The following is a 53,531-nucleotide window of genomic DNA, read 5'->3' as shown; positions in this document are numbered from 1 at the left end:
CCACCACCAGGGTGCCGCCCTGCCCGTCCTGCAGGTACGGCAGCAGCTTGGGCACCCAGGCATCATTGCGCGCGGTATTCATCCGCTGGTAAAGCTGCGGATACTGCTGGCGCATGTCCAAGGCCATCTTGTTCCACAGCAGGCGGTCGTCGCCGCGGCGCCAGGCGTCATGCAGCAGGTTCGCCAGCTCATCGCCCTTGTCTGCCTGATCCAGCGCTTCGGCCACCATCTGCCGCTGCTCCTGCAGGCTCATGCCATCGAGCAGGTTGATCTGGCTCTGCAGATCCTCCAGCCCACCGGTCTGCTTGCCGGCCGCCTTCGCCCGCGTCATGAAGTGGCGGTCGAGGCCGAGTGCGGCATCCAGGCCGGTCTTCTGCATCTGCCCGATGGTGATGTTCAGTGCGACGAACCAGGCCTTCATGCCCTGCAGCTGCGCCAGCGGCAGGTTGTTCTGCGCGGCATAGGCCTGCAGCTTCTGCCAGGTGGCATCGTCCACGTCACGCTTCAGCTCGGTGCCATCGCGGCGGATGGCCGTCTGCACCATCAGGCCCGCCGCCTGCGCCGACTCCATCTCTTCCGGCGGCACCTCGAACAGCACACGCCTGGACGCTTCAAAGGCCTGATCGACATCGGCCGAGAGCGGGTAGTCCTGCGCCTTGAGCAGATGGAACGAGCCCAGCAGGTAGACCCGTGCATCGCCGGGGCCGGTTACCTTCCACAGCAACGGCACCGGCGGCTTGGCGGCAGGCGCTTCGGCCGGTGCACCACGCGCTGCTGCCAGCGGTGCCATCGCACAGGCCAGCAGCAGCACGGCGCTGCGCAACAATGATGTAATCGACATGATCAGCCTTCTCCTTCAGGCAGGTGGTAGGCCTTCTCGCCCGCGTCCACGCGCAGGTCCAGCCGGTTTTCCGGCGGTGCCAGCGGGCAGGTCGCATACGGGGTGAAGGCACAGGGTGGGTTGTAGGCGTGGTTGAAATCGATGCGCACGCTGCCATCGGCGGCCGGGGCGTCGATGTCCAGATAGCGCCCGGCCGGGTAGCTGCCGTGGCCACTGGTGCGGTCGGCGAAGACCAGGAACAGCGGCTCACCGGGCGCGCCGATCGCTTCCATGCGCCAACTGCGGCCGTCGCGCTCGAACTCCACCGCACCGGCATTCGGCATTTCGGTGGTCAGGCCGGTGATGTCCACGATCGGCAGGGTCTTGCCGGCGGGATGGGCGGTGAAATGCGCCTGCACCTGCCAGTCGGGACCGCCGGGCCAGTACTGGATGCCGGCGAAATCGCGGCGCGCCTCAGCGTCGGCATGCTTGACCCGCAGCGCATCGCGCGGGCCACGGCGGATGATGCTCAGCTGGCCCTTGCCGCCATCGAAGGCGAGCAGGGTCGGCTGCGGATCCTTGTCGGTGTTCATGCGCACGCGGCCACGCACCGGCTGCCCCGCCAGGCTCACGTCCACGCCGGCTTCGGGGCTGAACCACCACTGGTCACCGTCGCGCCGCAGCAGTCCCAGCTTGTCCGGCCCCACCGCAAGGCGGATGCCGCTGCTGGCGCCGCTGCCGATGAAGTGCGACTTGTACTGCAGCCAGTGCAGGCCCACCAGCGCGGTCCAGCCATCAGGCCGGGTCAGGTCTTCATAGCGCTGCACCCGCCACTGCTGCTGCCCTGCCGCGAACGCCGGATCGTCCTGCACCGCTGCCACCGGCGCCGGTGACGGACTGCAGGCAGCCAGCAACACGGCGACCAGCAGGCCGCCTACTCCCCAATGACGCATGGATGCTCCCCTCAACGGTGCGCGCCTCAGCGGCCGCGCAGGAACCAGCGGTCGATTTCCGCCAGCGAAAAACGGGCCCAGGTGGGACGGCCATGGTTGCACTGACCCGAACGCTCGGTGATTTCCATGTCGCGCAGCAGCGCGTTCATTTCCGGCAGCGTCAAACGCCGGTTGGCGCGCACCGCACCATGGCAGGCCATGGTCGACAGCAGCTCATCACGCGCACTGGCGATGCGCCGGCTCTGGCCGTGCTCGCGCAGATCGGTCAGCACGTCGCGCAGCAGGCCTTCGGGCTCGGCGTTGGCCAGCAGCGCGGGAATGCTGCGCACATGCAACGCACCCGGGCCAGCGCGGGTCACCTCGAAACCGAGCGCGGCCAGGGTGTCCGCCTCGGTCTCGGCGGTGTCGGCCTCGCGCTCGCCCACCGCCAGGGTGATCGGCACCAGCAGCGGCTGCGACTGCAGGCCGATGCCATCGTGGGCGTTCTTCAGGCGTTCGTAGCCGATGCGCTCGTGGGCGGCATGCATGTCGACCACGATCAGGCCTTCGGCGTTCTCGGCCAGGATGTAGATGCCGTGCAGCTGGGCAATGGCGTAGCCCAGCGGCGGCACACCGGCGTCGGCGCTGGTCACCGGCAGGCCGTTCCCGCTCGGCATCGGCGGCAGCGCGCTGCTGCGCTCGCCGGCAGCGGGTGCGGCATACAACGCGGCATAGGCCGCGGGCGCATCGGCCACCTGCAGACCCAGCGGCTGCTGCGGGCGCCAACCGGAGAAGCCACCACCACCCCCACCACCCCCACCACCGCCCGAACCGGGCGCGGCGCCGCGCACCAGGCCGAAGCCCGACGCTCCGGCGCTGGACGGCATCGCTGCGCCGTCCGCCCCCGCGGGATGGACCGGACCGGCGCCGATCTCCTGCGCGGACACACCGGCGCGGGTATCGGCCAGTGCGTCCTTCAAGGTGCGGTAGACGAAATCGTGGACCAGGCGCGAATCGCGGAAGCGCACTTCATGCTTGGCCGGGTGCACGTTGACGTCGACCCGGGTCGGATCCAGTTCCAGGAACAGCACGTAGGCCGGCTGGCGACCGTGGTACAGCACATCGCCGTAGGCCATCTTCACCGCGTGGGCGACGCTGCGGTCACGCACCGAGCGGCCGTTGACGTACAGGTACTGCTGGTCGGCGCTGGCCCGTGAATAATGCGGCTGCGCGATCCAACCATGCAGGCGCAGGCCGGCACCGGTGTGGTCCACGCGCACGGCCTGGTTGGCGAAGTCCTCGCCGAGGGTCTCGGCCAGGCGCGCATCGGAATACAGATCACCAGGCTTGTAGCGGCGCGAGGCCTTGCCGTTGTGCGACACGCGCAGTTCGACATCCGGGCGGGCCAGCGCCAGCGAACGCAGCCATTCTTCGATGTGGCCCATTTCCGTGCGCTCGGCGCGCAGGAACTTGCGGCGCGCCGGTACGTTGTAGAACAGCTCGCGCACTTCCACGGTGGTGCCCGGCGCATGCGCGCGCGGGGTCACTTCGCCGATCTTGCCGCCTTCGATCTGCAGCGCCGAGCCATGCTCGTCATGCGCGCGGCGCGAGGCCAGGGTGAAGCGGCTGACCGAGGCGATGGATGGCAGTGCTTCGCCGCGGAAGCCGAGCGTGGCCACCGATTCGAGGTCGTCGAGATCGGCGATCTTGCTGGTGGCGTGGCGCGAAACCGCCAGCGGCAGCTGCTCGGGGGCGATGCCGCTGCCGTTGTCGCGGATGCGGATGAGCCGCACACCACCCTCTTCCAGGTCGATGTCGACACGGCTGGCGCCGGCATCGATGGCGTTCTCGACCAGCTCCTTGACCACCGACGCAGGACGTTCGACCACTTCACCGGCGGCAATCTGGTTGATCAGGATTTCCGGCAACGGCCGGATCGGGCGCGGATGGGGGGCAGACGTCATGCGGGGATGATAACGGAGCCGCCGGTTGTAGAGTCGAGCCATGCTCGACTGACGGGTTATCGGCAAGGCGCAGTCGAGCACGGCTCGACTCTACAGAAAGCAGTAACCCGCCTTTGGCGGATTATTTGCTGCCGCCGGCCATGGTGGCGGCGGCGTCGATCTCGGCTTGGGCACGGGCGGCGTACAGCGTGCCCGGCGGCGGCTGCCGGCTGAAGAAGGTATGCACGCCATCGAGCACCGCACCGGCGACCTTGCGCTGGTAGGCCGGGTCGGTCAGGCGGCGCTCTTCGTCCGGGTTGGAGATGAAGGCGGTTTCCACCAGCATTGCCGGCATGTCCGAGGTCCGCAGGACCGCGAAGTTGGCGCGTTCCAGGTTCGGCTTGTGGTTGTTGCCGATCCGCTTCAGGCCGCCCAGCACGTGGCCGGCCGCGTCTTCCGAAGCCTTCATGTACCCGCTCTGGGCCAGGTCCAGCAGCACGTTGGCCAGCGTGCCCTCGGTCTGCTGCAGGCGCACGCCACCGACCAGGTCGGCCGCGTTTTCCTTGTCCGCCAGCCAGCGCGCACGCTGCGAGGAAGCACCCTTGGTGGACAGCACGTATACCGACGACCCGGTGGCCGAACGGTTCTCGGCAGCATCGGCGTGGATCGAAATGAAGATGTCGGCCTTGTTCGCGCGCGCCTTCTGCGCACGCATCGGCAGCGGGATGAACACATCGCTGTCGCGGGTCAGATAGGCCTTCAGGCCCGGCGTGGCGTTGACCTGGCGGGCCAGTTCGCGTGCCACGGCCAGGGTGACGTCCTTCTCGCGCTTGCCGGTTGGGCCGATGGCGCCCGGATCCTGGCCGCCATGGCCGGGATCGATGGCCACCACCAGATGGCGCATGCCCGGCTGCATGCGGATGCGCGAGGCATCGCTGGGCATGGCCGGTCGCGGCGCTTCGGCGGGTGCAGCGGCAGGCGTGGGTGCAGGCGCCGGTGCGGCAGCCACCACGGCACGGGTCGGCTGGCCGGCGAGGATCGCGGCCGGCGAGGACGGCGGCGGCGTGCTGCCCGCACTGATGCCGGCGGCGGCCACCTGCGCCGGGGTGGTGGTCGGGGCGGGCGCGGGCGCAACGGGTGCGGCCGCACTGGCGCTGGCCTGCTGCTGCACCTGCGCGGTCAGCAGCGCGGTGGCACGTGCGGCGTCACCACGCGACTGCGCGCTCTGCGCAGCAGCCGTGCTGGCGGTCGTCGGTACGGGCGTGGCCGGGCCATCGCCCGGCCATTCGATCACCAGCGTGGACGCATTGCCTTCGCGCTGCAGCTGCGGGCGGAAGGGCGCGACCGACTCAGCCAAGTCAAAAACGACACGGAAGGTGCCCGGCACCGGCTGGCCGGTGCGCACGGCGGTCACCACGCCCTGCGCGGCAGGCATCTTCAGATTGTGCACGGCGCTGGAATCGGGGAAATCGATCACCAGGCGGTTCGGCGAGGACAACGACAGGGTCTTGTAGCCACCACTGCCGACCAGCGCGATCTCCGCGCGGGTACCGGTCGCACCGGTATTCAGCTGGACCTGGCGGACCTCACCGGCCCACGCGCAGACGCTCGTCAGACCTAGTCCGACGGCGGCACAGATGGCGATGAGACGGTTCCCCAGGCGCATGGTCAGGATTCAATCACCGCGCTGAACGGAATGCAACACCTTTTTCCTTAATAATCCGTAACCTGCCGGTGTTTGTTCTCGTCAGCCGACAGAAATGGCCTGCAAGTCGCCCCCATCAGGAAGTCGACCCAGCCATTCACGGCCCACGTCGCTGGCCCCGGTGAGACGGACGCGCCGCCCCTGCCCTTCGATTTCCAGCGCCACCACCAGATCGGTGGGCGGCAGCGCACCGGCGCCGCGCTCGGGCCATTCCACCAGCCACAGCACCGCGCTGCCCTCGTCCAGGCCGAGGAAATCCAGCTCGCCGGCCTGGCCGATGCGGTACAGGTCCAAGTGCCACGCCTCGCCGCCAGTGGACAGCGGATAACGCTCGACCAGGGTGTAGGTGGGGCTGCGGATTGCGCCCTGCACACCCAGCGCGCGCAGCAGCGCACGTGCCGTGGTGGACTTGCCTGCACCAAGATCACCGCGCAGCTCGACCAGCGCCTGCGGCGGACGGGTGGCGGCAAGCCACTGCCCCAGCAGTTCGGTGGCGTCACTGTCGGCCAGGAAGAATTCAGTCATTGCGGGAGTTCCGGGTTGGCCAGCCGCCGCAGGGGCGCCAGCAGATCAGTAGGAAGCAGGCCACGCGCGCCACCCAGCGCCGCGACATCGCCGGCCAGCGCATGCAGCAGCGCGCCACACGCGGCGGCATCAAAGGCACCCAGACCCTGCGCACGCAGGCTGGCGATGATGCCGGTGAGCAGGTCACCCATGCCGCCCACGGCCATGCCGGGGTTGCCAGCGGCAATCAGGCGCGGGGTGCGGCCGGGGGCCGCGACGATGCTGCCGGCGCCCTTCAGCACCACCACGGCGTGGTAGCGCTCGGCCAGCGACAGGGCGCAGCGGTAGCGATCGGCCTGGATGTCGGCCGTGGTGCATTCCAGCAGACGCGCGGCCTCACCCGGGTGCGGGGTCAGGATGGCATCGGGCAGCGCGCGCGGGTCGCGGGCCAGCAGGTTCAGCGCATCGGCATCGAGCACCAGCGGCTTGCCACAGGCCAGCACGCGCGCGAACAAGGTACGCGCCCAGTCGTCCTGGCCCAGACCGGGGCCGATTGCCACGACCCTGGCCGTTTCAAGCAGGCCGGGCAGCGCATCGCCGTCTTCAAGCGCGTGCACCATGGCCTCGGGCAGGCGCGCCAGCAGCGGGCCGACATGATCGCCGCGGGTGCCGATGCTGAGCAGCCCGGCACCGGCGCGCAGGCCGGCTTCGGCCGACAGGGCGATGGCCCCACCGCTGCCGTGGTTGCCGCCCACGCACAGCACATGGCCGGATTCGCCCTTGTGGGTGTTGGCGCGGCGTGGCTTCAGCAATGCCGGCAACCGTGCGCCGGTCCAGTGTTCGGCGGCCGCTGAAACGCCCTGCCATGCCGCCTTGGGCAGCTGCAGCGCGGCCAGTGCGGGTTCGCCAACGTACTCCAGCGCGTTGCCGGTATACAGGCCGCGGTGCGGCACGATGAACTGCAGGGTGAGCGCAGCACGTACCGCCGCGCCGGGAACGCTGCCGCGATCGGCGTCGACGCCGCTGGGCACATCCAGTGCGAACACCGGTGCGTCCTGTGCGTTGAGTGCTTCGATCACAGCCTGTGCTGCACCTTCCGGCGCCCGGTCGAAACCCAGCCCGAACAGGCCATCCACCCAGATATCGGCCGCGGGCAGCGTTCCGTCGAATTCCGCCAGGGTTCCCCCGACGGACCTGAAATCCGAGGTTGCCCGGTGCGCCAACGCGGTGGCTGGCGGTTTGCCCGGCAGGGTCAGCGCCGTTACCCGACGCCCGGCCAGCAGCGCATGCCGCGCCAGCACCAAGCCGTCGCCGCCGTTGTTGCCGCTGCCCACCACCACGCCCACGTTCAGCGCCTGTGGCCAGTGCCGCAGCAGGCGCTGCCAGGCAGCCAGCCCGGCCTGGGCCATCAGCTCCCAGCCGCCATCACCGGCCAGCGCCGAGGCCTGCGCATCAAGCGCACGCGCGGCAGCGGAATCGAACAGATCGGCAAGGTTGGCCATGCGGAGATTTTATACTGGTGCGCATGTTCCCCGCCCCTGCCCCTCTCGATCCGGCCCTGGCCGTGCAGCGCATCCGCGAACTCGCCCGCGCGCACGGCTTCCAGCGCTGCGGCATCGCCGGCATCGAGCTGGGCGAGGATGAGGCGCACCTGGCCGACTGGCTGGGCAAGGGCCTGTACGGCACGATGGACTGGATGGCCCGCCACGGCACCCTGCGCGCGCGCCCGGCCGAACTGCTGCCCGGCACGGTACGAGTGATTTCAGTAGGCATGGATTACAGCCACAAGGACGACACCGAAGCCTGGGCGACCCTGGCCGACCCCGGCCGTGCCTACGTGGCGCGCTACGCGCTGGGCCGCGATTACCACAAGCTGATGCGCAACCGGCTGCAGAAGCTGGCCACCCAGATCAACGATGAAGTAGCGCCGCTGGGCTACCGCGTGTTCGTCGATTCGGCACCCGTGCTGGAACGCGCCCTCGCACGCAACGCCGGCCTGGGCTGGATCGGCAAGCACACCTGCCTGATCGACCGCCACGGCGGCTCATGGTTCTTCATCGGCGAGATCTACATCGACATCCCGCTGCCGATCGACGCGCCGGCCACCGCGCACTGCGGCACCTGCACGCGCTGCATCGATGTCTGCCCCACCCAGGCCATCATCGGCCCGCAGCGGCTGGACGCGCGGCGCTGCATTTCCTACCTGACCATCGAACACGACGGCGCCATTCCCGAAGACATGCGGCCGCTGATCGGCAACCGCATCTACGGCTGCGATGACTGCCAGCTGGTCTGCCCCTGGAACAAATTCGCCAAGCGCACCGACGAAGCGGATTTCCGTGCGCGCAACAATCTCGACACCGCGCGCCTGGACCAGCTGTTCGCCTGGGACGAAGCCGAATTCCTGCGCCGCACCGAGGGCAGCCCGATCCGTCGCAGCGGTCATGAGCGCTGGCTGCGCAACATCGCCGTGGCGCTGGGCAACGCACCGGCCTCGACCGACGCACTGGCTGCCCTGCAGACCCGCGTCGACGATCCTTCGCCCGTGGTGCGCGAGCACGTGCAGTGGGCGCTGGCCCAGCACGGCGCGCGCTGACGTGCGATCCTGAGCGCCCTGCTCCGCCCGTCACCGCCGTACCCATGCAGCCACGCAACAACGACGTCCTCACCCCCAGCCAGCTCAACACCCTGGCCCGCGACCTGCTGGAAGGCAGCTTCCCGGCGATCTGGGTCGAAGCCGAACTGGGCAGCGTGGCGCGCCCGGCATCCGGGCACCTGTATTTCACCCTGAAGGACGCGCGCGCACAGCTGCGTGCAGCGATGTTCCGGATGAAGGCGCAGTACCTGAAGTTCGTGCCGCGCGAAGGCATGCGCGTGCTGGTGCGCGGCAAGGTGACGCTGTACGACGCGCGTGGCGAGTACCAGATGGTGCTGGACCACATGGAAGAAGCCGGCGAAGGCGCACTGCGCCGCGCCTTCGAGGAACTGAAGGCACGCCTGGAGGCCGAGGGCCTGTTTGACCCGGCGCGCAAGCGGCCGATGCCGGCGCACGTGCAGCGCCTGGCGGTGATCACCTCGCCCACCGGCGCGGCCGTGCGCGACGTGCTGAGCGTACTGGCCCGCCGCTTCCCGCTGCTGGAAGTGGACCTGCTGCCGACCCTGGTCCAGGGCAGCACGGCCGCCGCGCAGATCACCCGCCTGCTGCAGGCCGCCGATGCCAGCGGTCGCTACGACGTCATCCTGCTGAGCCGCGGTGGCGGTTCGCTGGAAGATCTGTGGGCATTCAATGACGAGGCCCTGACCCGGGCGATCGCCGCCAGCGGCACGCCGGTGGTCTCGGCGGTAGGCCACGAAACCGACTTCAGCCTGAGCGACTTCGCCGCCGACCTGCGCGCACCGACGCCGTCGGTGGCGGCCGAGCTGCTGGTGCCCGACCAGCGCGAACTGGCCCTGCGCCTGCGCCGTACGGCCGCGCGCATGGTGCAGCTGCAGCGACACACGATGCAGCAGGCCATGCAGCGCGCCGACCGCGCCCTGCTGCGCCTGAACGCACAGAGCCCGCAGGCCCGCCTGGACCTGCTGCGTCGCCGCCAGCTCGATCTCGGCCGGCGCCTGCATGCGGCCTTCAACCAGCAGCAGGAGCGCCGTGCCGCGCGTCTGCGCCATGCAGCAGCGGTGCTGCGCGGTCACCACCCGCAGCGCCAGCTGGACGAGATGCAGCGGCGCCTGATCGCCCTGCGTGGTCGCCCGCAGGCGGCCCTGCAGCGGTTGCTGCAACGTGATGCGCTGCGCCTGCGCGGGCTGGCGCGCTCGCTGGAGGCGGTAAGCCCGCTGGCGACGGTGGCCCGTGGTTACAGCATCCTGACCCGCAGTGATGACGGCACGCTGGTACGCGAGGCCGGGCAGGTGCAGCCCGGCGATGCGCTGCAGGCACGCGTCGGTGACGGCGTGATCGACGTGCAGGTCAAGTAGGGGTTGTTCGGCAGGGCTTGCAGCCCTGCACCTGCAGAGGCAAGAGCAACAGCAACAACGGGAATTCCGTGGGATGGCGGGGCACTGTGGGTTTGCGGGGACGCCGTAAATACGTCCATGTAGGCTCGGTCGCCGCATCCATGCGGCTCACACCCCGCAAACCCACAGTGCCCCGCCTTCGACAGGTTCACGCGGCTGTTGGCAACGGCGATGCGCGACTTTTGGTAGGTGTCGACCTTGGTCGACACATCTTTCAGATATCGAATGAATTCATCCACGCATGGCGTGGATCTACTGCGTCGACCGAGGTCGACACCCACCAGAGCAGAGCGCCGTTCCGACAGATCGCGGAGATCTGTCGAAGGCGGGGTGGGTCCGGTTGCGGGGGCGTGAGCGCCATGGATGGCGCGACCGAGGCTACATGGACGTATTCACGCCGTCCCCCGCAACCGGACCCACCCCGCCAACCCACGGATAGCTCGCTTTTGACTTTACCGTGGACTTTGCCGTGGCTTCGGCAGGTGCAGGGCTGCAAGCCCTGCAAAACACCCCCCCCTACTTTGCCTGCTCGCAGAACTTCTGCCGGTACTCCAGCGCCTTGGGCAGCAGCGCCTGCAGGTTCTGGATGCGCGTACCCGGATTGGGATGGGTCGAGGCGAACTCCGGCGGCGACTGCCCGCCGCTGGCCTGGCCCATGCGCTGCCACAGCGGCACCGCCTCGCGCGGATCGAAACACGCGGCCGCCGCCAGCATCAGGCCCACTTCATCGGCCTGGGTCTCATGGCTGCGCGCGTATGGCAGCAGATAGCCATAGCCCATCGCCGACATCATCATCTGTTGCTGCTGCGCATCCATGCCGCTGGCCGCGCCTGCCACCTGTCCGATCTGGGTCAGCTTCTGCTGCGCCATCCGCTGTGCACCATGGCGCAGCAAGGCATGGGCAATTTCATGGCCCATCACTACCGCCATCGCGTCGGTCGTGCGCGCCACCGGCACCAGCCCCGTGTACACCGCCATCTTGCCGCCCGGCAGACAGAACGCGTTGGCCTGATCAGACGGAATGACGTTGACCTCCCACTCGAAATCGCGGGAGAAATGCCCCGGCTGCAACCCGTGTTCCTGCGCCAGGGCGGTCTCCACCACGTCCACTTTGGCGATCAGCCGCTGGGCGATGGCGCGGATGTCACGCGAAATCTGTGCGTTGGGATCCAGCGGCCGCTCCTGCGACAGGATCTGCTGGTAGGCCTGCAGGCCCAGCGCCTTTTCCTGGCTGGCGTCGAGCGTGCTGTCGATCAGCACCTTCTCGCCGGTGTAGGGATCCACGGTGCGGTTGGAAAACCAGTAGAACGCCGCATAGCCTGCCGCCAGCAGCAGCACCCACCAGCGGATGTTGCCGAACAGGCCGCGCCGGCGGCCCTGTTGCGGCGAGCGGGAAAAGGGATCGTTGCGCATGAAGGGTCTTCCAGCAGCCCCCGCCGGCCGGCGGGCACGGCGCAATCTTAGTCCGCCGCCGCCGATGGCAGGTGAAGTCCGGGCCGTCTCAGATACCGCGCACCAGACGGAAGCCGATGCGTGCGCTGGTGGTGTCTGAATCCTGCGACTGGCGCCAGGCCGCGCGGGTCTGTTCCGGGGCATTGGCCCAGTTGCCTCCGCGGATCACCCGCGAGCGGCAGCCGGGGTTGAACCAGGCCGCGCCGTCGGATGGCGCACGCCGGTAGCTGGCGTGCCAGCAGTCGGCCACCCATTCGCTGAGGTTGCCGGACAGATCGTGCAGGCCGTAGGCATTGGCCTGGAAGCTGGCTACCGGTGCCGGCCCCCACCAGCCATCGCCATAGCCGACAAAGGCGTTGTGCCAGTGCCGGCCCGAGGGCGAGGTATCGCGGCTGCCGGTGTAGTTGCCGCTGCCTTCCGGCGGCAGGCCAGCATCGCCCCAGGGGTAGCGGCCACTGTTGCCACCGCGCATCGCGTATTCGAACTCGGCTTCGCTGGGCAGGCGGTAGGAGCGACCGGTCTGCTCGGACAGCCACGTAGCGTAGTTCTCTGCATCACGCACGCTCACGTGCATCACCGGCGAATTGCCCATCGCCCGGCTGCCGTCGTAATCCGAGCGCCAGTCCACGCCACTGCGGCGGATGAAGTTGCCGCTGCGCTCATCGTAGACCACCGAGTGGCCACGCCGGGTGGCGCGCGGTCGCGCATTGGTCGCCTTCACGTAGCGCTCGAAATCGCTCACGGTGACCTCGGTGATGGCCATCGCAAAGCCGCGCTCGAAGCGTACGTAGTGCGAGGGCCGCTCGGCGTCGGTGGCACCGGGCTCGGCATCTCCTGCGCCCATCTGGAAGCCGCCATGCGGCACCACGATCATCTGCGGGCCGCGACCGCCGTCGCGCAGCGCATCGCTGAACACCTGGCCGGGGCGGAAGCTGCCGTAATGGGTGGCCAGGTCGATGCGCTCGCGCAGCTGCGCCACCACCGGGTCACCCGGCAGGGCGATGCGCAGCGCCTCGGCCAGCTTCTCACGCGCCGGCTTGAGGCCCTGGGCGGTGGCCAGATCGCGCAGTCCGGCGTCGCGCAGCTGCACCAGCGCGGCCGCGCGGATCTGTTCAATGCGCTCGAAGGCATCGGCAATGGTCGGCGACGAATCGCGCACCTTGCTCGCCTCGGCCAGCCAGGCACCGGCACTGGCGAAGTCGCGCGCGCGCGCGGCGTCCTCGGCGCGGCGGATCAGGCCACTCTCGGCCGCTGCCAGGCCCTGCCGCGCACGCCGGTTGTCCTCGTCCAGGGCCAGCGCTTCACGGAAATTGGCAATGGCGCCGTCACCCTCCTCGCCGATGCGGTCCGCGCGCAGATCGTCCTCGCCGGCACGGTTGTAGGCCACCGCGCGCTGTGCGGTCTCGACCCGGCCCTGCAGCGCCCGCACCTTTTCGTCCTTGGGCGCCAGCGTAAGCAGCACCAGTGCCTGACGGCCCGCCTCGACCAGTGCTTCGCGCTGCTTCAGCGGACGCGCCAGCAGCGTGTCGGCCTGCTGCAGCAGGCGCTGCCGGGCCCGTTGCAGGCCGGCGCGGGCCTGGCGGTCGTCGGGGTCCTGCTCCTGCACGGCCAGCCACAGCGGTATGGCGGCATCGGCATCCTCATAGAGGTGGTCACGGGCAAAGGCCTGCTCGGCGGCACGGCGCAGCTGGGCCTGGCTGCGCTGCTGCCGGTCCACCCGGGGCGGAATCCATTGCTGGATGTCTTCGGCGGCATTGTCATCGGCGATGGTCACCGTGCCCTGCCCCGCCGCGGCGTCCGGATCGACCTTGGCCGGGCGCGGCGCATCACCGCCCGTGTCAGGCACCGGAGGCGATGGCGTGCAGCCGGCCAGGGCCACAGCCAAGGCGGCGCACAGCACGGACGACAGCGGAAAACGCAAGCGGGGGCTCCTTCAACACGGACGCGGACCGACGTTAGGCTATTCTCCCCTGCCTGAGCAAACCCGAGTAGTAGGCCCTGACCCGTGGCAACCTGGATCACCACCCCCGCCGAGCTGGACACGTACCGCCAGCAGCGCCCGAGCCGCATCGGCCTGGACACCGAATTCATCCGTGAACGCACCTTCTGGCCGCAGCTTGCGCTGGTGCAGATGGCCGTCGGCGAAGACATCCTGCTGATCGACCCGCTCATTCCCGGCATGCCAGAAGCGCTGGTGCCGTGGCTGGCCGACGAATCCATCACCAAGGTGATGCACAGCGCCAGCGAAGACCTGGTGGCCTTCAAGTGGACCTGCGGCGTGCTGCCGCGGCCGCTGTTCGACACCCAGATCGGCGCGGCGCTGGCCGGCATCGGGGCCGGCATGGGCTACCAGAAGCTGGTGCAGGAAATCACCGGTGTCGCCCTGGCAAAGGGCGAAACCCGTTCGGACTGGATGCGTCGGCCGCTGTCCGACTCCCAGCTGCAGTACGCCGCTGACGACGTCGAGCACCTGTTCGCGCTGCATGATGCGATCGACGGCAAGCTGCAGGCGCTGGGCCGCCAGCAGTGGCTGCACGACGATGGTGAGCGCCTGCTGGCCAGCGTCGCCAACGATGAAGAGCCCTGGCCGCACCTGGGCATGCGTGCGGCGCAGTTCCTCGATGCGCCGGCCCAGCACCGCCTGCTGCGCCTGCTGCGCTGGCGCGACGTGCAGGCGCGCAGCAGCGACCGCCCGCGCAGCTGGATCCTGGACAACGAGCTGGCCGCCACCCTGGCGCGCACGCCCCCGTCCGATGCGGCCGCACTGGGCAAGCTGTTCGAGCAGTTCCCGAAGGCCCCGCGCAAGCTGGCCGGCGCGGTCTGGCAGGCGCTGTCCACGCCGCTGGACGATGAAGCCGATGCACCGCTGGCAATGCAGGCCAGCGATACCGACAAGAAGACCATCAAGAAGCTGCAGGACGCCGTGGCCGAACGCAGCCGCGAGCTGGGCCTGGCCGATGGTGTACTGGCCTCGCGCAAGCATCTGGAAAGCTACCTGGAGCGTCGCCAGTGGCCGGCCGCGCTGGCAGGCTGGCGCCAGCGGGAACTGGAAGCCCGCCTGCAGGCACTGCTGCCGGCGCCATCCTCACGGTAGCCCGGCTGGGTGGAGTCGACCGCTGGTCGACTATCGCGCGCAGCGCGGAGTTTGTACCGCCTCGGCTCCGCCGTCCGGAGCATCGCTCAGACGTAACCACGTCCCTTCAACCGCGCCCACCGCTCCGGCCCGATTGCCCGGCGCAGGCCGGGCAGCGGATCAACGCTTCCCGTGTTGTCGGCCACAACCACCACAAAATCATCGGTGATGTTGAGCAGCGCGTGATGCTCGGGTGCATCCAGCCAGGCGGCTACGTTCTTCAGCACCCGCTTGGCCGAAGCATCGCTGCTGCGCAGTTCCATGTACTGCGAATGCCGCTTGCAGGCTTCAACCAGCGCCTCATCGTCGAACCAGCACTCCGCGGCATCGCCTTGCATGCCGCGCATCTCGTCCGGCGCCCACAGGTAATACGCCACGTCCTCTCCCCGGGCCGTCACTGCCTCGCGATAGGACTGCCGGCCCCACATCAGGAAGGGCGGCCAGGCGGATGTGAAATCGCACTCGGTGAAGCACAGCAGAAGGCAGTACAGCGGCTCGTCACGCGGAATGCGCGGCAGCTGCGCCGCGATGGCGTCGGTCAGGCGCCGCTCCACCTCGGCGGTGACCGTGGCCAGGGTTTCACCCGGCCGCGGCCGCTGGTACTGCAGCCGGCGCTGGCCGGTGGCTCGGCCATTCCTGTCCAGGTACTCCAGCACGACGCGGTCCAACTGGCCAGCGTGGTTGTAGCTGAAGACGTTCTGGCACCACCAGGTCCGTTCCGAGGCACTCCAGTTGCGCATTACCTCCCGCTGCAGCTGATCGCCTTCCCAGTGGTAGGTGCGGTCGATGCCGCGGCCTTTGTCCACCAGGTCCAATGCCTGCAGGCGTCCGCCTTCCTCGCGGAATTCCCAGGCGTCGCTGATATGTCCTCCGCCATGGAAGGTAAGGTAGTGGCGGCAGTCCTGCTGGTGCAGCCACACGCCGATGCGACCGGACGGGCCGCGCTCGAACACGATGCGCCCCTGGTCATCGAGCCCGTGCTGTACATGCCTGCTCGCGACCACCTTGCTGTCGGCAACCCAGCGCGGCCGCGGCCGTCCGCTCGATTCGCGCGGCTCGGGGGTGACAAACCCCATCGATTCGGTTGCCCAGCGCCAGCTGGACACCTGCGCCTCGCACCTGGCCTGCAGCGCGAGTGCAACAGCCGGGTCGGCATGGGTCTGGTACAGCGACTCCAGCATGGTCGAGATCCTTTCAACATGGCGGGCGAAAATAGCATGCCCCGCACACCCCACGGCACGCCGGCCCGGGAAACGACAACGCCCCGCAGCTGCGGGGCGTTGCCGGTCGCGCATGGAACCGGTGCTTACCAGTTCATGTTCAGCGAGACACCCACGGTGCGCGGTTCGTTGTAGACCGCGGCCATGTAGTTCTCGATCACACCCTTGAGGTTCTTCTCGTTGGTGATGTTGCGTGCGAACAGTGCCACTTCGTAGGCACCGTAGTTGCCGGAGTAACCCAGCTTCAGGCCGCCTTCGAAATCACCCTTGGAGTTGAACTCCTTGCTGTCGTACAGGACGAAGCTGGTGTAACCCTGCTTGTTCCAGTCGGTGGACACGAACATGGTGCCGGCGTCGCTGACCGGGAAGTCGTAACGTGCAGCGAAGTTCACGTTGTACTTCGGCGCGTTCGGCAGCGGGTTGCCGTCGATCTGGGCGAAGGTGTTCGCACCGACCTTGATGGTCGGGTCGTTCACGGTGCACACCACGGCGCCGTTCAGCGCGCAGACCTGCGCATACACGCGCTTGTCCTGGATCTCGCTGTGCAGCAGGCTCAGGCCGGCGCTCAGGGTCAGGTTCGGGATCGGGCGCAGTTCCATGTCGGCTTCAAAGCCGTAGGCCTTGGCCTTGTCGGCGTTGAACAGCACGCCGTTGCCGTCCGAATCGTTGCCGTTGAGCTGGATGTCGTTGACGGTGTAGGTGAATGCAGTAGCGTTCAGGCGCAGACGGTTGTCCCACAGGCTGCTCTTCACGCCCGCTTCCCACGACAGGATCGTTTCCGAATCGGCGGTGGTGAAGTCGGCGTTGAACACGGCCGAACGGCCCTGGATCGTCGGGCCGCGGAAGCCACGTGCCACCTTCGCGTAGACGCTCACGTTCGGGTTGAACTGGTACATCGCGCTGAGGTCCCAGCTCGGGGTGGTGTCGGACATCTTCACGTCCGTACGGCCCTTGTAGGTGACCACGCCGGCAGCGGTGTCAGCGGTCTTCAGCAGGCGGGTGTGCTTCTCGTCCTTGGTCTGGCGCAGGCCAGCGGTGATGCTGAACCTGTCGGTGAAGGCGTAGCTGATCTGGCCGAAACCGGCCCACGAGGTGTTCTTGTTGCGCAGGCGCACCCAGTTGTTCGGGTTGCGGGCGGCGCCCTGCAGGAACCACGCGCGCTGGTAGAAATCAGTGGTATCGCTGCCGTTGAAGTAGAACGCACCGGCCTGCCACTGCAGGGCGTTGTCATCATGGCTGGCCAGGCGGAATTCCTGGGTCCACTGGTCCAGGTCGCGGATCTGGCCCATCGACTGGCCGTAGCCGTTCGGCACACCGTTGACCGGGAAATTCACCGCGGCGCCGCCGTCAGTGTCGCCACGGCTGTAACCAGAGGTGGTTTCGTAGGCGGTGATCGAGGTGAAATCGACCGCGCCGAAGTCGTAGCGCGCCTTCACCGAGCCGCCGTAGGTCTTGTAGGCCTGCGGGTTGTTGTCGGCTTCGTCGTAGGCGACCTTGTCGCGCGGCACGTCGGTCTGGTTCGAGCCCTTGGTCAGCGCGTTGCGCAGGAACAGGGTCGAGGTGCCGTCGTAGTCGCGGGCGTGTGCCGAGGCCAGGATCGAGAACTGGTCGCTGGGCTTGAGCAGCAGCTGCGCGCGTACGTTGCGGTCGTCGAAGCCGCCCATCGCGTTCTTCTTCGGGCTGACCGTGCCATCGGCGCTGGGGCCGGTGTAGGTGTTGTCGACGTAATCGTCGCGGTGCTGGTACAGGGCCGACACGCGGAACGAAGCGACGTCGTTGATCGGGCCACCGAAGCCACCATCGAGCGAGACACTGTTGTAGCTGGCGTAGCTGGCGCTGACGCGACCGGTGTACTCATCGGTGGGCTTGAGCGTATCGAACTTGACGATGCCGGCGGTGGTGTTGCGGCCGAACAGCGAGCCCTGCGGGCCGCGCAGCACTTCCACCTGGTCCACGTCATAGACCGGGTTGGACTTCAGCACCACGTGTTCCAGCACCACGTCGTCCTGGATGATCGACACCGGCTGCGAAGCACCCAGATAGAAATCGATGTTGCCCAGGCCGCGGATGTAGAAGCGCGGGAAAATGCGGCCGGTGGTGGTTTCCGCATACAGGCTCGGCACGCGGCCGGACAGCGCCAGCAGGGTGTCGTCGCCGCCGGCGGTGAAGTCACGCATGCGCTCGCCCTGCACCACGCCCACCGACACCGGCACGTCCTGCAGGTTCTGTTCGCGGTGCTCGGCGGTCACGGTGATCGTGTCCAGCGCGGTCGCGCTCGGCGCGGCGTCCTGCGCGGCCGCGCCGAAGCTGGCGGCCAGGGCCAGGCTGGCGCAGGCCAGGGCCAGCGGGTGGCGACGGAAGGAGACGAAGGACGACAGGCCCGACGAATGGCGGGAATCGGTATGGGAAGGCATCGAGAGCTCTGAGGAGGCATCCGTGCGGCCTGCGCGGGCCGGGCGGTAGAGAGGGGGAACACTGCGCAAGCGTCCATTATCGCCCGGATTGTTACGATTTCGTTGCGCACCCCGTCGCAGTCAGCTTCCCGCCTGCTGCTGCAAAGTGCGCCAGCGCCCTATTCCTGCGCCGCGCCGGAAGGCCCCGACCCGAGCACCGTGCGCGCACCCGGCTGGCCGTCGGCGCTCACGGTCGCCACCGCATGCAGGTGGTCCAGGCGGATGCGGTGCTCACCCTCAGGTGCGTCCAGCAGCAGGAATTCCTCCTTGTCCGCTGTGCTCTCGGTGGTGCGCGCACGCGCCACGAAGCGGCGGCCGTCGCGCAGCTCGACCTGCAGCAGGGCCCGGTGCAGGCAGGCGATCTCCAGCACATCGTGCAGGTCGCAATCCAGCGGCTGGTAGTCGGTCATGTGGCGTTCTCACGGGGCGGCTGAGCGCGCAGGGTGACATGCCAGCCGGGGCGCTGCTTGGCAAGCCCAGACGGCGGCGCTACACTGGCCCCGCCGTGGGGCCATAGCTCAGCTGGGAGAGCGCGTCGTTCGCAATGACGAGGTCAGGAGTTCGATCCTCCTTGGCTCCACCACTTTTCAGAGAAGCCCGTAGATCGCAACGATCTGCGGGCTTTTTCTTTGGGCCCCGGCAGCAGGGACACGCTGGTGCCCGACGCACCCCCGGAAGTCGCGCGCCCCCCTCCTGCGCCCCACTCAGCCCGGCTCCTGGCTGCCGTCTTTCCGATGCGGGCGGCGCGAATGCGCGTCATGCACCTGTTGGTCCTGCTGGCCGGGCCGCTGCTTTGCGACCTCATCCTGGCGACGATCCTGGCGGCTCTCCTGCGCACCCTCACGGGCCTGCTGCTGGTTGGGGTTCTGCTTGTCATTCATCGGGGACGTTCCCGCCGGCAACAGGCCGGTCTGGCCCTGCCATGCTGGGCGCGCGCCAGTGATGTGGCAGTCACGCCACCGCGAGCGGCGCGTGCACGAACAACGCGGCACTCAATCCTGCAAGCACTCGCGCACGGCAAACGGGTGCCCGCAGGCGCTGCAGGTGGAATGGCCGAAGGCCAGCGCCAGCAGGTGCTCGGCACGGGCATCGCCGTCGCTGCGCACCTGCTGCAGCAACCAGTGCTCGGCCACGCCCACCGGCTCACCCGGCAGCAGCGCGCGGGTCGCCGACGGAGTGCCGGACACCGGGTCCTCATGGCAGACATACGGCGCTTCAGCATCCAGCGTGCAGTACAGATCGGCCATGCAGGCCACGCACTCGCCGACGATTTCGCCTTCTGCAAGCCGGCCCAGGTGCTGCGACCAGGCTTTTTCCCCGCTCAGCCCCAGCCAGGCCTGGCGCAGCCAACCACGCTCACCATGCCCGTCGGCAGACAGCGGCACCGCATCGTCTCCGGTGTCCTGCAGCCGCTGCTGCACGTGCCCGCGCAGCGCCTGGATGACGTCGCCATGCGCCTTCAGCCCCGGATCGCCGGTGGCCGAGCCGGCCACGATCGCCCCAGCCAACAGCAGCGGATCATCACGGTCGTGGCGTCCGGGCTGGCGGGCAATCGCCAGCAGTACCGGCAGCGCGGCATGGCTGGCGGTGTAGACCGTGCCCTGGTGGCACAAGTGCGACCAGATGTCGTTCCAGTCCTGCCCATGCGCAGGATCGGTCAGCGCCTCCAGCAGCTGGCCGGCCTCGGCAGCGTCGCCATAGGCCCCCTGCAGCGCGCCCCAATCAATGGCGTGGACGGCAGCGCTCTGATGCATGCCCTTTCCTGTCAATGCGATAGGCGCCCAGCATGACCGATCCGCCTCCCATCTGGACAGCAGGCTTGTGTGTGGCAGCTGCACGCGGCCACACTCGGTGCACCCCAACCGCACAAGGATGCGCCATGACCCGTACTTCCCTGCTTGCTTCGCTGTTCATTCCCCTGCTGCTGGCCAGCGGCTGCGCCCACCGCCAGACCACGCAGGTGCCACCGGCACCCGGCGTGATCGTTGCCGACGCGGCCGTTCGCGCCGCGCAGGACGATCCAGCGCGCGGCATCACCGGCACCTTCGCCCTGGCCGTGCAGGCCATCGGCAGCGACCACGGCACCCTCTACCTCAACAGCGAACGCGACTACCGCCATCCGCTGAACATCTCACTGGCGATCAGCCCGGCGCTGCAGCCCGCACTGGAAGACACGCTGGGCGTGAAGCTCGCCACGCTGCAGGGCCAGCGGATCCTGGTCAATGGCACTGCACACCGGGTCCGCATCGCCTTCATCAGCGCCAACGGCAAGCCGAGCAACAAGTACTACTACCAGACGCATATCCGCGTGACCGACCCGGGCCAGGTGCAGTTGGCGCCGTGATCCCGCAGCGCCGGGACCCGCACCGCCTCAGGTGCGGGTGATCGACACCCCACCTTCCACGCGCAGCGCACTGCCGGTAACAAAACTGCTCTCGTCGCTGGCCAGAAACAGTGCGGCGCTGGCGATCTCCTCCGGCTCGGCCATGCGCTTGAGCGCGTGCAGCGAACGCACGAACGCACGCGCGTCCTCGCTGGCTGCCGCCTGCCGACCCATTTCGGTGTCGGTACCGCCCGGCAACAGCACGTTGCTGCGGATGCGCTGCGCCCCGTACTCGGCCGCGATCACCTGGCTCAGCCCCACCAGCCCCGCTTTGCTGGCCGCATAGGCGGCCATGCCGGGAAAGCCCACGGTGTGGCCGACAAAGGTGCCGATGAACACCAGCGATCCCCCGCCGCGGGCCAGCAGCGCTGGCAGCTGCGCACGGGCGGCATGGAAGGCGGCATCGAGATTGGTTGCCATCACCTGCCGCCAGTCCTCGGGCGCCAGCTCGGCCGTGGGCCGGCTGGGACCGAGCATGCCAGCGTTGTTGATGGCGATGTCCAGGCCGCCATGAGCCTGCCGTGCAAGCTCGACCAGGGCCCGCGCGGTGGAGGGTTCGGCCACGTCGCCGGCATGCACCACCACCTCGCCACCCGCGCCGCGGATGTGGCTGGCCAGTTCCTGCAGGGGCTGCAGGCGCCGTGCGTTGAGCACCAGTCGCGCGCCTTCGGCAGCGAAGCGAAGCGCGCAGGCGCGGCCGATGCCGGCACTGGCGCCGGTGATGAGGGCGATCTTGTCGTGCAGGCGCATGTCCGGTCTCGTTGGCGGAAAGTGCCGCCACGGTGCCGTCTCGGCGGCAGGCGGACACTCCGTTTCCTGCCCTCGTCAGCGCGGCAGGAAACGGAGTGTCCGCTCACCTGCCGCATGCCAGAATCCGCCCATGGACAGTTCCACCCCTCATGCCGATGCCCGTGTCGAACGGGTCTGCCGCCGCCTGCAGGACAGTGCGGAAGAACCCACGCTGCAGCAACTGGCCGACCTCGCCGGGTGCAGCCCGACGCAGCTGCACCGCGTGTTCAAGGACGCCACCGGCGTGACCCCCAAACAGTACGCCGCTGCGCTGCGCGCCGATCGCCTGCGCGCGGGCCTGCAGCAGCACGGTCGCATCACCCATGCGTTCTACCAGGCAGGCTTTGGTTCCAGCGGCCGCTTCTACGAGAACGCCCCGCGCCTGCTGGGCATGACGCCGCGCCGCTGGCAGGCCGGCGGCCAGGGCGAAACCCTGCACTTCGCCATTGCCGAAACCACCCTTGGCAGCGTGCTGGTGGCCAGCAGCGGCATCGGCGTGGTCGCCATTCTGCTCGGCGATGACCCGGACGCATTGCTGCAGTCACTGCAACAGCGCTTCAGCCGCGCCGAGCTGGTCGGTGCCGATGCCGGCTACGAACAGCGGGTGGCGCAGGTGGTGGGGCTGGTGGAAGATCCCGCGCGGGGGGCGAACCTGCCGCTGGACATCCGCGGCACCGCGTTCCAGCAGCGGGTATGGCAGGCCCTGCAGCAGATTCCACAAGGGCAGACCGCGTCCTATGCCGACATCGCCGCGCGCATCGGTGCGCCCCGGGCCAGCCGCGCGGTGGCCCGCGCCTGTGCCAGCAATCCGCTGGCGGTGGCCGTGCCCTGCCACCGCGTCGTGCGCCGCAATGGCGATCTGTCCGGCTACGCCTGGGGCGTGGAGCGCAAGCGCGAACTGCTGCGCCGCGAAGCACCCGCCAGCGCCTGAACGCCAGCACCGTCTCCTGCGCCGCTACCCCGCACACGCAGGATCAAGCACTTGCGCGCACGCAGTCGGCAATGTGAAGGTTTTTTGCCAAAACGCTTGCCGAAAGCAGTCGACCTCCGTAATATGCGCGTCCTCGGCAGCGACCTCGCTGCAACGAAACAAGTGGCCGAGTAGCTCAGTTGGTAGAGCAGGGGATTGAAAATCCCCGTGTCGGCGGTTCGATTCCGTCCTCGGCCACCACTTTCGAAGGCCTGCAGAAATGCAGGTCTTTTTTTTCCGGCCACTGCGTCCGCGCGGTTGGCCTGCCAAACTGGCCGAGTAGCTCAGTTGGTAGAGCAGGGGATTGAAAATCCCCGTGTCGGCGGTTCGATTCCGTCCTCGGCCACCAGTTTGAAGACCTGCAGAAATGCAGGTCTTTTTTTTTGCCCCTTCGCTGCCGGCGCTACCCGTCGCGGTCGGCCGAGCAGCCGTTCACATCCCGCCCCCGCCACTGGCCTACGCTCGAAGCCCACGCCCGGAGCCCGCCCATGCCGATGCGCCTGCGCCCTGCCCTGCTGACCTGCCTGCTGCTGGCCGCCGCGCCGGTCTTCGCCGCTGAACCCGTGCGCGCCGTCGAGGCCCTGGACATCGATCGCTACGCCGGCCAGTGGCACGAAATCGCGCATCTGCCGGTGTCGTTCCAGAAGCAATGCGTGGGCGAGATCACCGCCAACTACGGCCTGCGCCGCGATGGCCGCATCAGCGTCACCAACGCCTGCCGCAATGGCGATGGCGAACGGGTAGTGGCCGAAGGCGTCGCCCGTCCGGTGGAAGGCCAACCCGGCCAGCTTCAGGTGCGCTTCGCTCCCGACTGGCTGAGCTGGGTGCCGCTGGTCTGGGCCGACTACTGGGTGATCGCGCTGGACCCGGACTACCAGTGGGCCGTGGTCGGCGAACCGGACCGCAGGTATCTGTGGATCCTCTCGCGCCTGCCGGACATGGACCGCACCCTGTTCGAGCAGCTCAAGGCCAAAGCCGAAGCCATGGGTTACGACCTGGCGCCGCTGCGGCTGATGGCCCCGCTGCGCGATTCCGCGCCGCCACCGGCCGACTGAATCCCGCCTTCGGCGCCGCTTCGCGCGCGCCCGCGGTCATCCTCACGCGCTACCCTCTGCGAACGGTCGCCACAGGCGATCCATTCCACCATACGCCGTAGTATGCTTATCCCACGCACCCCCTACAAAGGACCTGCGCCCATGCTCCACCGTGTCCGTTTCGCCTTGATCGTCCTGTGCACCCTGGCCCTGGCTGCTTGCAGCGATGGCATCGTCAAGCGTGTTTCGGAACCGGCGGCCAGCCTGCAGCAGCTCACCGTGGGCGCCGACGGCAACTGGACCGTGGCGCTGCGCCTGCAGAACTACAGCTCGATGCCCATGACCTTCGACGACGTGGCGCTGACCCTGACCGTCGGAGACACCGAAGCGGGCACCCTGCAGGCCAAGCCGGCCATCTCCATTGGCGGCACCTCGGCCGACGTCATCAACCTCACCCTGGTGCCCAGCTCCGGCGCGCGCCTGGTCGTGGCCGACGCCCTGGCCGGCAACCGCACCCTGGCCTACGGCCTGAAGGGCACGGTGGCCGCCACCCCGCAGGAAAAGAAGCAGCGCAGCTTCGACATCAGCGGCCGCAGCACCCTCAACCAGGCCCCGGGCCTGCCCGGCGTGCTGCGCTGAGTTCCTCATTTCGCTGCGGCATCGCCTGCCGCACCCCTTTGTCCTGATCGAGACGTCACCGATGAGCAGCTACACCGCCCCGCTTTCCGACCTCCGTTTCGCCCTGCACGACGTGCTCAAGGTCGAACCGCTGTTCGCCCGCCTGGGTTTCACCGACGCCACCGCCGACGTGGTCGATGCCGTGCTGGAAGAAGCCGGCCGTTTCAGCGCCAGCGTGCTGGCACCGCTCAACAGCGTGGGCGACGAGATCGGCTGCGTGCTCGACCAGGCCACCGGTGAAGTGACCACCCCGCCCGGCTTCAAGCAGGCCTACGACCAGTTCGTCGACGGTGGCTGGACCGGCCTGACCGCCGCACCGGAACTGGGTGGCCAGGGCCTGCCGCACACCTTGGGCGTGCCGCTGAACGAAATGATCAACGCCGCCAACCTGGCCTGGGGCAACTTCCCGCTGCTCTCCCACGGCGCCATCGAAGCGCTGAAGCAGCACGGCGAGGCCTGGCAGCACGACGCCTTCCTCAAGCCGCTGATCGAGGGCCGCTGGACCGGCACCATGTGCCTGACCGAACCGCATTGCGGCACCGACCTGGGCCTGCTGAAGACCAAGGCCGAGCCGAACGCCGACGGCAGCTACTCGATTACCGGCACCAAGATCTTCATCACCGCCGGCGAGCACGACCTGACCGAGAACATCGTGCACCTGGTGCTGGCCAAGCTGCCCGACGCCCCTCCGGGCGCCAAGGGCATCTCGCTGTTCGTCACCCCCAAGTTCAAGGTCGACCGCGACGGCAACGTCGGCGAGCGCAATGCACTGCGCTGCGGCTCGATCGAGCACAAGATGGGCATCAAGGGTTCGGTCACCTGCGTGATGAACTTCGACGGTGCGCAGGGCTACCTGGTGGGCCAGCCGCACAAGGGCCTGCAGGCCATGTTCACCATGATGAACACCGCACGCCTGGGTGTCGGCCTGCAGGGCATCGGCCTGTCCGAGCGCGCCTACCAGAACGCGCTGAAGTACAGCCGTGAGCGCCTGCAGTCGCGCGCACTCAGCGGCGCCAAATTCCCTGAGAAGGCGGCCGACCCGATCCTGGTGCACCCGGACGTGAGGCGCATGCTGCTGACCATCAAGTCGCTGGTCGAAGGCAGCCGCCTGCTGGCCCTGCACGCCGCCACGCTCATCGATGTGGCCCACAGCGCCGACGATGCCGCCGAGCGTGAGCGCGCCGACACCCTGGTCAGTTTCCTCACCCCGATCTCGAAGGCCTGCCAGACCGAATGGGGCATCGAGAACACCTACAACGCCCTGCAGTGCTTCGGTGGCCACGGCTACATCCGCGAACACGGCATGGAGCAGCTGGCCCGCGATGCGCGCATCACCACGCTGTATGAAGGCACCACCGGCATCCAGGCGCTGGACCTGATCGGCCGCAAGACCGCGTCCAGCCAGGGCGCCGGCCTGAAGCTGATGCTGGCCGAGATCGAAGCGTTCGCAAAGGAACACGAAGGCAACGAGGCACTGTCCGAGTTCATCGGCCCGCTGCAGGCCAAGGCCGCTGAGTGGGGCAAGCTGACGATGGACGTGCTCAAGCGCGCCGCCGGCAACCCGGACGAACTGGGCGCAGCCAGCTACGACTACCTCTTCTATTCGGGTTACGTGGTGCTGGCCTACTGGTGGGCCCGCAGCGTGGCCGCCGCCGACGCCAGCGCGCACGGCGCCGCCTTCGCCCAGGGCAAGCGCGAAACCGCCCGCTTCTACTTCGCCCGCGTGCTGCCGCGCACCCTCGCCCACGCCGCCGCGATGCAGGCCGGCGCCGCCCTGCTGATGGCCATGGACGACGAGCGCTTCGGCGCCTGAGCCCACACTCACCAGTAGATCCACGCCATGCGTGGATATCCCAGTAGATCCACGCCACGCGTGGATATCCCAGTAGATCCACGCCACGCGTGGATAAGGGGGTCAGAGCCCTTTCCTGCGGAAAGGGATCCGACCCCGGCCCGGCAGCCCGCGCGATGCACCTGGAGGAGAGCCCCCCTTTGTTAAGGGCGCGCGCCAACGGCGCGGGGGATAGGAGGAATGCGCGGACCCGAATGTTGACGATTTGTGTATCGCCGACTGGCGATACACAAATCGTCAACATTCGGGTATAAGCTGTTCTCCCGATGGAGACAGACACTACACGCTTGGGTCTGATCGAAGCCGGAGCCTCGATTTCTGCTCCGGGCGCCGCGTCATCGCCCAATGCCAGCCCGCTGCATCGCCCCGGCACCGTCCGCCTGCTCTCGCTTGACGCCCACGGACGCGTCCTGGATTGGATCACCTGGCAGGACGCCGCCTGTCTCTACGCCCGCAATGCGGTGTCCTGGACACTGGGCGACCCTTGCCTGCACATCCACGGCGGCACCAACCGGCTCAGCGGCCTGCAGAGCGGCATGGACCTGCATCCGATCATCGCCGCCCGCGGCCACGCCCGCTCGCGCGCCCCGGACCCCACGCCGAACCTGACCAACCCGGCCCTGTTCGCCCGCGACGCCCACCTGTGCCTGTACTGCGGCCAGCAGTTCAATCGCCCCACCCTCACCCGCGACCACGTCATGCCGCTGTCCAAGGGCGGCCTGGACTGCTGGGAAAACGTGGTCACCGCCTGCTTCCAGTGCAACTCGCGCAAGAGCAACCGCACCCCGCAGCAGGCCAACATGCCGCTGCTGGCCATCCCCTACCGGCCCAGCTGGATCGAGCACCTCATCCTGTCCAACCGCAACATCCTGGCCGACCAGATGGCCTTCCTGAAGGCGCAGCTGCCCAAACGATCCAAGCTCAGCACCTGAACACCGGCCCCGGCGACCCTCACCGTCCTGTCACGGGCGGCGGCGTTTGCTTGCCCCACCCCCGATTGAGGGCGAAAATGGGCGTTCAGAACAAGTGCGAACACGATGATCGACTCTGCCCGCTATCCCCGCCTCGCGCGCATCCAGACGCCCGATGACCTGCGTACGTTCGACGAATCCGAAATGCGCGCGGTCGCCGATGAACTGCGCGCCTACCTGATCGAATCGGTGGGCAAGAGCGGTGGCCATTTCGCTGCCGGCCTGGGCGTGATCGAACTTACCGTGGCCCTGCATTACCTGTACCAGACCCCGCACGACCAGCTGGTCTGGGACGTCGGCCACCAGACCTACCCGCACAAGATCCTTACTGGCCGCCGCGACGAGATCCACACCGTCAAGCAGAAGGACGGCGTGGCGCCGTTCCCCAAGCGCGAGGAAAGCGAGTACGACACCTTCGGCGTCGGCCACTCCTCCACCTCGATCTCGGCGGCGCTGGGCATGGCCATTGCCCGCCAGGCTGCCGGTGACGAGCGCCAGGTGGTGGCGGTGATCGGCGATGGTGCGATGACCGCCGGCATGGCCTTCGAAGCGCTGATGCACGCCGGTGGCATGGATCCGGAGCCGAACCTGCTGGTGATCCTCAACGACAACAACATGTCCATTTCCGAGGCCGTCGGCGGGCTGACCAAGATGCTCGGCCGCGCCACCGGCAGCCGCACCCTCAATGCACTGCGCGAGGGCGGCAAGAAGATCCTGGGCGACAAGAAGAACAACCCCGCGCGCTTCGTCAAGCGCTGGGAAGAACACTGGAAGGGCATGTTCGTGCCGTCCACCCTGTTCGAGGAAATGGGCTTCCATTACACCGGCCCCATCGACGGCCACGACATGCCCGCCCTGCTGTCCACGCTGAAGACGCTGCGCGCCTCCAAGGGCCCGAAGCTGCTGCACGTGATGACCACCAAGGGCAAGGGCTACGAGCCGGCCGAGGGCGACCAGATCGGTTACCACGCGGTCGGCCCGTTCGATCCTGACAAGGGCCTGGTGGCCAAGGCCGGCGCCAAGAAGCCGACCTACACCGACGTCTTCAGCGACTGGCTGTGCGATGCCGCCGCCGCCGAGCCGCGCCTGTATGCCATCACCCCGGCCATGCGCGAGGGCTCGGGCCTGGTGCGCTTCAGCCGGGAGTACCCGCAACGCTACTTCGACGTGGCCATCGCCGAGCAGCATGCGGTGACCCTGGCCGCCGGCATGGCCACCCAGGGTGGCAAGCCGGTGGTGGCGATCTATTCCACCTTCCTGCAGCGCGCCTACGACCAGCTGGTGCATGACGTGGCCATCCAGGACCTGGACGTGCTGTTTGCGATCGACCGTGCCGGCGTGGTCGGCCCGGACGGCGCGACCCATGCCGGCAACCTCGACCTGAGCTTCCTGCGCTGCGTGCCCAACATGGTGGTGATGGCACCGTCCAATGAAGCCGAGTGCCGGCAGATGCTCAGCACCGGCCTGCAGCACCCGGGCCCGGCCGCCGTGCGCTACCCGCGCGGCAGCGGCACCGGCGTTGACGCCGGCACGGATCTGTCCACGTTGCCGATCGGCAAGGGCGAGCTGCGCGTGCAGGGGCATCGGATCGCCCTGCTTGCGTTCGGCAGCACGGTCAGCGCCGCCGAACAGGTGGGCCGCGAACTGGGCCTGAGCGTGGTCAACATGCGCTTCATCAAGCCGCTGGACCGCGAACTGGTGCTGGCGATGGCCAACAGCCACGACGGCCTGGTGACCATCGAAGACAACGTGGTGGCCGGTGGCGCCGGCTCGGCCGTGGCCGAGCTGCTGAATGCCGAAGAGGTGCTGCGCCCGATCCTGCATCTGGGCCTGCCGGATGCTTTCCAGCACCACGCCAGCCGCGAAGACCTGCTGGCCGAAGCGGGCATCGATGCCGCCGGCATCCGTGCGGCCGTGCTGAAGCGCTGGCCGAAGCTGGCCAGCGGCACCCCGCCACTGAGCGCAGCGAGCTGAGTAGATCCACGCCATGCGTGGATGGCGGCATCACCCGTAACTGACCGCCTCCACGAACGCGCCCCTGGATTCCACGCGCACCGCAGCGCGCTGCCCGGTGTCGGTAAAATGCAGGCGCGCGAGGGTTTCGGCGAAATCGAAGGCGCGGACACCGTCGCGGAACTCGATCGGCTCCGGCTTGTCCGGGTGCAGCACGCGCCACTGGCGCTGCTCACATTGCAGTCGGATCAACATGCGTTGCTCACTCCTTGAACAGCGTATCGATGACGGTGGGTACACCGGGGGGGCGCCCTGCCCCCGGCTGCCGACGATACGAGGAATGAACTGTGACCGCCATCAGGGAACTCTGATTTTCTGCCCCCTGATGCGACCGCTCAGTTGATCTGGAACTGGGCCCGGCAACCGTCGCTGACCCAGACGCCCCGACGGTCCCAGCCCCAGGTCCGGCCTTCCACGCAGGGGCTGCGCGAATCCTGCCGCACCAGGCGCACGTCGCGGCGGATGCGCGCGTCGCAGTACTTCTGCCGGCGATCATTGGAGTGACAGGCGATCATCTGGCCGCCGTTGCCGCCCCAGCCGCCGCCGTGGCCCCGGCCGCCGCGGGATTCGCCCACGAACTCGGCGCGGCAGCCCTGGGTGACCCAGACCCCGCCGCGTGACTGGCCCCAGGTGCGGCCCTCGATGCACGGTGAGCCGGACAACTGGCGGATCAAGCGCGCCCGTCCGTCCACACGGCATTCGTTGCTGCGGTTTTTGATCGATTCGCAGCGCACCACGCCACTGCCATGGTCATCACGCCCGTAGTGCTGGGCCTGCGCCGCACCGGCTGCCAGCAACGATGCCGGCAGGGCACACAGAATTGCGATACCCAGGATTCCCTTGCCCACTCCACATCTCCAGATGGATTTCCGTGGCGCAAGCATCCGGCATTCGCCCCCGCAAGCAAAGCGCACAGAGCCCCGGCGCTGCCCCGCCGTTCAAGCACCTCACTGGCAGCTGACCGTCCCCCCCCGCGCATGACCATCAGTCCTTGCCATTGCCCAGCGTTTGCGGCGCACCCAGATTGTGTTCGAACGCAAAGGCGAACAGCTCCGCATCGTTGGTGAATCCCAGCTTCCTCATGGCCGAAATCCGCTGCCGGCTGATGGTACTGACCGTGCGCCGCAGCTGCTGGGCGATCGCGGTGATGCATTGTCCTGCGGCATACAGGCGCAGGACTTCCAGTTCCTTCGGTGAAAGCACCGACAGCGAGCGCACGCGATTGAGGTCCTGCAGGCAGTAAGCCAGCTCCGGATCGACATAGCTGCGCCCGCTGAGCACGGTGTCGACGGCCTCACGCACGTTCTCGATACCACTGCCTTTGTGGACCAGCCCACGTACCCCATCACGCAGCGCCATGTTCAGCGATGCTGCATTGGTGGTGACGGTCGCCAGGATCACCGGCACATGGGGGTGATTGCGACGCAGCGCCTTCAACATCGCGTGTCCGTCGGGCCGGCCACCGGCAGGCATCGAGAAGTCTGTGACCACCAGATCCACCTCGGTATCGGCCATCGCCGCCAGCAGCCCTTCGGCATCGCTGGCCTGCGCCACCACGCGATGCCGCGCATTGGATTCGATCACATGACGGACGCCCAGCAGGACCAGCGGATGATCGTCCGCGATGACGATTCGAGTGAGCATGGAATGACCTGTGCGTTGTCGCGCGGTAGTGCGTCCGCAGAAAGCTAGTGCCGCTTCACGGCAGCGTCAACTTAACAATGCGGCGCATCGCCAGAAACCGGCCATTAACTCCAGCCGGCACTCGGATTTCCTATTTGTTGCATGCGCTGCAAGCATTATGAAAAAACACGCGGCAACGCATCTTTCCCATTAATGGCATGGAGACGCATGACAAAAGCCGTTTACATAACGACCTCCCACCACGCGTTGCTCCCCATTCCACCATGGTCCGATACCGTCGGTATCCTTTCGAGGATCTGCAACCCCCCAACGCACCTGCCACCTTGCCTGCGGCCGCGTTGCCGTTCGTGCAGCAGCTGCGCCTGCACCTCACGACAGAGACACCCGGGATGCACCGGCCCCCCTTCGCGGCCGTGCTGCATGACGATGCGACGGTGTGCTGGCTGGATGCGAAGAACGACCGTCTGATGACTACCGCACCCGCGCCGGTCGCCCTCACCCTGCTCAGGCAGCTGTTGTCCAAGGCGCCCCCCCCTTTGCGCCTGGCACCGGTCAGCGAAGAAGCGTTCGTGCAGAAGGCGTTCGTTTCCAGCAACATCCCGCTGCGTCCTACCCTCTGGGATATCGGCCTGCAGACCGCAGGCCAGGGTCGCCTGATCGAGCCGTTGCCGATGGAAGCGCGTCTGCGCCTGCGGCGCTGGCCGGACTTCCGCATCCTGGCCCATCGCCCCGACCACTTCCGCATCTGCGCGCTGCTGATCAAACAGGGGGCATCAGTGGAGGCCTGCTGCCAGATCCTGGACATGCAGGCGCACACGGTGCAGGCCTTCTTCAACGCCGCGTTTCTCACTGCCTATGCCTTTCCGGTCATGGGCGAGGAAGTGCCCGTTCGCCCCTCCCCCACCGACAGCCTGGCCAACCTCTGGCGCCAGCTGCGCATCCGCTGGAGTGCATGACCGTGCGTGAGCACAAGATCGTAGTAATGGGCCCGCTTGGCGCGGGCAAGTCGACCCTGGTGCAGACCCTCACCGAGGGCCGCGCAGTGGTGACCGAAGCGCGCAACACCGACCCCAGCGTAGGCAAGCAGTACACCACGGTGGCCATGGACTACGGCGATATCGACCTGCCCGGCGGTGATCGCCTGCGCCTGTATGGCTCGCCCGGCCAGCAGCGCTTTGCCTACCTGTGGCCCATCCTGCTGTCCGGAGCCGAAGGCGCCATCGTGCTGGTGGACGGCAGCGAACCGGTGGCCGCCACGCTGGCGGGACAGCACCTTCAGGCCATTGCCGAAACCGATCCGGCGCTGCCAGTGGTGATCGGCATCACCAAGTGTGGCGCTGCCAGCGATCCCGTGCTGCCTGCATGGCAGGACTGGCTGGATGAACATGCCTGTGGCATGCCGGTGCTGCTGCTGGACCCGCGCGACATGGCGCAGTCGATCACTGCCATGGACCTGCTGATGAGCCAGATCGAATGCAACGCAATGGCCGCCGCCCATGGCTGACTCCGCGCGCGCCACGCCTGACAGCCCGCTCATCGCCTCCGCACTGCGCACCCTCGTCCGCGATGTCGCCGGCGTCCAGGCCATCGTCGTTGCCAGTACCGATGGCTTCGCACTGGCGCAGGACGGCCCGCAGGGACACACGGCCGACCGCCTGGCCGCCATGACCAGCTCCATGCTGGGCCTGGCCGGCGCGCTGGGGCGCGAACTTCGTTTCGGCGAACTGGACACGCTCATCCTCGATGCAGCGCACGGCAAGGTGCTGATGCTGGCCATTCCCGGCGCACAGCCACGCCTGCTGATGACCGCCTGCGACCACAGCTGCGTGATCGGCAACGTGCTGTGGCACGCCAAGCAATGCGTACGCGTCGTGGCCGACAGCGCGAAAGGATGAATGTCCATTGCCATGCTCAAGCGTCTCTTCACCTTCAGACACCCTCAACGGACCCGTGAAATGAACACAGCCATCAACAAATGCCTCGAAACCCTCATGCAGATCAACGGCGCGCAGGCCGTCGCCCTGGTCGACTACGAAAGCGGCATGCTGCTGGGCGAGGCCGGTGCCGGGGTGGACATGGAACTGGCCGCCGCCGGCAATACCGAAGTGCTGCGCGCGAAGATGAAAACCGCCGAGGCGTTGAACCTCAATGACAGCATCGAGGACGTGCTGATCACTCTGGGGCGCGCCTACCACGTGCTGCGCCCGGTGTCGGCCAAGAAGGGCCTGTTCTTCTACGTCGTGCTGGACCGGCAGAAGGCCAACCTGGCCCTGGCCCGGCGCATGGTGCTGGATGTGGAAACCTCGCTGGCCCTGTAGCACCACGCAGACCGATCATGGCAGGGGACGGGAGCGCCGGGGCCGCTCGGGGAGAGCGGCCCCGGCCCGGGTACCCACCCCTTGCCTGCGCCATCACCACGGGAGACCTGCGCATGCACCCTCCTGCTGCCGGAACGGCGCGCAGACCGACTGCAGCATTGCAGCGGTGGGCAACTACAGGCATCAGCGGCGCCTTGGCGCTGCTGTGCCTCCTGGTAATCCGCTCGCCTGCACTGGGCGAGCGCGCGCAGCTGCACGACGCTGCCGGCGCACTGGCACGGGCGATCGCTGCGATTGAACGCAGCTACGCCGACAGCAATCTATACCTCCGTGACCACCACCTGGCACTACCCGGCAGCGCGCGTTTCTGCACGCAGCTGCGGGTACGCCTGCCGGACAGCGGCCATGCCCGCCTGGTCTGCCACCTGCGGCCCACGGCAGACCTGCGCGGCACCCTGATGCTGCAGCGCTCGCCTGACGGCACGTGGCGCTGCCGTGGCGAAGGCATGGATGAAATGCTGCTGCCGGCGCATTGCCGGGATTAACTGAAATGCACTCATTTCATTATTCGTAAAAGCAGCCGGAAACACCGTCCAGCACGATACTTTCCCATTCCTTGAATATCCCGCCCCCGCACCAGGTGATTACCTATGAACGCGCCGCGAAAACAGCTCGCGGCCAGCATTCACATCACCCAAAGCACGAAGGATATTCATGGACATCTCCTCCATCCGCACCCGCGCGCCACATTCCCGGCAGAACGGTTTCTCGCTCATTGAACTGATGGTGGTGGTGGCGATCATCAGCATCCTTGCGGCCATCGCGCTGCCGCAGTACCAGAAGTTTGCTGCCAAGGCCAAGCTCGGTGCAGCGCTGGCCGAAGTGACACCCGGCAAGGTCGGTATGGAAGCCCTGCTGGCTGAAGGCTCGGACCTGACGGATGTCAGCCCGAAAATGGTCGGCCTGCCAGGCTCCGCATCGCGCTGCAGTTCGTTCGAAGTGTCGTTGGCCGCCGACGGCGTGGGCAGCCTCGTCTGCAACCTGAACCCCGAAAGCGCATTTGATGGCGGTTCGGTATTGAGCCTGGAACGCGATACGGATGGCATCTGGACCTGCACCAGCGACGTCGGCGACCAGAACGTCCTTCCCGAGTCGTGCCGGTCCGGCGCATAAGAAGTTCCTGCAGGCGGGAGAAATGATCTCCCGCCTGCTGAAAGCACCTTCAATCCTGGATGAGATTTACATGATTCTTTCAACCACATCCACAGACTGCACAGCGCCTGCCGTCAGGCGCGATCAAGGCTTCTCACTGATCGAACTGATGGTAGTCGTGGCGATCCTCGCCATACTCGGCATGATCGCCGTGCCGCAGTATCAAAGACATGTGGCGAAAGCGAAGATGGCAGCGGCGCTGGACGAGATTTCAGTTGGCACGCGGGTGCTCGACCTCATGCGCATCGAGGATGAGGCCGCGATTGATTACGGCCCACTGGAGCCGGAGTACATCGGGTTGAGCTCGAAGAGCAAGCTTTGCGTTGAGATTCTCGTGAACCGCGACGAGTTCTGGTGCACCCTGAAACCTGATCCGGTCATGGGACCCAGCCCGCACATCGGCTTCCTGCGCGACAATCACGAGAATACGTGGGAATGCAGTGGTAGCGCGGGCGATGGTGGGCAGGATCTGCTACCCGACCAGTGCCGCTATCGTCCGCGCGGGCCCTGAGTACGTACCCCAGCACATCACCTGGCCATGCACGAAGCTTTTGCCCTGGCACTCCCTGCCTCGTCGTCTGACAACGAACCGTTGTACGCGCCGGAACGTCCAGCCCTACCTTCCCAGACCTGGGTCATCGCCGACCCCAACCCCTGGCTACGCCGCGAACTGACCCACCACATCAGCACACACCTTGGCGGCGCACGGGCAGGCGAAGCCCGTTCGCCGTCCGAGGTGCTTACGCTGATCGCCGATCCACGCTGCCGGGTGCTGGTGATCGACCCCTGCATGCCCACCGTGGGGCAGAGTGACGGCATGCCGCTGCTGCGCCGTATCCGCAGCCTGCGCGATGATCTGCTGGTACTGGTATTGACGCAGCATCCTCGCCACATGCTGCGTGATCACGCGTTGCCGGCCGGCATCGAACACGTGTACGCCAAAACGGTAGACCCCGCCTGGTTGTGCCGCTTCATTGCTCCGGCACTTGAGCCGCGCGGCGCTACCCCGCCCTTAGCGCCCCTTCGCGAAGAAGGGGCCTGACGGCCATCAACGGCTGAACTGCACCGCGTCCACCGTATTGCCCAGTGCTTCCACCCGCACCGTGCTGTCCTGGCCGGTGCGCCGGTGGTGGTCGCTTGCCCGCGCGATGGCCGCATCGAAGGCGGCAGCACCGCTGGCAAAGGGCTCGGGGACGGCAGCCGCCGGATCCAGCACGGACCAGCGTTCGGCATTGCACTTGACGGTAATGACCATGTCGGACTCCTTGAGGGCAAGAGGCAGCGGCGCCAGGCCATCTGCGGTTGCCTCCACCGTAGGCAACGGGTCAGGGAGTTCCTATCGGATTAGTACGAAAAATGCCCGCCGGAGCATCAGAGCAAGACCCCCATCACATCCCTGAGTCGGTTTAGTGAAAGTTTTCCGTGACTCTTGTCACGAAGTCAGCAGAGCTTCACACTACGCTCACTAACAGGGGCCCCTTCCACATGCGCACCTCGCTTCCGCTGCAGCGTTCGACCTTGCTCAAGTTCTACTTCCTGGCCAGCTACCTGGTCCTGCTGGAAGAAGTGGTGCGCGCCAGCATCAGCTGAGCGCTTGTTGCCCCGGGCGATGCGGCCGACACTGAGGCCCCCGGACCCGGAACAAGGCCGATGAAGACCACCACCCCAGCGGTGCTGCTTGTACTGGCACTGACCGGCTGTGCCCATCCCAAGCCCACACCTGCCGGCGCGGCCGCAGCGCCTGCGCCGGTGGTTGGCGGTGATCGCGACCCCCACGGCTGCATCGGCTCGGCCGGCTACCAGTGGTGCCAGCGCAGCGGGCGATGCGAGCGCCCGTGGGAACTGGCCCAGGCCCAGGGCCTGGCCAATACGGCCGAGGCCATCGATGCCTGGTGCGCGCTGCCACGCACGCCCGCGCGCAAGTAGAATTTCCGCATGTCCGACCTCAGCCCCCTGCCCCGCCTTGCGCCGGGCCGCTACCGCCATTTCAAGGGCGGCCTGTATGAAGTGATCGATATCGTGCGCAGCAGCGAGACCCTGCAGCCGCAGGTGCTGTACCGCGCACTCTATGGCGAAGGCGGCCTCTGGGTGCGCCCCTACGCCATGTTCGTCGAGCAGGTTCCCGGCGAGCACGGCCCGCAGCCGCGCTTCGCCCGCATCGAAGACTGACCCCGGCGCATCATCGCCCACGCGCGGGCGATGACCGGCTGCGCTACAATCATACCGTCCAGTCGGTTTCTTTTCCCATGTCCGCATCGCCTGCCCCAACCCGCCGCAAGGCGCCCGATCTCGTGCGCCAGGCCCTGCTGGACGCCACTGCCCGCGTGCTCGGCCAGAACGGATCTGCTGCATTGACCGTGCAGGATGTTGCCCGTGCCGCCGGGGTCAGCAAGGGGGCGCTGTTCCACCACTTCAGCAGCAAACAGGCGCTGTTGGACGCAACCCTGAGCGCGATGCTCGATGATTTCGAGCAGGATCTGCGCGCGCACATGCAGCTGGCGCCTGCCGGCCACGGCTGCTTCACCCGCGCCTATGTGCAGGTCACCTTCGACCATCTGCTGCAGCAGACCCGCGACAACGACATCGGCCTGACCATGGCCAACCTGCTGGAACCGGCAATGCTGGCCCACTGGCGTGATTGGATGCGCGGCATGCTGGCGCAGTTCCCGGGCGAGGCAACCGATCCCCGCCTGTATGCGGCCCGCTGCGCCGCCGATGGCTACTGGGCCACGGCCTATGGCCGCCCCCTCGACGAGGAGGAACGTCGCAACGCCCTGGCGATGGCGGCCGAGGCATTGAAGCTGTGTGAGCCGGCCTGATCTGGAGCCCGTGATGAACCCCTACCTCTACCTGGCCGCCGCCATCGCCCTGGAGGTAATCGCCACCTCGCTGCTGAAAGCCTCCGAGGGCATGAGCCGCCTGCTGCCGACCCTGGGCGCCCTGGCCTGCTACGGCGTGTGCTTCTACCTGCTGGCGCTTACGATGAAATCCATCCCCACCGGCATCGCCTACGCGATCTGGTCGGGCGTGGGCATCGTGCTGATCTCGGTGATCGGCCTGCTGGTGTTCAAGCAGCGCCTGGACACGGCGGCCCTGATCGGCATCGGCCTGATCTGTGCCGGCGTGCTGGTCATCAATCTGTTCTCGAAAAGCAGCACGCACTGAGCGGGCGCGCTGCGGCCTGCTGATGGCGGCGAGGCGGTCAGGCGACCTTCTTGGCGATGCTCATGCCGATGAGGAACAGGATCACCGCGATGATGATGCCGGCCCAGAAGAGGAACTTGGCAATGCCGACCGCGGCGCCGGCGATGCCGCCGAAGCCGAGCACGCCGGCGATGAGGCCGATGACGGCGAAAATGATGGCCCACTTGATCATATCGATCCTTTCCCCTGGGGAATGCTGACGGTATGAACAGGTTAAGCCGCGTGCGATGCCTGCCCTGTGAGCGTGCCGCGCGCGCGACGTGAACGATCAGCGCGGGCGGAAGCGCAGCAGCGCGACCGCAAAGGCCAGGAACACGCTGCCCACCAGCCGCTCGAACCAGCGCTGCGCGAAGGGCATGGCCAGCCAGCGGCGCAGACTGTGGCCGCCGGCGGCATACATCACGTACCAGAACAGCTCACAGCTGGCGAAGGTGGCCACCAGCACCGTGTACTGCAGGCCCTGCGCACGCGCCGGATCGACGAACTGCGGCAGGAACGCGGCGGCGAACAACAGCAGCTTGGGATTGCTCAGGCCGACCAGCAAGCCGCCCCTGAAGACCGCCCACGCACTGTCTGCGGGCGCCAGCAGCGGCTCGTTGCCGCTGTCTGCCGGGACCGGACGGAAGCTGTCACGCCACGCCTTGATGCCCAACCACGCCAGGTAGGCCACGCCCAGGTAGCGCAGCACCTCGAACAGCATCGGCGAGGAACGCAGCAGCGCACTCAGGCCCGCCGCCGAAGCGGCCAGCACCAGCAGCATGGCGAGCAGGCAGCCAGCCATGGCTGGGACGCTGCGGCGGAAACCCAGGCCAACGCTGCGGCCGAGGATGTGCAGCATGTTCGGCCCCGGCGTGCCGCACAGCACGAAAACCGTGGCCAGGAACCACCACCAGGTATGCAGGGCCATCGTTGTTTCTCGACGCGGGAAGTCCACCAGCTTACGGGTTGCCTGCGTGCTGCGGTACGTACAGTGCAGGCCGTGGGTGACGGTTACAGAATCGGGCCTGCACACGATGGCGGGGCTGTGCTGCAATGGCGCTTCCTGCACGGAGACACGCATGAAGACCCTGGGCCTGATCGGCGGCATGAGCTGGGAAAGCTCGGCACAGTACTATCGCCTCATCAACGAAGAGGTCCGCCAGCGGCTGGGCGGTGCGCACTCGGCGCAGCTGCTGCTGTGGTCAGTGGATTTCGCGCGGATCAAGCAGCTGCAGCACGACGGTGACTGGGAAGCGCTGGGCGGGGAAATGATCGATGCCGCGTGCCGCCTGCAGGCCGGTGGCGCCGACCTGCTGGTGGTCTGCACCAACACCATGCACAAGCTGGCCCCGCAGCTGGAGGCCGCCTGCCCGCTGCCGTTGCTGCACATCGCCGACCCGACTGCCGCCGCCATTCTGGCTACAGGCGTGCGCACGGTCGGCCTGCTCGGCACGGCCTTCACCATGGAAGAGGATTTCTACTGCGGGCGGCTGCGCGAGCGTTTCGGGCTGCAGGTGCTCGTACCGGAGGCCGACGACCGCCGCGACGTACACGACATCATCTACCGCGAGCTGATTGCCGGCGTAGTGAGCGAGACCTCACGGCAGGTCTATGTGGAGGTCATCAAGCGCCTGGTCGCACGCGGCGCCGAAGCGATCATCCTGGGCTGCACCGAGATCATGCTGCTGGTACGCGAGCAGGACAGCCCCGTGCCGCTGTTCGACACGACCACCCTGCACGCCCGTGCTGCGGTGGACGCCGCCTTGGCAGACCCTGTGTAGCGTCGAGCTTGCTCGACACTACGACGCCTGCACTTCCAGCGCGGTCACCAGCCAGTCGACCACCGGCGGCGAATCACACAGGAAGAACACGGCATCGCCGCTGCGGGCTTCGGTCAGCATGCGGTACACGCTGATGGCCACGCCGGACTGGCTGGCAATGAACACTTCGCCGCTGCGTGGGCCGTCGACCTGCCGTGATTCGCGCTGCAGCGCCTTGCGCGCGGCAACGGTGTCGGCCGGTTCGGCTTCGCGGGTCAGTTCATGCCCCCGCAGCCCCCAGGCTACGAAAATACGCTTGCCCTTGAACGTCGTGTCCAGGACCTGCACGTCGGCCGCGCCTGCGCCGGCCGAGCGATGAATGACGATACTGCTGATCAACGCAACCCCCTGTGGTCGTCGTGGTCTGCGCATCGTCCAGCACGCCCGCCGCAACCGCCGTTGGCAGGTGCGGGGACGCAGCCGATGCGATCAGATGTGCGCCGATGATAAGGGAAGTACCGCGCCGTATGGACTGCGGGCCTGAACGCCGGGTATTCGCGCGCCACAGGTAAAAAAAAACCCACGCATTGCTGCGCAGGCTTTCTGTTTCACAACAGTGGTCGGGACGGCCGGATTCGAACCGACGACCCTCTGCCCCCCAGGCAGATGCGCTACCAGGCTGCGCTACGCCCCGACTGATGCTGCGATGTACCCGCCAGTGCGGCGGGCCGTGAAGTATAGCGGATTACGCGGGGTTTTGGATCACCGGCGAAGCAATTGCAGCACTTCTTCCAGCTCCATGCGTACCTGCTTGATGATCTGGTTGCTCAACGCCGATTCCTCGCGTGCATCCGGACCATCCAGGCGCAGGCGCGCGCCACCGATGGTGTAACCCTGTTCGTACAGCAGGCTGCGGATCTGCCGCACCATCAGCACGTCGTGGCGCTGGTAGTAACGACGGTTGCCGCGGCGCTTGGCCGGCTCAAGGCTGGGGAATTCGGTTTCCCAGTAGCGCAGCACGTGCGGCTTGACGTCGCACAGCTCGCTTACCTCACCAATGGTGAAGTAGCGCTTGGCCGGGATCGGCGGTAGTTCGCGGTTACTGCCCGGATCCAGCATAAGCTTCCACCCTCTCCTTGAGCTTCTGGCCCGGACGGAAGGTGACCACCGTGCGGGCGGAAATCGGAATTTCCTCACCGGTCTTGGGGTTGCGACCCGGGCGCTGGTTCTTGCGCCGCAGATCGAAATTACCGAAGCCGGACAGCTTCACCTGACGTCCCTGTTCCAACGCTTCACGCAGCACATCGAAGAACGCGTCGACGAATTCCTTGGCTTCCCGCTTGTTCAGACCGACTTCGTCGAACAGCTTTTCCGCCATCTCCGCCTTGGTCAATGCCATTGCCTGCTACCCCTGAGTGCTTCCCGCTCAGCCGCGGATCCGGGCGTGGTGTTCACGCTCGATCGCAGTGACCGCCTCGGCCACCACCGCTTCCACGTCGCGGTCCGTCAGAGTGCGCGACTTGTCCTGCAAAATCAAGCCCATAGCGAGACTCTTGAAGCCCGGCTCGACACCCTGGCCGACGTAGCGATCAAACAGGTTCAGCTCGCGCAGCAGCGGGCCTGCGGCCTGGCGGATGGTCGCGGCCAGGTCGCTCCAGGCCACCTGTTCAGGGACCAGGAACGCCAGGTCGCGGCGCACGGCCGGGAAGCGCGACAGCTCTCCGGCCCGCGGCAGGGCGCGGGTGGACAGCGCTTCCAGATCCAGTTCGAAGGCATAGACATCGGCCTCGATGTCCATGGCCTTGGCCAGGCGCGGGTGGATCTGGCCGATCCAGCCGATCACCACGCCATCGCGGTATACCTCGGCCGAGCGGGCCGGATGGCCGAAGGCGCGGGTCGAGGGGCGGAATTCGAGCACGGCACCGCTGGCGGCGGCCAGCGATTCCAGGTCGCCCTTCAGGTCATGGAAGTCGACCTTGCGGGTCGGCAGGCCCCACTGCACGGCCTGCGCATCGCCACAGACGGCGGCGGCCACGCGCGGGGTTTCCAGCGGTGCGGGCTGGCCTTCGCCCGCCTGCTGGGCGAACACCCGGCCGACCTCGAACAGGCGCACGCGGGCCAGCTGGCGCGCCGCATTGCGGCCGAGGGTGGCGACCAGGCCCGGCAGCAGCGCCGGGCGCATCACCGCCAGCTCGGCCGACAGCGGGTTGGCCAGCGGCACCAGATTGTCGCGCAGCTGCCACTGGCCCAGCAGGGCATCGTCGACGAAGGCGAAGTTCAGGGTTTCCTGCAGATCGCGGGCGATCAGCTGGCGGCGCACGCTGAGCACGTCCAGCTGGGTCTCGGTCGGCATCGCCACGCGCGCCGCGCCACCCGGCAGGGTGGTCGGAATCTGCTCGTAGCCGTGGATGCGGGCCAGTTCCTCGATCAGGTCTTCTTCGATGGCGATATCGAAGCGGCGGCTCGGCGCGGTCACCTGCCAGCCGTCGCCGGCCGCGGTCACGCCCATGCCCAGCGCGCGCAGGATGCGCTCGACCTCGGCATCTTCAATGGTGATGCCCAGCACGCGGGTGATGCGCGCGCGACGCAGCAGGATCGTGGCCGGCTGCGGCAGGTCGGCCTGATTGACCGCCTCGGTCACCGGCGACGGCGTGCCGCCGGCCAGGTCCAGCACCAGGCGGGTGGCGTATTCGATGGCCGTGCGCGGCAGCGCCGGGTCGACGCCACGCTCGAAGCGGTGGCCGGCATCGGTGTGCAGGCCCAGCTTGCGGCCACGGCCCATGATGGCGGCCGGCGCGAAGTGCGCGGCTTCCAGGAACACGGCAGTGGTGTCGTCGGTGACGCGGGTATCGAAGCCGCCCATCAGGCCGGCCAGTCCAACCGCACGGTCAGCGTCGGTGACCACCAGGAAGCTCTCGTCCAGCACTGCATCGCGGCCATCCAGCAGCTTGATCGCTTCGTTGGCGCGCGAACGGCGCACGCCGATGCGGCCCTGCAGGGTGCCCAGGTCGTAGGCGTGCATCGGCTGGCCCAGTTCCAGCATCACGTACTGGGTGATGTCCACCAGCAGCGAGACCGGACGCACGCCGCTGCGGCGCAGGCGCTCGGCCATCCACAGCGGGGTCTTCGCGGCAGCGTTGACGCCTTCGATGACGCGCCCCAGGTAGCGCGGCGCTTCGGCGCCGGCGTCGAGCTGGATGGACAGCTCGCGGCTGCCGACCGGCGCAATGGCTTCGTCGGCAAACGCCAGCACTTCGCTGCGGGTAGCGGCGGCCACATCAAAGGCGATGCCGCGCACGCTGAAGCAGTCGGCGCGGTTGGGGGTCAGCTTGATCTCGATGCTGGCGTCGGGAAGGCCCAGGTACTCGACCAGGGTCTGGCCGACCGGCGCGTCATCGGGCAGTTCCAGCAGGCCCGAGGCATCGGTGTCCAGGCCAAGCTCCTTGGCCGAGCACAGCATGCCGTTGGATTCAACGCCGCGCAGCTTGGCCGGCTTGATCTTCAGGTCACCGATCTGCGCGCCGACCATGGCCAGCGGGGCAACCAGGCCCGGGCGCGCGTTCGGCGCACCGCAGACGATCTGCAGCAGTTCGCCCCGCCCTGCGTCGACCTTGCACACCTGCAGGCGGTCGGCTTCGGGATGGCGCACGGCTTCGACGATGCGTGCCACGACCACGTGCTGCAGGCCGTTGCCGAGCGCAGTCACTTCTTCCACTTCCAGGCCGATGGCGGTGAGCACCGCGCTCAGTTCATCGCGCGTGGCGGAGGTCGGGACGTGGCTGCGCAGCCAGTTTTCGGAGAATTTCATGGTGTCACCCTGGTGGACCCGGCGCATGCGCCTGGGCCTGCGAATTTAGGAGCAGTCGATTCAGGAGCAGCCGAGCATGGCTCGGCTCTACATGGTTGCGCTTACGCGAACTGTTTCAGGAACCGCACGTCGTTCTCGAAGAACGCGCGCAGGTCGTTGACGCCATAGCGCAGCATTGCGAAGCGCTCCACGCCCAGGCCGAAGGCGAAGCCGGTGTAGCGCTCCGGATCGATGCCGACATTGCGCAGCACGTTCGGGTGGACCATGCCGCAGCCGAGCACTTCCAGCCAGCGGGTGCTGCCGTCGGGCTGCTGCCAGGCGATGTCCACTTCCGCACCGGGTTCAACGAACGGGAAGTAGCTGGGGCGGAAGCGCATTTCGAAATCGCGCTCGAAGAAGGCGCGCACGAACTCGGCCAGCGTGCCCTTCAGGTCGGCAAAGGTGGAATGCTCATCCACCAGCAGGCCTTCGACCTGGTGGAACATCGGCGAATGGGTCTGGTCGCTGTCGCTGCGGTACACCTTGCCGGCGGCGATCATGCGCAGCGGCGGCTGGTGTTCGCCCATGTAGCGCACCTGTACACCGGAGGTATGCGTGCGCAGCAGGCGGCCATCACCGAAATAGAAGGTGTCGTGCATGGCGCGCGCCGGGTGGTGCGGCGGGAAGTTCAGCGCTTCGAAGTTGTGCCAGTCGTCCTCGATTTCCGGACCCTCGGACAGCTCGTAGCCCAGCCGGCCGAAGATGCCGGTGATGCGTTCCAGGGTGCGGGTGATCGGGTGCAGGCCAGCGCGGTCGCCGTTGCGGCCCGGCAGGGTGATGTCGATCGTTTCAGCGGCCAGTCGCGCATCCAGTGCGGCGTTTTCCAGCACGGCCTTGCGCTCGCCCAGCGCGCTGGACAGCGCGTCACGGGCCTGGTTGATGGCTTCACCGGCGGCCTTGCGCTCGTCGGCCGGCAGGGTGCCGAGCTGCTTGAGCTGGGCGGTGATGCTGCCGCTCTTGCCGAGCAGGGCCACGCGCAGCTGTTCCAGCACGTCGGGGCTCTGTGCGGCGGCCACATCGGCCAGCGCCTGGGTGGTGAGGGATTGGATGTCGCTCATGGGGGGCCGGAACTCCAGTCGGTCTGCCATCGCGATGCGCGAAGGGCCGACCCCTGTCGCCACCGCCGGTCCCCGCAGCGCGCGCCTGCGGCGTTGCCGGGACCCAAAAAAGAATGGGGAAGGACTTGCGCCCTTCCCCATGCATTGCCTCTACCTGACACCGTTCCCGCTGAACGGCAACGGCATCGGGAAGGACTTATGCCGCCAGTGCGCCCTTGGCCTTTTCGGCCAGTGCAGCAAAGCCAGCTGCGTCGTGCACGGCGATATCAGCCAGGACCTTGCGGTCCAGGGTGATGCCGGCCTTCAGCAGGCCGTTCATGAAGCGGCTGTAGCTCAGGCCGTTGATGCGGGCAGCCGCATTGATACGGGTGATCCACAGCGAACGGAAGTTGCGCTTCTTCTGCTTACGGCCGATGTAGGCGTACTGCTGTGCCTTGATGACCGCCTGCTTGGCGACGCGGAAGACCTTGCGACGGGCGTTGTAGTAGCCCTTCGCCAGATCAAGGATTTTCTTGTGGCGGCGACGCGCCTGTACGCCACGCTTAACTCGTGCCATTTTTCAGTTCCTCAGAGGTAAGGGAGCATGCGGTCCAGACGGCCTGCGTCTTCTGCACGGACATGGCCCGTCTGACGCAGATTACGCTTACGCTTGGTCGCTTTCTTCGTGAGGATGTGGCTACGGTTGGCGTGGCCGCACTTGTACTTGCCCGAGGCGGTCTTGCGGAAACGCTTGGCCGCTGCCCGGTTGGTCTTGATCTTGGGCATTGCAATGTCCTTGATGGGGGTGACCCTGGTTTCTGACTGATCTGGCGGTGGCCTGGGCCACTCTTTCCGTCCTGCCATGATCGGCGTACGACCCGTCCTGGGTGGGTCGAGCCGGGCATGATACAGGCAAAACCGCCCCGTCACCAGCCCCTGCGACCCTCAAACGTCCTGCTGCAAAAGCAAAGGGACGCCACTGGCGCCCCTTCACCCTGAACCATTCAGCCAGGCGCCCCGGAAGGCAGCCCCGCAGGCCTCAGGTCTTCTTCTTCGGCGCGATCATCATGACCATCTGACGCCCTTCCAGGCGCGGACGGGATTCGATGACGATGTCCTCGCCCAGATCGGCTTCGATCCGGTTGGCCATTTCACGACCCAGTTCCTGGTGGCTCATTTCACGGCCACGGAAGCGGATGTTGACCTTGATCTTGTCGCCTTCCTCAAGGAAACCACGCATCTTGCGCAGCTTGATCTGGTAGTCGCCCTCATCCGTGACCGGACGGAACTTCACTTCCTTGATCTCGACCTGCTTGGTCTTCTTCTTGGCCTCGCTGGCCTTCTTCTGCGCTTCGAACTTGAACTTGCCGAAATCCATGATCTTGCAGACCGGCGGATCGGCCTGCGGCTGGATTTCAACCAGGTCCAGGCCTTCATCTTCGGCCATGGACAGCGCTTCGTCGCGCGACAACACGCCGATCATTTCTCCGTCACTGCCGATCACGCGGACGCGCGGCACACGGATTTCCTGATTCCTGCGGTTCTGTTTGTTGTCAGGGGTGCTGATATTACGTTCTCCCAAGGGTATCGAACCGGCCCGGGTGCCTGTGCGCCCGGACCGGACCTTTGCTTACGCGCCCTCGGCGTGGAGCCGCTCGATGAAGGCCTGCAGGCTCATGCTGCCAAGGTCTTCGCCAGAACGCGTACGCACCGCCACGGCGCCATTTTCCTTCTCCCGGTCACCGATGACCAGCAGGTAGGGGACGCGCTGCAGCGTATGCTCGCGGATTTTATAGCCGATCTTCTCGTTACGCAAATCCGAGCTGACGCGGAAGCCTTGCTCCGCAAGGGTTTTGGTCACGCCCGCGACGTATTCAGCCTGGGCGTCCGTGATATTTGCCACCACCACCTGGGTCGGCGCCAGCCAGGCCGGGAACTGGCCGGCGTGGTGCTCGATCAGGATGCCCAGGAAGCGCTCCATCGAACCGACAATGGCCCGGTGCAGCATGACCGGGTGCTTCTTCTGGCTGTTTTCGTCCACGTACTCGGCGCCCAGGCGGCCCGGCATCATGAAGTCGACCTGCATGGTGCCCAGCTGCCAGGTACGGCCGATCGCGTCCTTCAGGTGGTACTCGATCTTCGGGCCGTAGAAGGCACCCTCGCCCGGCAGCTCCTGCCATTCCACGCCGCAGCTGGACAGCGCCGAGCGCAGCGCGCCTTCGGCCTTGTCCCAGGTGGCATCGTCACCCAGGCGCGATTCCGGGCGCAGGGCGATCTTGATCTGGATCTCATCGAAGCCGAAATGCTGGTAGACCGCCAGCGCCTGCTGGTGGAACGCGGTCACTTCCGATTCGATCTGGCTCTCGGTGCAGAACACATGGCCGTCGTCCTGGGTGAAACCACGCACGCGCAGGATGCCGTGCAGCGCGCCGGACGGCTCGTTGCGGTGGCAGGAACCGAACTCACCGTAGCGGATCGGCAGGTCGCGATAGCTGTGCAGGCCCTGGTTGAACACCTGGACATGGCCCGGGCAGTTCATCGGCTTGACCGCGTAGGTGCGCTTCTCCGATTCGGTGAAGAACATGTTGTCCTGGTAGTTGTCCCAGTGACCGGACTTCTTCCACAGGCTCACGTCCAGGATCTGCGGGCAGCGCACTTCGCCGTAGCCGCTCTTCTGGTAGACCTTGCGCATGTACTGCTCGACCACCTGCCACAGCGCCCAGCCCTTGGGGTGCCAGAACACCAGGCCCGGGGCTTCTTCCTGCAGGTGGAACAGGTCCTGCTGCTTGCCGATGCGGCGGTGGTCGCGCATTTCGGCTTCTTCGATGCGCTTGATGTACGCCTCAAGCTGCTTCTTGTCGGCCCAGGCGGTGCCGTAGATGCGCTGCAGCTGTTCGTTCTGCGCATCGCCACGCCAGTACGCGCCGGAAATGCGGGTCAGCTTGAAGGCCTTCAGGAAGCGCGTGTTCGGCACGTGCGGGCCGCGGCACATGTCCACGTATTCCTGGTGGTAGTACATGCCCATCGCCTGGATGTCGTCGGACATGTCCTCGATCAGGCGCAGCTTGTAGTCCTCGCCACGGGCCTTGAAGATTTCGATCACTTCCGCGCGCGGGGTCACCTTCTTGATGACGTCGTAATCCTGGGCGATCAGCTCACCCATGCGCTTCTCGATGGCGGCCATGTCGTCCGGCGTGAACGGACGCTCGGAATGGATGTCGTAGTAGAAGCCCTCGGCGATGACCGGGCCGATGACCATCTTCACGTCCGGGTACAGCTGCTTGACGGCATGGCCGACCAGGTGGGCGCAGGAGTGGCGGATGATTTCCACGCCCTCCTCGTCCTTGGCGGTGATGATGCGCAGGCTGGCATCGTGGTCGATGACGTCGCTGGCATCGACCAGCACGCCATCCACCGAACCGGCGATGGTGGCCTTGGCCAGGCCGGCGCCGATGGACTGGGCGACGTCCATGACGCTGACGGGATGTTCGAATTCGCGGCGGCTGCCGTCGGGAAGGGTGATATTGATCATCGCAATGGCTTCGTGCGGGGCCCGCTCAGGCGGGCTGGAAAGCGTTCCGGGCGGTGCCCGGGCAATAAAAAAGCGCCGCGAGGGCGCCTGCGGAACAGGGCCTTCGGGGGCAGGTCAGCGGTGGGCGGTGGTAGTGCTCATGTCGCACGCTCGGCCGGCGCTGGGCGCGGGCCACCTTGTTCCAGTCAGGGTTCTGCGTCGATCTTAAACCAGCGCGCGGCAAAGCCCAAGCGGCGCCCGCTGCGCTGCTGAATAGCCTTCGCTGGCGAGGTGAAATCGCAATGATTACCATGTGCGCGCAGCCGCCTTCCTGCCATCCTGCCCGCTTTCCTCCAGGACCTCGTCATGCGCCACCCGCTCCGTCCGGCCTGTGCCGGCTCCGCCCGTGCCCCGCATTCGCCGGGCCACCGCCCTGGCCGACGCCTGCAATGATCACTGTGGGCCTGTCGACGCTGGGCTTCTGCAGCCTGGCCGTGCTGTCGGCGATGTTTTCCGCGCTGGCGTTCTACGCAGCATCCCCGCATTGCCGCTGGCCACGCCTGCGCCGCGCCGGCCGCCTGGGCCGGCAGATCGGCCTGGTCGCTGCCGTGGCCTCGCTGTGGCTGTGGATGGCCGAACTGGGCGTGGCTGCCGGCCTGGTAGCGATGCTGTGCACCTGGATGCTGGCGGCCCTGCTGCTGCCGGCACTGGCGGCCTGGCACCGCCCGGCCGCAGACGCCGCTGGCAGAGGGCTCGGCTGATGTGGATGCGCGCCCTGTCCGGCATCTTCGCCGGCTTTTTCCTCGCCGCCGCTGCCACCGGCCTGCTGACCTGGCTTCCGCCGGGGCCGTGGCCCACTGCGGTGGTGCCGGCCCTGATCGCCTTCGTCCCGCTGTGGATGCTGGCGGCGCTGTGGGCCTTCAGTTTCCGCACGGTGGCGCGCGCCTGGCTGGTGCCCGCCGGCTGCGCCGCCGCCGGCTTCGCCGCGCTGTGGCTGCTACGCCTGAGCGGCGTGGTGCAATGAGAACGAGCGCAGGAAATCCAGCATGAAATTCAGTTCGCAGACCCTGCGTACCTTCACCACCCTGCACACCTGGGTCGGCCTGGTGGCCGGCTTCGGGCTGTTCGTGGCGTTCTATGCCGGCGCCCTGACCCTGTTCCACCACGACCTGCCCTTGTGGCAGACGCCGGGGGCGGCCACCGCGCTGCCGGCCGGGCTGGACGACGCGCAGTACCTGCTGGACGACGTGCTGGCCAAGCACCCGGAGGCGCGCCGCCATGTCGGCATGACCTTCCCCGGCGCCGAGCACCCGCAGCCGCTGGCCTACTGGCAGGGCGCCGACGGCGGCTGGCGCTATGCCTGGCCCGGCAACACCGGTGGCAGCACCGCACCACCGCAGGCGGGCCTGGCCGAACTGGTCAACGAACTGCACTACAGCCTGGGCCTGCCGGTGGCCGGCATCTACGTGATGGGCATCGTCAGCCTGCTGTACGGCATGGCCCTGCTCAGCGGCCTGGTCATCCACCTGCCCAAGCTGCTGGGCGACCTGTTCGCGCTGCGCCCGGGCCGCAATCTCAAGCAGATGTGGCAGGACGCGCACAACGTGATCGGCGTGCTCAGCCTGCCGTTCCACCTGATGTTCGCGGTGACCGGCGCCCTGCTCTGCCTGGTCTTCATCCAGATCGCCCTGCTCAACCCGCTCATCTTCGAAGGCAAGGCGATGCAGGTGGTGCCGGCGGCGATGGATACCGCGCCGGTGCGCGAAGCCGCGGGCGTGCCGGCCGCGCCGGGCCGCCTGCGCGAACTGCATGCGCGCGCGCTGGAAGTGGCCCGCGCGCAGGGTGTGGCGGATTTCGAGCCGGCCTACCTGAAGCTGGCCAACGGCGGTGATGCCAACGCCACCATCGAGATCACCGGCGAATCCAGCGGCACGCTTGGGCCGCTCGGCTCGGTGGCGCTGGACGTGGCCAGTGGCCGCGTGCTGGCCAGCCAGCTGCCCGGCCACCGCGATGCCAACCACGCCACGCTCAGCGCCGCCTATGCCCTGCACTTCGGCGAATTCGGCAACGGCGTGGTGGTCTGGCTGTACTTCCTGCTGGGCCTCGGCGGCGCTTTTCTGTTCTACTCGGGCAACCTGCTGTGGATCGAATCGCGGCGCAAGCGCCGGCAGCCGCAGCAGCCGCGCGCGGGGGTGAACATGGCGCGGGCCACGGTGGGCGTGTGCATCGGCCTGTGCGTGGCGATCTCGGTCGCCTTTGTCACTGCACTGGTGCTTGAACACGTGGCCCCGGCGACAGTAGATCACGGTATCCGCTGGGCCTGCTTCGGTACGTGGGCCGCGTGTGCGCTGTGGGCGGCCGTGCGCCGGCCGGCACAGGCCGCACGCGAGCTGCTGTGGGCGGCCGCCATCAGCACTGCACTGGTGCCGGTGATGCATGGTGCGCTCAGTGGCGACTGGCCGTGGCTGGCCGCCGCGCGTGGGTTGTGGCCGCTGTTCTGGATCGACATGGTGGCCCTGGCGATGGCCTTCGGCTTCGCCCGGCTGGCCGTGGCCAGCCAGCGCCGTGCCCGCGAGGGTGACCCCAACAGCGTGTGGGCCGATTGAGGAAACCGCCGGACATGGTCCGGCGGTTCTTCCAGGGCGGGCTCAATCGCCGACGCGGGCCTTGTGCCACGGTGCGAGCATGGCGTTGAGCAGGCTGGCCTGCTCGTCATCGCCGGTCAGTTCCCACATGAACACCCCGGCCAGGCCCTGCTCGCGGGCGAACTGCGCGCGCAGGCCGATCGAGCGCGGATCTTCGTAGCTGATGAAGATCTTTTCGGCCGCGTTGTACAGCCACGGGCTCTGTGCCTGCGGCTGCCAGTGCTTCGTCCAGCCCGGCTGGTCCAGGTAGCGCGCCTTGATCACCCGCCAGTCGCCGGCATCGGCCGGTGCGCTGTAGGCCTGGTAGAGGCCATCGGGCGCGTCACCGGTGACCTTGAAACCACGCCCGTAGAACGGCACGCCCAGCACCAGCTTGTCGGCCGGCACGCCGTGGTCGCGGTAGTACTGCACGGCACCGGCTACGTTGTTCCAGCGCCGCAGTTCCGGCGCCAGCGGGTCGGCCGGCACTTCATGCAGCGGTGCATTGAAGGTCGACACCGCCGAGAAGCCGGTGCCCATGTCGTAGCTCATCAGATTGATGAAATCGAACAGCCGGGCCAGCGCCGGCAGGTCGTAGCTGGCGGCCGGGTCATAGGGACCGTCGGTCTGCAGGCGGCCGGCCGCGAGCGCGGCGGTCAGCAGCATCGGCTGGTCACGCGTGCGGCCACGCGCATCCAGCGCCACGCGGAAAGCCTGCGCGAGCCGTGTCAGGTTCGCGCGGTCCTGCGGGCGATGGGCCAGTTCCTTCGGGCCACCACTGACCGGGAATTCCCAGTCGATGTCCACGCCGTCGAAGCTGCCTGCGTACTGGTCGAAGAACAGCGCCATGCAGGAATCGACCAGGCGCTTGCGGCTGGCCTCGGTGAGCGCGGCATCGGAGAAGCCACCTGCGCCCCAGCCGCCGATGGAGATCAGGGTGCGCAGGTGCGGATGCGCCTTCTTCAGCTCGGCCAGCGCAGTGAAGTTCTTCGGCGCTTCTGCGCCCACCGTGCAGCGCCCTGCTTCGATGGTGGAGAACGCGTAGAACAGGTGGGTGAGGCGATCGGCCGGGATGCGCGACACCGGATAGCGCTCGGCCGAACCGCCGGGGTAGTACGCGCCATGGATCGGCGGCTGCGCCGCATGGCAGGCAGCGGGAACGGCGGCGGCAATCAGCAGGGCAAGCCCGGCCAGGGTGTAGCGCAACATGGGAACTCCCGGTAGGTAGAGTCGAGCTTGCTCGACTGACGTGACCGAAGCAGTCGAGCAGGCTCGACTCTACACGGATCCGGCATCGGCTAAGGTAGCCGCGGACCTTCCATCGCACACGGACATGAGCACAGACCACGACGCCCCCCAGGACGTCACCCGCGATGCACTGCGCGCCAAACAGTCCCGCGCATACGCGGCCTTCGACGATGGCGACCTGGCGCAGGCCGCGCGCCTGTTCGGGGAACTGATCGCGCACGCGCCCGAGGTGTCCTACCTGCACTACATGCGCGGGCTGGCGCACAAGTACCTGCGCGACTGGCCCGCCTCGCTGCAGGACAACCTGCGTGCGGAGCGGGCGAGCGACGAATTCGACGAAGCGGCCGCCTGGAATGCCGGTATCGCGGCCAGCGCCCTGGGCGACTGGACCGAGGCACGCCGGCAATGGAGCCGGTGTGGCATCACCCTGCCCGAGGGTGACGGCGAGATTGTCGGCAACTTCGGCGTGGCCGGCGTGCGCCTGGCCCCCTGGAAGGATGCCGAGGTGGTGTACATGAGCCGCATCGACCCGGTGCGCGCGCGCATCGACAACGTGCCATTGCCCGAAAGTGGCTTCCGCTTCGGCGACATCGTGCTGCATGACGGCGCCTCCACCGGCCGCCGTGCCTACGGCGAGGGCGATGCGCCGGTGTTCAATGCGATGCAGCGTCTGCAGGCATCGGACATGGCGACCTTCACGGTGTTCGTGCAGTGCGACTCGGCCGACGATGTCGCTGCGCTGGAGGCACTGATCCTGCCGGGCATCGGCATGGTCGAGGACTGGACCGCGACGGTACGTCGGTTGTGCCGCCGCTGCAGCTACGGCACCCCGCACCGGCATGACGACGAGGCCGGGAACGATGACGACGGTGGTTGGAAGCGCGAGCGCGACCTCGGCATCGCCGCGCAGGGCCGGGCTGTCGTGGAGACGCTGCTGGCGACATGGACCGCGGGGGGACCAGGGCGCGTGCTGGAGGCCATCGAGCAGCGCGAGCATCCGTTGAGTGATCCCGAGCCGGGGCAGGTATGGTGGTTGGGGGAGGAAGAAGAGGAGGAGCGTGTCAACCAAGATTGACACCTACCGAGTGCTGAAGCCTTGCGGCACAAGGCCTTCAGAATTCTTCAGACCCGTTTCCAGCACTTCAGACGCGGCACAGGCTCAATCGGGTTCCCTTTTGATGGAACCCGACGATGCGCTCGATCCTGCCCGCCCTTACGCTGCTCTGCGCGGTCTGCACCCTGCCCTTCACCGCCCGCGCCGCGGAACCTGATCCGGCCCGCCTGCAGGCACTGCAGCAGGCCATTGCCAGCGATGAACTGAAACAGATCCGCAGCGTGCTGCTGCAGGTCGATGGCAAGGTGGTCTACGAAGGCTACTTCAACGGTGCCGATGCACAGACCCTGCACGACGTGCGATCAGCCAGCAAGGGCGTGACGGCTCTGCTGGTCGGTGCCGCCATTGGTGAGGGCACCCTGCCCGGCGTACAGGCCCGGGTATATGACTATTTCCCGGCATTCACCGCCCGGCACACCGTCGACCCGCGCCTGCGCGCCACCACGGTGCAGGACCTGCTGACCATGAGCAGCCTGTGGGAATGCGATGACGAAAACCAGTTCTCGTCCGGGCACGAGGAGCGCATGTACGTTTCCGAGAAGTGGCTGGACTTCACCCTGGGTCTGCCGGTGAAGGGCTTCGCGCCGTGGATGCAGCGGCCGGAGGACAGCCCGCATGGGCGCGCGTTCGCCTACTGCACCGCCAATCCGTTCGTTCTGGGCGCGGTACTGGAGAAAGCCAGCGGCCAACCGCTGGCCGACTATGCCGCGCGCGTCCTGGAGCGACCGCTGGGCATCACCCACAGCCAGTGGAACCGCTCGCCGGAGGGCATCGGCATGGGCGGCGGCGGCACCCGCTACCGCACGCAGGACCTCGCACGTTTCGGCCAGCTGGTGCTTGATCGCGGCCGCTGGCAGGGCCGCCAGCTGGTGCCGAAGGACTACATCGAGGCGATGGTGCGACCGCAGGCGATCACCTCCGACGGCGGCGACTACGGCTACCTGTGGTGGGGCCTGAAGCTGGACGTGCAGGGTTCATCGCGCACGGTGTGGGCGATGTCCGGCAACGGCGGCAACTACGTGTTCGTGCTGCCCGAGCAGCGCGTGGTGGCGGTGGTCACCAGCCCGGCGTTCAACCGCAACTTCGCCCATCCGCAGTCGCGGCGCATCCTCACCGAGTTCCTGCTGCCGGCGCTGCGCTGAGCGCGGCCAGATCGTCGGGTCGCCAGCT

The 53,531-nt window shown here is 67.4% G+C and carries 59 protein-coding genes and 4 tRNA genes (2 of these 63 cut by a window edge); 31 read left to right on the top strand and 32 right to left on the bottom strand.

All coding sequences use genetic code 11. The features are described from left to right. The 6 genes from VER16_RS01770 to VER16_RS01745 form a co-directional block, all read right to left on the bottom strand. A protein-coding gene (locus VER16_RS01770) for a TraB/GumN family protein (RefSeq protein ID WP_324805150.1) crosses the window boundary here: on the bottom strand, positions 1–841 show its 5' portion. 104 nt of this gene lie to the left of the window's left edge; 841 of the gene's 945 nt are visible here — the first part of the coding sequence; its start codon is at positions 839–841; the stop codon falls past the left edge of the window. Between the two features lie 2 nt (positions 842–843). Then, positions 844–1,773, bottom strand: a complete 930-nt coding sequence (locus tag VER16_RS01765) for a DUF1684 domain-containing protein (protein WP_324805149.1) — start codon at positions 1,771–1,773, stop codon at positions 844–846. 26 nt (positions 1,774–1,799) lie between these two features. Continuing rightward, on the bottom strand, positions 1,800–3,716 hold the full coding sequence (gene mutL / locus VER16_RS01760) for a DNA mismatch repair endonuclease MutL (protein WP_324805148.1): 1,917 nt from the start codon (positions 3,714–3,716) through the stop codon (positions 1,800–1,802). 121 nt (positions 3,717–3,837) lie between these two features. Further along, on the bottom strand, positions 3,838–5,361 hold the full coding sequence (locus VER16_RS01755) for an N-acetylmuramoyl-L-alanine amidase (protein WP_324805147.1): 1,524 nt from the start codon (positions 5,359–5,361) through the stop codon (positions 3,838–3,840). A gap of 81 nt (positions 5,362–5,442) precedes the next feature. After that, a complete protein-coding gene (gene tsaE, locus VER16_RS01750; RefSeq protein WP_324805146.1) occupies positions 5,443–5,925 on the bottom strand; it encodes a tRNA (adenosine(37)-N6)-threonylcarbamoyltransferase complex ATPase subunit type 1 TsaE in 483 nt (160 codons plus the stop codon). Continuing rightward, the gene (locus VER16_RS01745) at positions 5,922–7,406 is read right to left on the bottom strand and encodes an NAD(P)H-hydrate dehydratase (RefSeq protein ID WP_324805145.1); all 1,485 of its coding nucleotides are present in this window, start codon (positions 7,404–7,406) and stop codon (positions 5,922–5,924) included. The genes tsaE and VER16_RS01745 overlap by 4 nt, the downstream gene beginning before the upstream one ends. Before the next feature lie 23 nt (positions 7,407–7,429). Here VER16_RS01745 and queG point away from each other — a divergent pair, with 23 nt between their 5' ends. Continuing rightward, a complete protein-coding gene (queG, locus tag VER16_RS01740) occupies positions 7,430–8,500 on the top strand; it encodes a tRNA epoxyqueuosine(34) reductase QueG (RefSeq protein ID WP_324805144.1) in 1,071 nt (356 codons plus the stop codon). A gap of 44 nt (positions 8,501–8,544) precedes the next feature. Next, complete coding sequence (xseA, locus tag VER16_RS01735; RefSeq protein WP_324805143.1) at positions 8,545–9,876, top strand: exodeoxyribonuclease VII large subunit; 1,332 nt, start codon at positions 8,545–8,547, stop codon at positions 9,874–9,876. Between the two features lie 555 nt (positions 9,877–10,431). Here the strand turns inward: xseA and VER16_RS01730 are convergent. Both VER16_RS01730 and VER16_RS01725 read right to left on the bottom strand, forming a co-directional pair. Further along, complete coding sequence (locus VER16_RS01730) at positions 10,432–11,328, bottom strand: M48 family metalloprotease (protein ID WP_324805142.1); 897 nt, start codon at positions 11,326–11,328, stop codon at positions 10,432–10,434. A gap of 88 nt (positions 11,329–11,416) precedes the next feature. After that, on the bottom strand, positions 11,417–13,288 hold the full coding sequence (locus VER16_RS01725; RefSeq protein WP_324805141.1) for a formylglycine-generating enzyme family protein: 1,872 nt from the start codon (positions 13,286–13,288) through the stop codon (positions 11,417–11,419). 84 nt (positions 13,289–13,372) lie between these two features. On the opposite strand from VER16_RS01725, the gene rnd reads away from it, so the two are divergent. Next, on the top strand, positions 13,373–14,461 hold the full coding sequence (rnd, locus tag VER16_RS01720; RefSeq protein ID WP_324805140.1) for a ribonuclease D: 1,089 nt from the start codon (positions 13,373–13,375) through the stop codon (positions 14,459–14,461). Between the two features lie 86 nt (positions 14,462–14,547). Here the strand turns inward: rnd and VER16_RS01715 are convergent, their stop codons facing one another. From VER16_RS01715 to VER16_RS01705, 3 genes are all read right to left on the bottom strand, one after another. After that, positions 14,548–15,681 (bottom strand): hypothetical protein, encoded by a 1,134-nt coding sequence (locus VER16_RS01715; protein ID WP_324805139.1) that lies wholly within the window; start codon positions 15,679–15,681, stop codon positions 14,548–14,550. Positions 15,682–15,806: 125 nt separating this feature from the next. After that, positions 15,807–18,134 carry a TonB-dependent receptor gene (locus VER16_RS01710; protein ID WP_324805138.1) on the bottom strand — a complete coding sequence of 776 codons (2,328 nt, stop codon included), beginning with the start codon at positions 18,132–18,134 and terminating at the stop codon, positions 15,807–15,809. Between the two features lie 158 nt (positions 18,135–18,292). After that, entirely contained in the window at positions 18,293–18,583 is a 291-nt protein-coding gene (locus tag VER16_RS01705; protein WP_324805137.1) for a Rho-binding antiterminator, read from the bottom strand. 97 nt (positions 18,584–18,680) lie between these two features. On the opposite strand from VER16_RS01705, the gene VER16_RS01700 reads away from it, so the two are divergent. After that, positions 18,681–18,756 (top strand) — tRNA-Ala (locus VER16_RS01700). Between the two features lie 121 nt (positions 18,757–18,877). On the opposite strand, the gene VER16_RS01695 is transcribed toward VER16_RS01700, so the two are convergent. Both VER16_RS01695 and VER16_RS01690 read right to left on the bottom strand, forming a co-directional pair. Continuing rightward, the gene (locus VER16_RS01695) at positions 18,878–19,054 is read right to left on the bottom strand and encodes a hypothetical protein (protein ID WP_324805136.1); all 177 of its coding nucleotides are present in this window, start codon (positions 19,052–19,054) and stop codon (positions 18,878–18,880) included. A 111-nt stretch (positions 19,055–19,165) separates the two neighbouring features. Next, positions 19,166–19,927 (bottom strand): hypothetical protein, encoded by a 762-nt coding sequence (locus VER16_RS01690; RefSeq protein WP_324805135.1) that lies wholly within the window; start codon positions 19,925–19,927, stop codon positions 19,166–19,168. Between the two features lie 125 nt (positions 19,928–20,052). On the opposite strand from VER16_RS01690, the gene VER16_RS01685 reads away from it, so the two are divergent. Further along, on the top strand, positions 20,053–20,517 hold the full coding sequence (locus tag VER16_RS01685; protein WP_324805134.1) for a hypothetical protein: 465 nt from the start codon (positions 20,053–20,055) through the stop codon (positions 20,515–20,517). Between the two features lie 27 nt (positions 20,518–20,544). On the opposite strand, the gene VER16_RS01680 is transcribed toward VER16_RS01685, so the two are convergent. Continuing rightward, on the bottom strand, positions 20,545–21,306 hold the full coding sequence (locus tag VER16_RS01680; protein ID WP_324805133.1) for an SDR family oxidoreductase: 762 nt from the start codon (positions 21,304–21,306) through the stop codon (positions 20,545–20,547). Between the two features lie 130 nt (positions 21,307–21,436). Between VER16_RS01680 and VER16_RS01675 the strand changes: the two genes are divergently transcribed. From VER16_RS01675 to dxs, 8 genes are all read left to right on the top strand, one after another. Further along, the gene (locus tag VER16_RS01675) at positions 21,437–22,276 is read left to right on the top strand and encodes a methylated-DNA--[protein]-cysteine S-methyltransferase (RefSeq protein ID WP_324805132.1); all 840 of its coding nucleotides are present in this window, start codon (positions 21,437–21,439) and stop codon (positions 22,274–22,276) included. 164 nt (positions 22,277–22,440) lie between these two features. Further along, positions 22,441–22,516: transfer RNA gene (locus VER16_RS01670), tRNA-Phe, on the top strand. 72 nt (positions 22,517–22,588) lie between these two features. Further along, positions 22,589–22,664 (top strand) — tRNA-Phe (locus VER16_RS01665). Between the two features lie 145 nt (positions 22,665–22,809). Then, positions 22,810–23,370, top strand: a complete 561-nt coding sequence (locus VER16_RS01660; protein WP_324805398.1) for a lipocalin family protein — start codon at positions 22,810–22,812, stop codon at positions 23,368–23,370. 141 nt (positions 23,371–23,511) lie between these two features. After that, positions 23,512–23,988 (top strand): LEA type 2 family protein, encoded by a 477-nt coding sequence (locus VER16_RS01655; protein ID WP_324805131.1) that lies wholly within the window; start codon positions 23,512–23,514, stop codon positions 23,986–23,988. Positions 23,989–24,049: 61 nt separating this feature from the next. Then, the gene (locus VER16_RS01650; protein ID WP_324805130.1) at positions 24,050–25,840 is read left to right on the top strand and encodes an acyl-CoA dehydrogenase C-terminal domain-containing protein; all 1,791 of its coding nucleotides are present in this window, start codon (positions 24,050–24,052) and stop codon (positions 25,838–25,840) included. Between the two features lie 305 nt (positions 25,841–26,145). Then, positions 26,146–26,811, top strand: a complete 666-nt coding sequence (locus VER16_RS01645) for an HNH endonuclease (protein ID WP_079222565.1) — start codon at positions 26,146–26,148, stop codon at positions 26,809–26,811. A 105-nt stretch (positions 26,812–26,916) separates the two neighbouring features. Further along, positions 26,917–28,824: a 1-deoxy-D-xylulose-5-phosphate synthase gene (dxs, locus tag VER16_RS01640; RefSeq protein WP_324805129.1), complete on the top strand. Its 1,908-nt coding sequence runs from the start codon at positions 26,917–26,919 to the stop codon at positions 28,822–28,824. A 30-nt stretch (positions 28,825–28,854) separates the two neighbouring features. On the opposite strand, the gene VER16_RS01635 is transcribed toward dxs, so the two are convergent. The 3 genes from VER16_RS01635 to VER16_RS01625 all read right to left on the bottom strand — a co-directional run bounded on the left by VER16_RS01635 (position 28,855) and on the right by VER16_RS01625 (position 30,507). Beyond that, complete coding sequence (locus VER16_RS01635; RefSeq protein ID WP_324805128.1) at positions 28,855–29,058, bottom strand: hypothetical protein; 204 nt, start codon at positions 29,056–29,058, stop codon at positions 28,855–28,857. Positions 29,059–29,198: 140 nt separating this feature from the next. Beyond that, a complete protein-coding gene (locus VER16_RS01630; RefSeq protein ID WP_414716003.1) occupies positions 29,199–29,711 on the bottom strand; it encodes a DUF3011 domain-containing protein in 513 nt (170 codons plus the stop codon). 136 nt (positions 29,712–29,847) lie between these two features. Further along, positions 29,848–30,507: a response regulator transcription factor gene (locus VER16_RS01625; RefSeq protein WP_324805127.1), complete on the bottom strand. Its 660-nt coding sequence runs from the start codon at positions 30,505–30,507 to the stop codon at positions 29,848–29,850. A 389-nt stretch (positions 30,508–30,896) separates the two neighbouring features. On the opposite strand from VER16_RS01625, the gene VER16_RS01620 reads away from it, so the two are divergent. From VER16_RS01620 to VER16_RS01585, 8 genes are all read left to right on the top strand, one after another. Further along, a complete protein-coding gene (locus tag VER16_RS01620; RefSeq protein WP_324805126.1) occupies positions 30,897–31,463 on the top strand; it encodes a hypothetical protein in 567 nt (188 codons plus the stop codon). Further along, a complete protein-coding gene (locus tag VER16_RS01615) occupies positions 31,460–32,011 on the top strand; it encodes a GTP-binding protein (protein WP_324805125.1) in 552 nt (183 codons plus the stop codon). The genes VER16_RS01620 and VER16_RS01615 overlap by 4 nt, the downstream gene beginning before the upstream one ends. Next, positions 32,004–32,402 (top strand): roadblock/LC7 domain-containing protein, encoded by a 399-nt coding sequence (locus VER16_RS01610; protein WP_324805124.1) that lies wholly within the window; start codon positions 32,004–32,006, stop codon positions 32,400–32,402. The genes VER16_RS01615 and VER16_RS01610 overlap by 8 nt, the downstream gene beginning before the upstream one ends. A gap of 60 nt (positions 32,403–32,462) precedes the next feature. After that, on the top strand, positions 32,463–32,825 hold the full coding sequence (locus VER16_RS01605; protein WP_414716002.1) for a hypothetical protein: 363 nt from the start codon (positions 32,463–32,465) through the stop codon (positions 32,823–32,825). A gap of 194 nt (positions 32,826–33,019) precedes the next feature. After that, a complete protein-coding gene (locus VER16_RS01600; RefSeq protein ID WP_324805123.1) occupies positions 33,020–33,370 on the top strand; it encodes a pilin in 351 nt (116 codons plus the stop codon). 169 nt (positions 33,371–33,539) lie between these two features. Next, positions 33,540–33,998, top strand: coding sequence for a pilin (locus VER16_RS01595; protein WP_324805122.1), 459 nt, complete (start codon positions 33,540–33,542; stop codon positions 33,996–33,998). A gap of 22 nt (positions 33,999–34,020) precedes the next feature. Next, positions 34,021–34,548 carry a pilin gene (locus VER16_RS01590; protein ID WP_324805121.1) on the top strand — a complete coding sequence of 176 codons (528 nt, stop codon included), beginning with the start codon at positions 34,021–34,023 and terminating at the stop codon, positions 34,546–34,548. 27 nt (positions 34,549–34,575) lie between these two features. Continuing rightward, a complete protein-coding gene (locus VER16_RS01585; RefSeq protein WP_324805120.1) occupies positions 34,576–35,079 on the top strand; it encodes a response regulator in 504 nt (167 codons plus the stop codon). 6 nt (positions 35,080–35,085) lie between these two features. Here VER16_RS01585 and VER16_RS01580 read toward each other — a convergent pair whose 3' ends face one another. Beyond that, positions 35,086–35,292 carry a hypothetical protein gene (locus VER16_RS01580; protein WP_324805119.1) on the bottom strand — a complete coding sequence of 69 codons (207 nt, stop codon included), beginning with the start codon at positions 35,290–35,292 and terminating at the stop codon, positions 35,086–35,088. A 395-nt stretch (positions 35,293–35,687) separates the two neighbouring features. Here VER16_RS01580 and VER16_RS01575 point away from each other — a divergent pair, with 395 nt between their 5' ends. The 4 genes from VER16_RS01575 (at position 35,688) to VER16_RS01560 (ending at position 37,202) form a co-directional block, all read left to right on the top strand. Continuing rightward, the gene (locus VER16_RS01575) at positions 35,688–35,963 is read left to right on the top strand and encodes a hypothetical protein (RefSeq protein WP_324805118.1); all 276 of its coding nucleotides are present in this window, start codon (positions 35,688–35,690) and stop codon (positions 35,961–35,963) included. Between the two features lie 9 nt (positions 35,964–35,972). Further along, the gene (locus tag VER16_RS01570; RefSeq protein WP_324805117.1) at positions 35,973–36,206 is read left to right on the top strand and encodes a DUF1653 domain-containing protein; all 234 of its coding nucleotides are present in this window, start codon (positions 35,973–35,975) and stop codon (positions 36,204–36,206) included. Between the two features lie 77 nt (positions 36,207–36,283). Beyond that, complete coding sequence (locus VER16_RS01565) at positions 36,284–36,856, top strand: TetR/AcrR family transcriptional regulator (RefSeq protein ID WP_324805116.1); 573 nt, start codon at positions 36,284–36,286, stop codon at positions 36,854–36,856. Between the two features lie 13 nt (positions 36,857–36,869). Next, positions 36,870–37,202, top strand: a complete 333-nt coding sequence (locus tag VER16_RS01560; RefSeq protein WP_324805115.1) for an SMR family transporter — start codon at positions 36,870–36,872, stop codon at positions 37,200–37,202. A gap of 37 nt (positions 37,203–37,239) precedes the next feature. Here VER16_RS01560 and VER16_RS01555 read toward each other — a convergent pair whose 3' ends face one another. Both VER16_RS01555 and VER16_RS01550 read right to left on the bottom strand, forming a co-directional pair. Beyond that, a complete protein-coding gene (locus VER16_RS01555) occupies positions 37,240–37,413 on the bottom strand; it encodes a DUF1328 domain-containing protein (RefSeq protein WP_200751934.1) in 174 nt (57 codons plus the stop codon). 96 nt (positions 37,414–37,509) lie between these two features. Then, positions 37,510–38,148: a LysE family translocator gene (locus tag VER16_RS01550; protein WP_324805114.1), complete on the bottom strand. Its 639-nt coding sequence runs from the start codon at positions 38,146–38,148 to the stop codon at positions 37,510–37,512. A gap of 151 nt (positions 38,149–38,299) precedes the next feature. Here VER16_RS01550 and VER16_RS01545 point away from each other — a divergent pair, with 151 nt between their 5' ends. Then, positions 38,300–39,001: an aspartate/glutamate racemase family protein gene (locus VER16_RS01545; RefSeq protein WP_324805113.1), complete on the top strand. Its 702-nt coding sequence runs from the start codon at positions 38,300–38,302 to the stop codon at positions 38,999–39,001. Positions 39,002–39,019: 18 nt separating this feature from the next. Here the strand turns inward: VER16_RS01545 and VER16_RS01540 are convergent, their stop codons facing one another. The 10 genes from VER16_RS01540 to thrS form a co-directional block, all read right to left on the bottom strand. Continuing rightward, on the bottom strand, positions 39,020–39,412 hold the full coding sequence (locus VER16_RS01540) for a hypothetical protein (protein WP_324805112.1): 393 nt from the start codon (positions 39,410–39,412) through the stop codon (positions 39,020–39,022). Between the two features lie 185 nt (positions 39,413–39,597). Beyond that, positions 39,598–39,674 (bottom strand) — tRNA-Pro (locus VER16_RS01535). A gap of 68 nt (positions 39,675–39,742) precedes the next feature. Beyond that, on the bottom strand, positions 39,743–40,099 hold the full coding sequence (locus VER16_RS01530; RefSeq protein ID WP_005410431.1) for a MerR family transcriptional regulator: 357 nt from the start codon (positions 40,097–40,099) through the stop codon (positions 39,743–39,745). After that, a complete protein-coding gene (locus VER16_RS01525; RefSeq protein ID WP_005410432.1) occupies positions 40,080–40,379 on the bottom strand; it encodes an integration host factor subunit alpha in 300 nt (99 codons plus the stop codon). Before VER16_RS01525 ends, VER16_RS01530 begins: the two co-directional genes overlap by 20 nt. Positions 40,380–40,406: 27 nt before the next feature. Then, positions 40,407–42,788: a phenylalanine--tRNA ligase subunit beta gene (pheT, locus tag VER16_RS01520; protein ID WP_324805110.1), complete on the bottom strand. Its 2,382-nt coding sequence runs from the start codon at positions 42,786–42,788 to the stop codon at positions 40,407–40,409. 101 nt (positions 42,789–42,889) lie between these two features. Then, complete coding sequence (gene pheS, locus VER16_RS01515) at positions 42,890–43,885, bottom strand: phenylalanine--tRNA ligase subunit alpha (protein ID WP_324805109.1); 996 nt, start codon at positions 43,883–43,885, stop codon at positions 42,890–42,892. Between the two features lie 196 nt (positions 43,886–44,081). Continuing rightward, positions 44,082–44,441 carry a 50S ribosomal protein L20 gene (rplT, locus tag VER16_RS01510; RefSeq protein ID WP_005410435.1) on the bottom strand — a complete coding sequence of 120 codons (360 nt, stop codon included), beginning with the start codon at positions 44,439–44,441 and terminating at the stop codon, positions 44,082–44,084. Between the two features lie 11 nt (positions 44,442–44,452). Then, positions 44,453–44,650 (bottom strand): 50S ribosomal protein L35, encoded by a 198-nt coding sequence (gene rpmI, locus VER16_RS01505; RefSeq protein WP_005410436.1) that lies wholly within the window; start codon positions 44,648–44,650, stop codon positions 44,453–44,455. Between the two features lie 253 nt (positions 44,651–44,903). Next, a complete protein-coding gene (gene infC, locus VER16_RS01500) occupies positions 44,904–45,446 on the bottom strand; it encodes a translation initiation factor IF-3 (RefSeq protein WP_414716001.1) in 543 nt (180 codons plus the stop codon). A 48-nt stretch (positions 45,447–45,494) separates the two neighbouring features. After that, the gene (gene thrS, locus VER16_RS01495; RefSeq protein ID WP_324805108.1) at positions 45,495–47,396 is read right to left on the bottom strand and encodes a threonine--tRNA ligase; all 1,902 of its coding nucleotides are present in this window, start codon (positions 47,394–47,396) and stop codon (positions 45,495–45,497) included. A gap of 428 nt (positions 47,397–47,824) precedes the next feature. Here thrS and VER16_RS01490 point away from each other — a divergent pair, with 428 nt between their 5' ends. From VER16_RS01490 to VER16_RS01480, 3 genes are read left to right on the top strand one after another with little or no spacing between them, the layout of a single operon-like run. Continuing rightward, positions 47,825–48,136 carry a hypothetical protein gene (locus VER16_RS01490; RefSeq protein ID WP_324805107.1) on the top strand — a complete coding sequence of 104 codons (312 nt, stop codon included), beginning with the start codon at positions 47,825–47,827 and terminating at the stop codon, positions 48,134–48,136. After that, complete coding sequence (locus VER16_RS01485) at positions 48,136–48,399, top strand: hypothetical protein (protein ID WP_324805106.1); 264 nt, start codon at positions 48,136–48,138, stop codon at positions 48,397–48,399. Before VER16_RS01490 ends, VER16_RS01485 begins: the two co-directional genes overlap by 1 nt. A 22-nt stretch (positions 48,400–48,421) precedes the next feature. Further along, positions 48,422–49,981: a PepSY-associated TM helix domain-containing protein gene (locus tag VER16_RS01480; RefSeq protein WP_324805104.1), complete on the top strand. Its 1,560-nt coding sequence runs from the start codon at positions 48,422–48,424 to the stop codon at positions 49,979–49,981. Positions 49,982–50,023: 42 nt separating this feature from the next. On the opposite strand, the gene VER16_RS01475 is transcribed toward VER16_RS01480, so the two are convergent. Then, positions 50,024–51,208: a glycoside hydrolase family 18 protein gene (locus tag VER16_RS01475; RefSeq protein ID WP_324805103.1), complete on the bottom strand. Its 1,185-nt coding sequence runs from the start codon at positions 51,206–51,208 to the stop codon at positions 50,024–50,026. Between the two features lie 124 nt (positions 51,209–51,332). Between VER16_RS01475 and VER16_RS01470 the strand changes: the two genes are divergently transcribed. Then, positions 51,333–52,322, top strand: a complete 990-nt coding sequence (locus VER16_RS01470) for a hypothetical protein (RefSeq protein ID WP_324805102.1) — start codon at positions 51,333–51,335, stop codon at positions 52,320–52,322. A gap of 116 nt (positions 52,323–52,438) precedes the next feature. Continuing rightward, positions 52,439–53,503, top strand: a complete 1,065-nt coding sequence (locus VER16_RS01465) for a serine hydrolase (RefSeq protein ID WP_324805101.1) — start codon at positions 52,439–52,441, stop codon at positions 53,501–53,503. Here the strand turns inward: VER16_RS01465 and VER16_RS01460 are convergent. Next, a protein-coding gene (locus tag VER16_RS01460; protein WP_324805100.1) for a winged helix-turn-helix domain-containing protein crosses the window boundary here: on the bottom strand, positions 53,472–53,531 show its 3' end. It continues 1,509 nt past the right edge of the window; 60 of the gene's 1,569 nt are visible here — the last part of the coding sequence; its start codon lies beyond the right edge, outside the window; it ends in the stop codon at positions 53,472–53,474. The two genes, VER16_RS01465 and VER16_RS01460, sit on opposite strands and share 32 nt — an antisense overlap.

This window comes from Stenotrophomonas sp. (assembly GCF_035634915.1).
Classification (GTDB): domain Bacteria; phylum Pseudomonadota; class Gammaproteobacteria; order Xanthomonadales; family Xanthomonadaceae; genus Stenotrophomonas.
The sequence above is the reverse complement of the archived record's forward strand: the minus strand, read 5'-3'. Positions and strand labels throughout refer to the sequence as shown.

Excerpts from the sequence above, each read along its gene's own strand:
- VER16_RS01765 (WP_324805149.1), bottom strand. The coding sequence starts at position 1,773 with ATGCGTCATTGGGGAGTAGGCGGCCTGCTGGTCGCCGTGTTGCTGGCT.
- mutL (WP_324805148.1), bottom strand. The coding sequence starts at position 3,716 with ATGACGTCTGCCCCCCATCCGCGCCCGATCCGGCCGTTGCCGGAAATC.
- VER16_RS01755 (WP_324805147.1), bottom strand. The coding sequence starts at position 5,361 with ATGCGCCTGGGGAACCGTCTCATCGCCATCTGTGCCGCCGTCGGACTA.
- tsaE (WP_324805146.1), bottom strand. The coding sequence starts at position 5,925 with ATGACTGAATTCTTCCTGGCCGACAGTGACGCCACCGAACTGCTGGGG.
- VER16_RS01745 (WP_324805145.1), bottom strand. The coding sequence starts at position 7,406 with ATGGCCAACCTTGCCGATCTGTTCGATTCCGCTGCCGCGCGTGCGCTT.
- queG (WP_324805144.1), top strand. The coding sequence starts at position 7,430 with ATGTTCCCCGCCCCTGCCCCTCTCGATCCGGCCCTGGCCGTGCAGCGC.
- xseA (WP_324805143.1), top strand. The coding sequence starts at position 8,545 with ATGCAGCCACGCAACAACGACGTCCTCACCCCCAGCCAGCTCAACACC.
- VER16_RS01730 (WP_324805142.1), bottom strand. The coding sequence starts at position 11,328 with ATGCGCAACGATCCCTTTTCCCGCTCGCCGCAACAGGGCCGCCGGCGC.
- VER16_RS01715 (WP_324805139.1), bottom strand. The coding sequence starts at position 15,681 with ATGCTGGAGTCGCTGTACCAGACCCATGCCGACCCGGCTGTTGCACTC.
- VER16_RS01710 (WP_324805138.1), bottom strand. The coding sequence starts at position 18,134 with ATGCCTTCCCATACCGATTCCCGCCATTCGTCGGGCCTGTCGTCCTTC.
- VER16_RS01705 (WP_324805137.1), bottom strand. The coding sequence starts at position 18,583 with ATGACCGACTACCAGCCGCTGGATTGCGACCTGCACGATGTGCTGGAG.
- VER16_RS01695 (WP_324805136.1), bottom strand. The coding sequence starts at position 19,054 with ATGAATGACAAGCAGAACCCCAACCAGCAGCAGGCCCGTGAGGGTGCG.
- VER16_RS01690 (WP_324805135.1), bottom strand. The coding sequence starts at position 19,927 with ATGCATCAGAGCGCTGCCGTCCACGCCATTGATTGGGGCGCGCTGCAG.
- VER16_RS01685 (WP_324805134.1), top strand. The coding sequence starts at position 20,053 with ATGACCCGTACTTCCCTGCTTGCTTCGCTGTTCATTCCCCTGCTGCTG.
- VER16_RS01680 (WP_324805133.1), bottom strand. The coding sequence starts at position 21,306 with ATGCGCCTGCACGACAAGATCGCCCTCATCACCGGCGCCAGTGCCGGC.
- VER16_RS01675 (WP_324805132.1), top strand. The coding sequence starts at position 21,437 with ATGGACAGTTCCACCCCTCATGCCGATGCCCGTGTCGAACGGGTCTGC.
- VER16_RS01660 (WP_324805398.1), top strand. The coding sequence starts at position 22,810 with ATGCGCCTGCGCCCTGCCCTGCTGACCTGCCTGCTGCTGGCCGCCGCG.
- VER16_RS01655 (WP_324805131.1), top strand. The coding sequence starts at position 23,512 with ATGCTCCACCGTGTCCGTTTCGCCTTGATCGTCCTGTGCACCCTGGCC.
- VER16_RS01650 (WP_324805130.1), top strand. The coding sequence starts at position 24,050 with ATGAGCAGCTACACCGCCCCGCTTTCCGACCTCCGTTTCGCCCTGCAC.
- VER16_RS01645 (WP_079222565.1), top strand. The coding sequence starts at position 26,146 with ATGGAGACAGACACTACACGCTTGGGTCTGATCGAAGCCGGAGCCTCG.
- dxs (WP_324805129.1), top strand. The coding sequence starts at position 26,917 with ATGATCGACTCTGCCCGCTATCCCCGCCTCGCGCGCATCCAGACGCCC.
- VER16_RS01635 (WP_324805128.1), bottom strand. The coding sequence starts at position 29,058 with ATGTTGATCCGACTGCAATGTGAGCAGCGCCAGTGGCGCGTGCTGCAC.
- VER16_RS01625 (WP_324805127.1), bottom strand. The coding sequence starts at position 30,507 with ATGCTCACTCGAATCGTCATCGCGGACGATCATCCGCTGGTCCTGCTG.
- VER16_RS01620 (WP_324805126.1), top strand. The coding sequence starts at position 30,897 with ATGCACCGGCCCCCCTTCGCGGCCGTGCTGCATGACGATGCGACGGTG.
- VER16_RS01615 (WP_324805125.1), top strand. The coding sequence starts at position 31,460 with ATGACCGTGCGTGAGCACAAGATCGTAGTAATGGGCCCGCTTGGCGCG.
- VER16_RS01610 (WP_324805124.1), top strand. The coding sequence starts at position 32,004 with ATGGCTGACTCCGCGCGCGCCACGCCTGACAGCCCGCTCATCGCCTCC.
- VER16_RS01605 (WP_414716002.1), top strand. The coding sequence starts at position 32,463 with ATGAACACAGCCATCAACAAATGCCTCGAAACCCTCATGCAGATCAAC.
- VER16_RS01595 (WP_324805122.1), top strand. The coding sequence starts at position 33,540 with ATGGACATCTCCTCCATCCGCACCCGCGCGCCACATTCCCGGCAGAAC.
- VER16_RS01590 (WP_324805121.1), top strand. The coding sequence starts at position 34,021 with ATGATCTCCCGCCTGCTGAAAGCACCTTCAATCCTGGATGAGATTTAC.
- VER16_RS01585 (WP_324805120.1), top strand. The coding sequence starts at position 34,576 with ATGCACGAAGCTTTTGCCCTGGCACTCCCTGCCTCGTCGTCTGACAAC.
- VER16_RS01580 (WP_324805119.1), bottom strand. The coding sequence starts at position 35,292 with ATGGTCATTACCGTCAAGTGCAATGCCGAACGCTGGTCCGTGCTGGAT.
- VER16_RS01575 (WP_324805118.1), top strand. The coding sequence starts at position 35,688 with ATGAAGACCACCACCCCAGCGGTGCTGCTTGTACTGGCACTGACCGGC.
- VER16_RS01570 (WP_324805117.1), top strand. The coding sequence starts at position 35,973 with ATGTCCGACCTCAGCCCCCTGCCCCGCCTTGCGCCGGGCCGCTACCGC.
- VER16_RS01565 (WP_324805116.1), top strand. The coding sequence starts at position 36,284 with ATGTCCGCATCGCCTGCCCCAACCCGCCGCAAGGCGCCCGATCTCGTG.
- VER16_RS01560 (WP_324805115.1), top strand. The coding sequence starts at position 36,870 with ATGAACCCCTACCTCTACCTGGCCGCCGCCATCGCCCTGGAGGTAATC.
- VER16_RS01555 (WP_200751934.1), bottom strand. The coding sequence starts at position 37,413 with ATGATCAAGTGGGCCATCATTTTCGCCGTCATCGGCCTCATCGCCGGC.
- VER16_RS01550 (WP_324805114.1), bottom strand. The coding sequence starts at position 38,148 with ATGGCCCTGCATACCTGGTGGTGGTTCCTGGCCACGGTTTTCGTGCTG.
- VER16_RS01545 (WP_324805113.1), top strand. The coding sequence starts at position 38,300 with ATGAAGACCCTGGGCCTGATCGGCGGCATGAGCTGGGAAAGCTCGGCA.
- VER16_RS01540 (WP_324805112.1), bottom strand. The coding sequence starts at position 39,412 with ATGCGCAGACCACGACGACCACAGGGGGTTGCGTTGATCAGCAGTATC.
- VER16_RS01530 (WP_005410431.1), bottom strand. The coding sequence starts at position 40,099 with ATGCTGGATCCGGGCAGTAACCGCGAACTACCGCCGATCCCGGCCAAG.
- VER16_RS01525 (WP_005410432.1), bottom strand. The coding sequence starts at position 40,379 with ATGGCATTGACCAAGGCGGAGATGGCGGAAAAGCTGTTCGACGAAGTC.
- pheT (WP_324805110.1), bottom strand. The coding sequence starts at position 42,788 with ATGAAATTCTCCGAAAACTGGCTGCGCAGCCACGTCCCGACCTCCGCC.
- pheS (WP_324805109.1), bottom strand. The coding sequence starts at position 43,885 with ATGAGCGACATCCAATCCCTCACCACCCAGGCGCTGGCCGATGTGGCC.
- rplT (WP_005410435.1), bottom strand. The coding sequence starts at position 44,441 with ATGGCACGAGTTAAGCGTGGCGTACAGGCGCGTCGCCGCCACAAGAAA.
- rpmI (WP_005410436.1), bottom strand. The coding sequence starts at position 44,650 with ATGCCCAAGATCAAGACCAACCGGGCAGCGGCCAAGCGTTTCCGCAAG.
- thrS (WP_324805108.1), bottom strand. The coding sequence starts at position 47,396 with ATGATCAATATCACCCTTCCCGACGGCAGCCGCCGCGAATTCGAACAT.
- VER16_RS01490 (WP_324805107.1), top strand. The coding sequence starts at position 47,825 with ATGATCACTGTGGGCCTGTCGACGCTGGGCTTCTGCAGCCTGGCCGTG.
- VER16_RS01485 (WP_324805106.1), top strand. The coding sequence starts at position 48,136 with ATGTGGATGCGCGCCCTGTCCGGCATCTTCGCCGGCTTTTTCCTCGCC.
- VER16_RS01480 (WP_324805104.1), top strand. The coding sequence starts at position 48,422 with ATGAAATTCAGTTCGCAGACCCTGCGTACCTTCACCACCCTGCACACC.
- VER16_RS01475 (WP_324805103.1), bottom strand. The coding sequence starts at position 51,208 with ATGTTGCGCTACACCCTGGCCGGGCTTGCCCTGCTGATTGCCGCCGCC.
- VER16_RS01470 (WP_324805102.1), top strand. The coding sequence starts at position 51,333 with ATGAGCACAGACCACGACGCCCCCCAGGACGTCACCCGCGATGCACTG.
- VER16_RS01465 (WP_324805101.1), top strand. The coding sequence starts at position 52,439 with ATGCGCTCGATCCTGCCCGCCCTTACGCTGCTCTGCGCGGTCTGCACC.